Origin of the sequence: Streptomyces ureilyticus (genome assembly GCF_011045025.1) — a bacterium.
In the GTDB taxonomy this organism is placed as follows: domain Bacteria; phylum Actinomycetota; class Actinomycetes; order Streptomycetales; family Streptomycetaceae; genus Streptomyces; species Streptomyces ureilyticus.
Genome location: NZ_JAAKZX010000029.1, coordinates 1 through 56,599 on the forward strand (window position 1 = coordinate 1; position 56,599 = coordinate 56,599).

A 56,599-nucleotide genomic window follows, 5' to 3' on the forward strand; every position below is an offset into this window, starting at 1 on the left:
GCCCAGCGCACGCCTCCCACCCCGGCCCGGGTACACCATGGGCCGTAGGCGGGACCTCCTCTCAGCCGGTCATGCGTCCCCACCGGGGGCCGAACTCCCGCCATTCGGCGGCCCACTGCTTCATCCGCCACCGATCCACACGCCCGCGCACAACTCGGACGCCTCCCCACACCGCTCCGCCCGTGCCGACCGCGGCCAGCGCACCCAGCACGGCCGCCTGCACTGCGGATTCCATGGGGCTCAGAGGCGCCGACACCAGTCGGTCACGCTCGTCCGTCCAGACCGTGACCCGGCTCCCCGCCGCCGTGTCCGGCACCACCCTGGCCTCCCCCGTACGGACCGAGCCGTCCGGCACCGTCCAGCGCACCGTCACCCACACCCGGTTGTTGTGCACCGCCCTGATATGAGCCTGTGCCGGGGCATCCTCGGTGAGCACCGCCGAGACCGCCTGACGCCCACTGCGCTGCCGGTCGAAGACCCGCTCCGCTGCCCCCGCGCTCGTCACGGCCGCGAGCAGACCGCCCACCACCGCAAGTCCCCACGCGGCGAGCACCACCCAGGCTTCGATGACGTCACAGCGCCGCCGCAGCGCATTGCGCCGCCACCGCCACAGCCTCACCTTCGTACGACGTGGCCTCGTCACCGCTCGTCACCCCTCATCAGGACCGACGGCACCTGCTTCGAGTCTGCGCGCGGGAGCAGCGCTACCGCCCCGCCCCTGCTCACCCCTGCGTAAGGAAGTAGTCCATCAGCCGGGCCGCGGTGATCGCCCCGACCGTCCGGGTCCGCTCACCGTCCGCTTCGACGACCGCCACCAACGGCGTATGCGTCCTGGCCATCAGCACGGCGATCTCCGCTGCACCGGCATCAGGGCCGACCACGGCGGGCACGGCGCCGTGCCGCGGGATCCACTGCGCGACGGTGAGCCCGCGGAGTTTCTCCGGCAGGCTCTCGATATCGGCCTCACGCAGAGAGACGGCCAGCGCCGGTTCCTCCAGCGCGAAGTCCGGCAACGCGACCCTCAGCAGCTGCGAGCCGGGCACGACCGCGTACGGCCGCTGATCGGCGTCGACCACCAACAGCGCCGGCAACCGGCGCTCGACGAACAACCGGGCCGTCGCCACAGCATCGTCGTCCGTCGACACCGACGGATAAGGATCCGCCAGATCGTATGCACGCATGCGCGGCCTCCTCACCCCCGCAGCCAGCACAGATGAAAGACGAGGACACGACCGCTACGACGAGCTATTGCGCCCCGGACACGGCCCTCGCCGCCGCAAAGATCAACGTGATGTCGACCTCCGACCGGGCTTCCCGGCACACCCCACACTGTGCAGATGCCTTACCCAACATTGGTGGATCTGTATCCGATGCACCTGCTTGATCAGCCCGCGCAGGCACATGTCGGACATCCCGCCACTGTCCGGCGAGAAGTGGCCGTGAAAGCGGTGATCGTCCCTGGACGCTCCTGCAGTACACCGAGGCTCTCCCTTGCAGCCGGGAGTCGACCAGTCCGCAGTCGCGCAGGCAGGACAGGTGCGCCGCGCCGCGGCCGGGGCAGGGCGTCCAGCGGGCGGGTCAGCCGAGGACCGGCAGTGCCAGCTACACAAGGGTGGAGATCCGTCGTGCCGGGGCGGTAGACCGCGAGGCGCGGGGTGGCCGGTGGATGTGCGTCGGCGCCCCGGCGGACGACACCGTGATCGCGGCGGACGACCCGCACCGCGGAACGAGGATGCTTCCGCCTCGGACGCGAGGGCAGCGAGGCCGGCGGACACCGAAGTGCTGATGCTCAAGGGCCGAGGGACGCGCTCTGCGGCGCGGTAGCGGCTGACCGTCCGCGGGACCTGGAGATCCGCTTGCGGCGGACGGGATTGGATCGGTCAACTGCAAGATCCATACGGCGCTGTGCGGTCTGCGGCGGCGGGCAGCGCCCGGACGTTGGCGCCGTCGGTGATCTGACGGCGGAGGCGTTCGATCTCCTCGTGCTGGGCGGCCAGCCGGGAGATCGCCAGCTGCTTGAATCCGGTGAGCTCCTCCAGTAGCGCGTCGCGGACCGCGACGCGGTTCTTCAGTTCCGCTCGCTCGGCCTTCAGCCGCTCGATCTGTGCCTCGCGTGGGTCGACGATCTTCCCGGCCTGCTGGAGTTCGTGCACCCGGTGCTCGAACTCTTCGGCCAGGTGCTGGTAGGCGCCGGGTCTGGGGGTGCCGTCGCGGTTCTTCTTCGGGTAGAAGCCAGTGCGGGTGACTCCGGCGACCGCAGCGAGCGTCTTGAGATCGGTCTTGCCGCCCGGCGGCAGGTTGCCGCTCAAGATCCGCTCCATCGCGGCCCGGATGGCGGCCTCGTTGCGGGCCTTGTCCTCCTCGGTGAGCCGAGCCATCACATTCCTCTCTCACGCCGCCGTAGAAGCTGCGTCGATCTCGGCGACCACGCGCAGGGCACGGTCGCGTTCGGGCAGGAGCCGCTTCTTCTCGCCCTTGGCCACCCGAGGGCTCTCGACGAAGGTGTCGATCACGGTGACCTGCCCAAGCCACACCGGCCGGTGACTGTGGTGGTGGGTAGCCTGCGGGCAGCGGGCCGAGTCACACATCCCCACCAGCGGTTTCTTGGCGTTCGGAGTGCCCGCGAGCTTGAGGCACAGCGCCTTGGACGGGTCGCGGAACCAGCAGAAGTTCGCCGCTCCGACGTGAAGCACCTTCGATAGCTTGCTCAGAAGGTTCTCCAGGTGCCGGTCATCCTCCAGAACCTTCGGATCGTGACGGGCGGCCTCGTTGAGCTGCGCATCCACATGCTGGAGTGCCTCGATCAACCCGCGGGCACCGGGACCGGCGGGCTTGCGGCCCTCCTTGAGGTCGCGGAACGCCTCCACGGTGAGCTCCATGTGCTTCTCCTGCTCGGCCTCCTCGACCTCGGTGAGGAACAGCCGCTGGGATCCGCCGGGGCGCGCGGCGTACCCCTCTGTCGTGGCGACGGAGATGTGCTTCAGCGCAATCTTCGCGGCCAGCAGCCCGCCGGGCCGCGCGGCGATCGACAGAGCGAGCGTCCGGCGCAGCATCCGGGCGCTGATGGGGCCGGCCGGAATGACCGGCAGACCCCAGCGCTCCCGGTTCCCCGACTCCTCCAGCCACTTCCTCATGCGGTCGAGGCTGAACGACAGGGCGGCCGTGTTGAACAACGCGGCGCCGGGTGGCGCCCCCAGCAGACGCTCAGCCAGGGCGACGGCGCGGTGCACGTCCTCGATCACGACCCACTCGTCGGGCACCCCGCCGAGCTTCTGACCCTTGATCAACCGGCCGGCGAGCCGGTACCGGGTACCGCCCGACTTGGTCCGGGTCTGGCGCCGACAGCCGACGCTGAGCTCGAGCAGCTCGCTGTTGCGCATACCGCTGAGCGCGCTGGTCACCACCAGACATGCGGCAAGAACGTTGGCGACCATCGACGCGACCCCGGCGTCGGACAGCGGGGCTGTCCACGGCACCAGTGCGCCGTCCTCCTCGCGGGCGATCGTGGGTGCGGTGCGTGCCCAGTAGTTCTCGAATCCCACGTCCTCGGCGAGCGCGAGCAGCTCGGGCGCGATCCTCTCGCGCAGGTACTCTCCGGCGATGGTGCTCGTGCCGACCTGGTACGCGAGGCGATACCACGCAAGGTCTTTCAAAGGCGCGAGGTCACCGGTGCTGATGCGCAGGCTGTCGGCCCGGCCGTCGGCCTGCGGCAACGGCACGCGATCGGCGTGCATCTGGGCGATCAGGCGCTTCAAGTCCGGGACGTGGGCCAGCGTGGCACGCGGGAAGTCCTTCGCCATGGCCGCGTCCTCGCGGACCTTCTCGACGAGATCGGCGAGGTGCGGCCCGACCGTGTTGACCAGATAGAGGCAGGTGGCCAGCACAGGCTGCAGGAGGTGATCGGGTACCGAGGGGGTGCGATTGGCCCGCAGCCACGTACCGCCGACGACCTTGATCGTGCTCCGGCCGTCCCACGGGACGAAACCCGCCCGGTAGCTGTCCGTGGACAGCAAATCGGCGTACAGCGTGATCAGTTGTACGACACGGACGCTCTCGGCCAGCGTCTCAGGCTCCGCCTGGACCGGTGCTGCATCCGGCTTGGGGACGTACCACTGTGCCTCGGCGGCGAACCTGTCGCAGTGCTCCTGCGTGACCTCATCCAGGGAAGTGACCCCGTTCGCGGTGAGCCAGTTGAACCACGCGGTGAACTGCCGCAGGAAGCGGTTGCAGGTACGGGGACTGCGGTTCTTGCGCAGCGCGAGAGCGCACTCCAACACGCTGTCGTGCTGCGGGGCGAGTAGAGCGATCAGGATCTCCTTGGCGACCACACGCCACTTCGGATTCACGATCTTGAAGAAGTTCCAGGTCAGCTCGTGCCGCTTGATGGACCGGGGCTTGTCGGCCAGACCCCACATGTCCCACAGGTCATCCTCGAACCGCGAGCGTACGGAGCCGGGCAGAAGAGCCATGCCGATGGCCTCGTGGACGTAGCAGCCGGCGAAAGCGGAGACGGGCCGGCGGGTGATCGTGGCCGGGGCCCGCAGCGGGCGGGGGAGCTTCATCGGGTGGCCTCCTCGGGCCGCAGAGGGATCTCGCTGTCGTCGTCGGCCACGTCCAGCGCGCCCTTCGCCTTCGCCTCCGTAGAGAACTTCGGCAGAATGTCGTGGGTGAGCCGGTGCGCGTACGGGCCGAACACCCGCAGGTAGTGGTCGGTCGTCATCTGCTGGAACTGGCGGGCGAAGAAGGCGTCGAGCCGCAGCAGGTTCGACGCATGCCGCGGCAAGAACACCGCCAGCGGACACAGCAGGCACACCCACGGGCGCGCCGGGCACGGCTTCCCGGCCGGGCCATGGACTCCGGCCAGTTGGTTGGTGCAGGCCGCAGTGAACACATCGCGCTCGCCGCCGACGAGTTCGGCGATGGCGGCCGTATCCAGGCCCAAGCGCCGTACCTCGTCGGGAAAGTCAGCCGCGAACTGCGCGGCCCTCTCGCTGGTCAGAACGACGGGCGGAAGCGCCTTGCGCAGGATGTCGGCCTGCCCGTCGTTGATGATCGAATCGATGTCGTCGAGCTGGTCGGGGTCGGTGGGAGTGGCGTAGTGATCTCCCTCGGTGCGCGCACTGTGGTTCGGATCGATCAACGCGCGACCGGTCCAGCCACGACGGGCCAGCCGCTCGTCGTAGGTGTGCCGGATGCGTCCTCCATGGATGGAGAACTTTCGGCCTTGGTCATTGACGAGCCCGCTCAGTTCCACGAACTTGCGCCGATGCGCTCCCTTCACATGATCGCGGGCCGCGTCAGCTTTGTGCTCGGTGGTGCCGATCCACAGCTCCTCTTTGAGGTCGTCGGCGGCAAATCGCCGCAGCGTGGAGGAATGATCCAGCCACTGCTCCAGCAGGCGCACTGCGGGACCCGTCAGGACGGAACTCTCCCGTGTCGTACGGCCTTTCACGTAGGACAGCAGAATCGTCGCGTCGCCCGCCCATTCCAAGTCGCCGACGCCGAGGTCGGCGATGCCGTCGGGCACGACGCCGCAGTACACGCCGAGCAGCGCCTTGTAGGCGGCCATGATCGGGCGGCTCGGGAAGAGATCGTCCCGCACCTGCTGCGCGGCTGAGCAGCCAGTGGTGGAGAACGTCTTGCGCATTCCGCGCTTTTCACCAGTGCGGGCCCGAAAGTAGTCGAGGTATGCGTTGTACGTCAGCGGGCCGCGCCTGATCATGAGCCACGCGATGTCCTCCTCCGCGTCCTCCCGATCGGTGAGAAGTGGATCTGAGCCCCATTTGTCGCTCTGGACTGCCAGTTTGTAGCGGGCGTAGCTCTCGTCGACCGCGCGCCGGCACGTCGTCTCCAACCGCTCCCATTCGGCGTCGGTGTACGCCTTGTACGTGCTCAGCACCGGCCGGGCCTGGACAGGTTCGCCGTCGAGGTACGCGCGCACATCCGGGCGCAAGCACCCGGTGGTCAAGTCGAGGTCCTTGAGGAGCTGACGGGTGTTTCGCTCCCGAGTGTGGTTGCTGGCCATCCAGAACCGCATCAGCACGCCGCGGGTCAGCTCGGAGGCGGGCCCGCTGAAGCCGTCCTTCGCCAGCGCGTGGACCATCCTCCGCGCGGCGATCCCGTAACCATTGGCCGTGCCCCGCCTCTTGATGCCTCCATGGGGATGGGCGTTGGCCGCGAGACCTACCGCCAGGTCACGTGCCAGCTGCGGGTTGGGCAATCCGGCGAGCCTGACCGTCCAGTCGGTGCCGTCGACGAAGATGAAGTGGACACCCAGCGGTTCGTCCACAATGGTGGCGGGCATCAGGCGTTCACCTCGCCGTCGAACTCGGCGTCTGCCTCGGCTGCGGCGGCCTTATCGATCCGGGCGAGCGCACTCTGGTAGAGATCTTTGTAGATCCGGGTGATGTCCAGGCGCGCGATATATAGCTCCGTGGACGTCACGCTCCAGTGACCGAGCAGGTCACGCAGGATGAGCATCGGCTCGTGCTTGCGCAGGTAAAGCGCGAGCGCTGCATCGGGATCGGTGCCCTCCACCAGGTCGGCAAGCCGTGCGTAGTAGCCCTTGATCAGATGTTCCAAGGTCCGCATCGCCATCGAATGGCGCAGCCGGTGGGGCGCCACGGTCGGAAACCGCGGTTCGTATCTCTCGCGGATGCGTGCCGATGTGCGGCGGAAGACGGTCGCCCAGTCGACGAACGGCTCGCCGGTGGACTGCAGGCCCACCAGCGGGGACTGGCCCTCGGGGGTGATCAGGCACAGGCGCTCGGCCGGCCGCAGACTCTTCCACGAGCGACGTACCCCGTTGAGGCGCGCTCCCTCCCATTCGGGCTCCTCGACATACAGCGGCTCGCCGAGCTTCGACGGGGGCCGCCACCTGAAGCCCTCCGCCGAGGCGGCCCGGTCCAGGTCGATGTATTGGTGCATCGTGGCCAGCGGCTCGTAGTGGATCCACGTCGTACGGTCCTTCTCGCCCTTGGTGATCGCGTACGCGAGCGGGAAGAGCACGGGAAGCGTCGTCGGGCGGGCTGGGAGCGGCGGGATCTCGTAGGTCGTCAGGTGGGTGAACTCCTTGCGCCTCAGCCCGCTGGACAGGACGAAGCCGCCCATCGCGGAGTTCCGGGCGCCTTCCCGGGGACGGCGGTAGCGGAGGTCAGGTTCACCGAGTGGGTCGAGACCAGCGAGTGCTCGCACGAAGAGCTCGGCGAAGTCCCACTCCAGATGCTTGATCGTCGTGTGAGGCCGAGGGCGTCCTAGCTTGGCCATGTTCTTCCTGACCTTCTCCAGCACGCCGTGGGCCATCCTGTGCCCCATGCGGTAGGTGAAGGGAACGACGCTGAGCTCGCCTTCGTCCTTCGCCCAGTCGTAGAAGGCGGACAGGATGCTCACGTGCAGATTCCACGTGGTGTGGTCCCACCGCGCCTTCAGGGGGCCGGCCAGTCGGTACTCGGCGTACATGCTCAGCGCACCACGCAACTCCTGGCGGTCGTTGAAGGGATGAACTCCGCGCTCCTGGAGGAATGAGAGCCACGCAGAGAGGCAGCTGGCGCTGTTCTCCCATGTCCGTACCGCTGGCGCGCCGTTGATCGGGAGCTCCCCGAGGTACCTGTTCGCCACCGTCGTCGGTCGTGGGGACCCGGGTGCGTCCTCAAAGAGCAAGTCGTCATCAATGAGTACCGGCATCTGCTCGCGGATCAGCGGCTGACGCGCCACATCCCAGGTCTCCCAGCCCGAAGCCGAAAAGCTGATCTTCTGCATGGCCGGAGACCATAGGTTTCCGACACGGCAGAGTGCAACACACTGCAACAGGCCCTATCTGACGTGGGCTTGGCAATGCGACACGGTCATTAAGCAGCAACTACATCGTCGTCGGCCCAGTTGACGTACTCGGTGCGCACGTCGTTGAGGGCGAGGTTGCGGGCGCAGGCGGCGCCGACCGGGCGGGGCAACGCGAGGACGCGTACACGCGGGTCGGCGGCGAGGGGCGCCGGCAAACGGGTGGGGTCGGCGCCGTCGAGTGAGATCACCGCCTCCCACGGCACGCTCTGCCGGGTGAGGCTGTCGTGCAGGGCGGTCAGGTAGCCGAGCCGGTCGGGCCGGAGCCGGGTGGCGATGACGACGGTGATCTTGGCGGTGGGGGAAGGCAGGAGGTTCTCCGCGGCAGGGGGGCGAGAAGGGGTCAGTGGCGGGGAGCGGTCCGTGCGGTGGCGGTCGGCGCTGGAGCCGCGGCTGGTGTGTTGGGGGCGGTGGTCCGGGGCGGCAGGGTGGCCGGGACCGGGTGGCCGGGTCGCCAGCGGTAGGCGGCGTTGCTGAACCGGGCGTGTGGGTCGGTGTCCCAGGCCACGACGGGACCGCGGTCCTCCGTGTGGAGCGAGATGACCTCGATGCCGTGCTGTGGGTGCAGGACATACCCCCAGTCCAGGCCCCGGTGGGACTTCTCGGTGATGGTCCACGGCTCGGGCTCGGCTGCGCCGACGGTGATGACGCGGACGTTGTCGAGCTTCCTGCTGGGGTGCTCGTCGCCGCCGACGAGTTCGGCACGCAGCGGTTCGGGGGCTCCGTCGAGGAGGTCGGTGCCCAGCTGGGACCAGCCCTCGGGTGCCTCGTCGATCAGGTGCCGGCACAGGGCGTCGAGGTCGCCGCCGAAACGGTACCGGTGAGCGCCGAGCAGCAGCGGAAGGTGGTGGCTGGGGTGGCCGTCCCAGTGCACGTAGACGCCGGCATACCCGGTGTCGGTGGGGCGGGCGATGAAGGAACGGGTGGCCAGGGAGTTCTCCAAGGACGTTCGGACGGCGGGTGGTTGACGCCGCTGCTCAGGGACGGCGGCGTACGGGATGGACACTGCCGGTGTCGGCGGCCCGGCGGTGCTGCTCGCTGACAGTGGGCATCGGGGAAGGCGCCGAGCCGGGGTGAGCGTCAGGGGGCGCGCTGGGGACGGCTTCAAGAGCACGCTGGAGGCTGCGCAGCGCGGCGGCGTGGCCGAGTGTGATGCTCAGCTCGCTCTCGACCGGGGCGGCGGTGCCGGGCCGGGGCGTGAGCCGGTGGGCGTCGGCGAGGCCGAACACGGCCGTGCTCAGGTGGGTTGCGGCACGGTTGCTGTGCGCGAGCGCGGTGGCTAGCTGGGCCAGATATGCGCGTCCCGGGGCGGTCGTCGCGAGGGAACTGTCTGCGGACTGGCGCAGATCCGCGACGAGGCCGGAGGCAAGGTTGTACACGGCGACCAGCTGGTCGAGCACCGGCACGAACGCTGCCTGTGCGCTGCCGGTCTGCGGCGGGACCAGGCCGGCGGCGGTGTCCTTGAGACGGCGCTGCCAGGTGGTCAGGCGGGCGTGGACGAAGGCGTCGTGGCTCTGGCTCATCGGCGGTGCCCCTTGCGTGGGTTGATCCGTGGAAGGGGCGGGTGGTGGGAGCGCGGGCCGTCGGCGGAGTGCACCGTGATGTGGAAGTCGCGGTGCCGCAGGCGCTGCAGGCTCCTGATCAGCTGGCGCCTGGTCTGCTCGGCGGTGAGGGTGTCCGGCAGGTGGCATTCGCCGGTGGCGGGGTCGAGCAGAAAGGCGCCGTGCGCGAGCAGCTCGAGGAAGGCGCCGATGTAGCCGGTGCGGATCCGCGGACGCCGCTGGGCGTCGAAGGTGACGTGGACCTGGAGGTGGCCGGGGCTGCTGCGCCGGATCGGGGCGGGGGACGCGAAGCGGTAGCCGGCCAGCAGCCGGCGGTGCAGCCGGGGCGCGGCCCGGACGGGGTCGGCGGGCACGGCGATGCCGCGCGGGGCTCGGAGACCCTGGACGTGCTGGTGGCTGGTGTTGGCGGGCAGCATCGGCAGCACCAGGTACTGGTCCGGGCGGTGGGGGCGGGGCATGACGTACAGCTGCAGGCCCCAGTGGTGCGTCAGCACGCTGCGCTGGACATTGTCCGTTGAGAACGCGGCATACGGCAGGGGGCCGCTGTCCCAGATCCGGTTGCTGGCCGGGTCGTCGGCGATGGCTACCGCGGTCGGGGAAGGCTGCCAGCCGGGCAGGCGGTCGGCGAGCGCGTGGGTGAACTCGGTTATGTGCAAGGGCAGTTACCCGTGTAGGCGGGTCGTTGGGATGGTGGTCACGAGGCGGCGGCCATGCCGTGGGCGTCGGTACGGCGGCACGTGTAGCCGATCAGCGTCGCCTTGCCCGGCGTGGCCGGGACGGTGGCGACGTCGGAGCAGGTGAACGTGTAGGTGAAGGACGGGCTCGGCCTGTCCTTGAGCCAGGCGCGGTCTTTCTTCCCCGGCACGATCTGCAGCCCGGAGTGGGCGACGGCGTCGCGCTGGGTGTGGGTGTGTGCGAAGACCACGAGCGCGCCGCCGCCGGCGGTCTTCAGCGCGTAGCTGCCGGGGAACTCGGTGGCGGCGGAGGAGAATTCGGTGGTGCCGCGGCTGCCGAACTTGACCGTGGTCTTGTCGTGGACCTTGATCTGCTGCTGTGACGTCTTGGTCGTGGCGAAGACCTTCTTGCCGCTCAGGTCGCCCCCGGTGGCGAAGTTGTCCAGGACGGCGTCGCGCAGGACGCCGACCGGGGCGGCGACGTTCTTGGCGGAGGTCGCGTCGATGGCGCTGGCGTAGCCGCCGACGTCGAGGGCGATCTTGGGCAGCTGCTTGGTGTCGTCGAGGTCGACGGCGGCGACCATCTCCCACCGCCGCGTCTTGGCCTGCTCGGCCATGATCAGGACCCGGGCGTCCTTGTCGTTCTTGCCGCTGTAGGTGACGGCGGCGAACCACTTGGGCTGGCCGGCAGTGAAACGGGGGACGTAGACATCGGTGGAGGAGAGGTCGTACGACCACGGCTTGTACGTCTCGCGATCGGCCTTGGGCAGGCCCTCGTCCTGCTGGTAGTCCGCGACCGACATCGCATACAGCGGGCCGTCCTCGATGGTGTCGAGGAGCTTGCGGTTGTTGTGCGCGTTGGCCCGGTTGTTGATCTTGGAGTAGTGCGCGATCTGTGCGAGGGTCTTCTGCTCCGTCAGGGCCGGCTCGGCGGTCGGCGCGGGAGAGGCGGTGTGCGTGACCCGAGCAGTGGCGTCGGTGTCGGCGCTGCCGGAAGGGCCGCAGGCGGACACGGTCAGCACGACGGATACGACGGCGGTGAGCAGGAGAGCGGAACGGCGGGCTGAGGTGTGCAGGGGAATGACGGTTCTCCGAAGAATGCGGGTGGCTCAGCGGTTACGGGATGCGGCAGCGGAAGCTGCGGGTGGCTGCGGCACGGTCACGGCGGGGACCCCGTGGGTGTCGGCGGCGACGCGCAGTTGCTTCGCGGCGCGGGCGAGGTGCGTACGGGCGTCGCCGATGCAGCCCACGAGTTCCTGGTGTGTGATGGCGATCGCCCGGTCGCGGGCGGCACTGGGGGCCTGGTGGGTGAGGTGGGCCAGGAGGCCGAGGTGGTGGACGGCGGCGCCGAGGGCGGCAAGTGCGGCACCGGTGGGCTGGGCGGCGCTGGCCAGCGCGAGGGTGGTGCGGCGGTCGGTGGCCGTGGGCTGGTGGGGGTAGCGGGTGGCGGCCCGGTGGCGGAAGGCGCTCTCTCCGGCCAGGTAGCCCAGCAGGCGGGCCAGATGGCGGACTTCGTCGTCCAGGATCTCGCTCAGCCCTGGGACGGGGTGGATCTGGTCGGTGAGCGGGAGGTGGTCGGCCACGGTGTTGAGCCGGTCGGCCACGTCGTGCAGCAGCATCCGCTGGTCAGGATCGGACAGCGGCGAACTCCGGGATGAGGGCCCAGGTTCTACCGTCGCGCGGCGGACGGCGGCGTACTGAGCGTCGCCGTCCGCGGGCGTGGCGGCAGGGCGGGAGCGGGGGCAGCGTGGCGGAAGTTGACCCCGATGCCCTGGGCGGTGAGCAGGCGGACGGCGGTCTGGAGCAGCAGCGCACGGGCCTCGGTGCTGTAGGAAGCGGGCAGGACGAACGCCGACTCGTGCGGGCTGTACTGGAAGTAGCAGCCGTACAGCACGGTGCGCGCCTCGGCGGGCACGCTCGCGTACGGCGCTCCCACCACGCCGTCCGGGTACCAGACCAGCGTGAGGGTCTGGGCGACCTCCGGTGCGGCGGGACGGTGCGGCGGCTCGGGCTGGACGCGCGCGTTGTGGCGGACGGTGTCCAGAGCCGCGCGGTAGCGGGGCAGCACGCGGCGCGCGACCGCGGCGGCGGCATGTACCGGGTCGTTGGGGACGGCGATGCCGTTCGGCTCGTCCACTCCGCGGAAGTGGTGCGGCTTGCAACCCTCCGGCTCCAGCGGGGCCACCACGAACTGGTGAGGGTAGCGGGGCCCGTCGGTGACGTAGAGCTGCTCGTCGCCGGGGCCGTGGAGGACGGCGTCATGGCCGAGGACGTACTGGCTGACGATGTAGTCGACGTGGCCGGTGTCCCAGAGCCGTTCGATGGTGGGGAACTGGTCCTGGTAGGCGGCGTGGCGGTGGTACTCGCTCGCCCAAGTACCGGGCAGACGCGCGGCGAGGGTGGTGGCGAAGGCGGACAGGTCGGTACAGGGCTGGGGCATGGGCTCCTGAGGTGCTGTCAGCGGGTACGGCCGGAGGACGGTGCGGATGACGGGGGCGTGGGTGCCGGGCTGTTGGGCGCGGTGTGGGCCGTGCCGTAGTAGTGGGCCACGGCCTCCTGCCAGCTGCGGCGCCGCGGGCGGCCAAGGGCCTGCATGCGTTCGACGGCGACGTGCAGGTCTTCGCCGAGTCGGCGCAGTGTGGCCGCGGCCTGCCGGCAGTCGTGGTGGAGGTCGAAGCCGTCCTGACGTTCGGATGCCTTGGCCGTCATGGCTGCCGTTTCGAAGAACCCTTCGAGAGATCCGAGGAGTCCCTCGGTCGGCTCCAGGACCTGGTCGAGGAGCTGGGCGGCTTCACCGTAGGAGCGGGCTGCGTTGAGCCGGTCGGTGAGATCGCGCACGGCCTGGGCGGCGGCGTACGGGCCTGTCGGGGTGTCGGACTGGGGCGGCAGGTGGGCGCCTCCTCGGAGACGGGACGAAGCAGGAACGGTGAGGTAGCGCCGGGGACGGTGCTGCGGGCGGTCAGCGTCGTGGTCCGCCGGAACCGGGTTGCTGCCCGGGCGGGGTGGGAGGCGTGGCGTGGGATGCCTGGGCCTGTTTCAGGAGCGTGTCGAGGTCCGGGGGCGGGTCGTAGTGGGCGCGCAGGATCTGCAGGTCGGCGTCGGCGGCCATGGCAAGGGCGGTCAGGATTCGGCTGGCGGCATCGCGCAGCAGACGGGGCGCAGAGCCCGGGGCGGCTCCGCGGTTCTGGCGCCGCCATTGCGCGGCGGTGGCCAGGTAGTCCACGACCGCGTTGAGCAGAGGTTCGGCGGCGTCCAGCAGTTGGTTGGTGACCGTGCTGAACTCGGCGGGCGTTTCGGCGGCGGCCAGTGCGGTCAGGTAGGGGTCCACGTCCGGCACGGGCAACGGCTTGCTGGGCAGGGGGTGTTGGGCGCGGAAGTCTTCGGCGTCGCGTTTCGCCCAGCGGTGCAGGTCGTCCGTGGTGGCGGATCGGGTGTGGTAGGCGTGGATCTGTTCGGCGGTCCGGCCGACGTTGTCGTACAGCTCGAAGTCGGGGTGCTGCAGTGTGGCCTCCTGTCTGGCAGTGGGATTGGGAACGCTCGGGCCGCGGCTGTCAGGGACGTGCGAGCGACACCTGCTCCAACCGGTGCGGCCTGGATTGTTCAGCGGGTTCGGGCACGTGGACCTCGTGATGTCGGGAATGCGGGAGCGTTGGTCCCCGTGGGCGGGGGTTTCTGCGATCTCATGGCTGCCGCTTGACCTGGTAGTGCGCGTGACCCGGGGGCTCCGCGCGGAAGTGGGGTCCTCGACGGTGGGTCGGGAGTGCCGAAGGGCTGCGTGCCGCCGACGAGGGAGGGGCGGCCGTCGAGTTCGTCGAGCCAGTTGAGGAGCTTGGGCAGGTTCTTGTCGGGCCCGTACGCGAGGTAGGTGCCGTCGGCGCTGTCGCAGCCGAACCACTCGGCTATCCCCAGACGTGTCCGGGAGTTGACGCGGCCCATGTGCACGCCTTTGCCGCGGGCCTTCGCCTCGCGGGCCAGCCGTTCGGCGACGGGGCCGAGTTTCCACTCGGTCGATCCGGCCAGGAACAGGACGTCGAAGCTGTCCCACGGCATCAGCCCCGGTGCATCGCAGCCGTCCTGGGCCGCGTAGGCCGCGGGGATGCCCAGTTCGCGGATGCGGGCCAGCCACGGCAGGGACTCGGTGAGGGTGCTGGCGGCGTCGAACGGCTGGTCCGGGGCGAGCGCCCACAGGCAGCGATCCGGCCCGTACCGCTCGACGGTCCGGTACAGCCAGGCGAACCACGCTTCGGCGCCGGGCCAGTAGCGGCCCTTGCCGTCGCTGCCGAACTTGGAGTTGTCACAGGCATACAGCGCGCCCTCGGGGATCCGGCTGCCTTGCGCGGGGGTGGTCATGCAGCCGATGCGTCCGGCGCTCATCGCGGCCCGTATCTCAGGCCCCGAGGGAGTGCCGAGGTAGCGCAGCGTGCACCTCCCCGGCGGCGACGCGGTCCGTCATCCGGGCCATTCCCCGGCCGGGCGGGAGGCCACGACGTCGGGCCCGCGGCTCGTGGTGCCTCACCATCCCGGGAAGGCGACACGTTCCAGGTCGTCGAGGCAGACGACTGGGCAGTGAGCGTGGGGCGTGCCGGGTTCACCGGGTGCGACCCGGCATGGGGATCTTCGCCGTCGGCAGCCTGGGGCTTGGGCCCGAAGCCAGGGCAGCGCTGGTGGTCTGGCGCGCGGGGGCCCGGGCACGGATGCGGTCGACAGCGGTGTGCAGGTCCTCACCGATCATGCGCACGGTGGCCGCGGCGTCCTCAAGGTCGTCGTGGAGGTCGGATCCGTCGTCCTGCTCGGCTTCCCTGGCTTTCTCCCCGGCTGCTTCGAAGAACTCGCCGAGCCGCTCCAGCAGGCCGCTGGTGGGGTTAAGGACCTGGTGCAGCAGGGCGGCGGCGTCCGCATGCGACTCGGTTGCGTTGAGCCGGTCGGTGAGAGCGAGGAGCACGTCGCCGCAGACGGAGGTGCGGTCCGCGTTGTCGCAGACGTCCGGGGTCTTGGGCGCGCGGAGCGTCGGCGTGGCTGCGGACATGAGCGCGCTTGTGGTGGACGAGGAGACAGCGGGCAGCAGCCCGAGCTGGATGAGCCGCTGGTCGATCGCCTCGATCAGGGGCGTGGCGTTGCCGCCGTGGCGGGCTTCGGGCCGCTTGGGGGCACCGGGGTCGGCGGAGGGGGCCGAGTCGTAGATCACTTCGAACAGCGCCTGTTCGTCGGGATGCTGGCGGGTCACGATCCACCCCTGCGGGTCCCCTGGCGGACGGTCGCAGGAGGGCTCCTGCGGCGGGCCGATGATCAGGTAACTGTCGTCGGGGAGTGATACGCGCACGAGGTACGCGCTGAGGCCGAACTCGATGTCGCACTCCAGCCCGCGCTGCCGCAGCGGCGTGGTGATGTGCGCGTGGCGGCGCCACAGCTCCTGCCACCAGGCGGTGTCCACGTTGCGGTGGTCGGGGAGCGGCGCGAGCGCAGACGCGTCGACGGACGTGCGGCGGGCGTCGGCGTGGGCGGCGGTCGGGGTGTTCTTGTCCTCAGCGACCACGGCTTCTCCCGCGCGAGGGTGTGTGGCGCAGTGGCGGGGTCCGGCGTGTGGGATGGGGCTGTGGCTCCGGAAGAGGGGTGAAGTCGAATTCGTACTCGTCGTAGGCGTTGATCAGGCCGTGTTCCATCTGGGCTTCGCGCTCGGCGACCTGCGTCATGAGGTCGTCGTGCTCGGCCTGGCACTGCTGGTACTCGGCCCAGTCGGCGTCGCTGAAATGGGCGGGGCGGTTCGGGGGACTCCTTGAGAAGGTGATGCCGGCGTGGATGCTTCGGTGCGGGCTACCGGTGGCGTGCGCTCGGCCTGGTCGGCGCAGGCGCCGGGCTCTCCCGCCGGGAAGGCGCGGGGAAGAAGCGGTGGAAGCCGAGGTGGGCGTCGAGGTCCTTGACCGCGTCGCGGAGCGATTCCGAGGTGCGCCGCAGATAGGCGCGCGCCGTGGCGTGGTCGATGACCATGCGGTTTTCCCGGTGGTGCCGGTCGGTCGGGCTAAAGGACCGGGGCAGGGAAAGGGCCCTCTCCGCGGTCTCGGCGAAGTACGGGGCTGCGTGGCTCGACATGGTGGCCGCCGTCGCGAGGTGGGCGAGTACGGCGCTGCCGGCGCGGTTCGTGCTGTGGGCGGTCCGGGCGAATTCGGCAGTCATGCGGACGACGTCGCGGGAGAGGACCTGCGCGTCGGCGGCCTGCTGGAGCAGATCGGCGTAGGACGGCGTGGCCGGCACATGACCGGTCTCGTCCAGCAGCTGCCACTGCTCGGCGGCGTCGAGGAGCTTGGCCTTCATGTCGTCGAGCGCGCCGATCAGGCGGAGGGTGGCGTCGCGAGGTATCAGTTCGCGCTGGGCATCGGAATTCATGAGCCTCTTGCTTTTGTTCGAAGGCCGCGATGTCGGCCGCGGTGAGGGTGCGGTGTTCGATGAAGGCGAGGGTTATGGCTGGCGTGTGCAGGGCGTGTCCGTGATGTTCGGCGGCGGGAGTCGGCGTGCGGGGCGGCGCGTTCAGATGGGTGGATGCCGGCGGCGACGCAGGAGTCGAGGGTTTCGGCGACGGGCAGGCGAGAGAAGCCCAGCCGCCGTCCACGCCCCCAAGGAGCCCAAACTCCCAGCCTCGCCCGGCTTGTCCCTCTTCGCCGCCGCGCCGGCGGAACGTCGGATGCGTGAGGGATGGCCGGGCCGGTCTATGTCTCGTCGAACGCGAGGTCGTCGAGGGTGCCCTGCTGGTAGTGGAAGACGGCCTCTTCGAGCGGGGCGAGCCGCTCGAACGACGGGTGCTCCCGGAAGGCATCCATGCGGTCGATGACGTACCGCTGCCTCTCTGCCTCAGCCGTGATGATCTGGACGGTGTTCCGGGAGGACAGACGGCCCCACTGGGTCGTGTCGGTAGGGGTGGCGTCCTTCATCCACACCCAGATGCCGCCGCCGAGCCTGAGGATGCTTTCCGGGTGGTACAGCCCGCCGGTCTTGCGGTGGCGGCGCGGGCTGCGGCGTTCGCCGAAGTCACGGGTCATTCCCGCAGCGGCCTTCTGGATGGTCGCCTCGAACAGTTCCTTGTGCTGGCGGAGCCGTTCGCAGATCGCTTCGTGGAGGTCGGCCGTGTGGATGCGTCCGGTCTCGGTGGTGACCTGTTCGGCGGCGTCCAGGGCGATCTTCCGCAGGGCCGGGCTGGATACGTGAATCACGGAAGGTCCCGCCCCTTCCACACAGCCGCCATCTCGGCCAGCGCGGTTGCCGCGTGCTCGATCACCTTGCGGGTCACGGCGCGTCCGGGCGGCGCGAGTTCGGGGTCGTACAGGGCGAAGGTGCGGGTGCCCCGGACCTGGGCGAGCGAGGGCAGCACCTCGCACAGGAGCTGAGTGGCGACCCGGCGCTGGCGCAGGTCCTCCTCGACGCGGGCCTTGCGCTCCGCCCAGGCGCCCTGCAGCGTCAGCTCCTGCGCCGCAACGCGGTCGGCGAGCTGGGGGTCCTCCTCGCGCAGCCGGGCGAGCTGTGCCTCTGCCGAGTCGGCCTGTGCCTTGTTCTGCCGGGCGACGGCGTACGCCTCGTCGAGGCCATGTCGCCGCTGATCACCGAGTCCACGAGGTCGGGTGCGTGCTGCAGGACGGTGCTCGCGCGTCCCATCACGGCCAGGGCGACGCCGAGCTGTTCCGAAACGGAACGCGCGGTCTGTTCCGAGCCGGAACGGCCGCCCTGTTCCGAAACGGAACGGGCCTTGACCGTGATCATCGCGGACTGTCCCTTGGTCAGGCTGCGGCGCCGGAGATTGACCGACAGGACGTAGACGTCGGGGGTGTCGCCCTCAAAGGTGACGAAGACCGGTTTGGTGCCGGCGCGTTCGCATGCGGTGAGCCGGGCGCGCCCGTCGAGGATGCGCCCTTGGCGGTCGAGGACGATGGGCTGAAGGAGCCCGTTCTCCTGGATGTCGTGGGCGAGGGCGGCCAGTTCGTCCTCGTCGAGCAGTGGGATGAGCGAGGTGGTCGGGTGCGATTCGATGATGTCTCCGTGACTACTATTTATACGTATTTGTGCAGGTTTCAGTGCATGCGTGCGTCGGTGTCGAAGAGCGACAGCTCATGCGGATGAAGGAGGTGCTGGACGATGAAAGATCGTCCGGCGACTTTCCACAGGCCACGTCCGCGGTTGAGGTGGGAGATGGCGTCGCTCTCCACCGAGGTCAGGCCCAACAATGAGGCTGCGGCGTGGAGTTGGTCGGTCTCCTGCCGGTAGATGATGCGGGTGGAACAGTCGGCGAGCAGCCCTTCCGCGAGGGCACGTCCGCGGGATCCGGCGTCGCCGGCCGTGAGAAGGTCGGACAAGCGGTGGATGACCATGAGGTTGGCGATGCCCAGGCCGCGGCTCAGTTTCCACTGGGACTGCATGCGCTGCAGGAGGCCGGGGTGGCGCATCAGGCGCCAGGCTTCGTCGTAGACGATCCAGCGCCGGCCGCCGTGGGGGTCGGTGAGGGCGGATTCCATCCAGGCGCTCGCGCAGGTCATGGCGAGGACGAGTGCGGTGTCGTCGCCGGCGCCGCCCAGGTGGGACAGGTCGATGGTGAGCATCGGCGCGTTGGGGTCGAACGTGACGGTGGAGGGCGCGTCGAACATGCCGGCCAGGTCGCCGCGGACCAGGCGGCGCATGGCGTGGGCGAGGTCGCGGGCGGCCTCGCCCAAGCGGCCGGACATCACGCCGCCGGCCGTGTCGAGCTGGTCGGGGTTGTTGAGGGTGGCGGCGATGTCGCCGAGCAGCGGGGTGCGCCCGCTGGCGGCGGCCCGGGTGACCACGGCGTCCAGCGCGATGTCGAGGGCGGTGTGCTCCATCGGCATCAGGTCGCGTCCCAGGACGGTGCGGGCCAGGGAGCCGAGCAGCAGCAGGCGGCGCTTGCGGATCTCCCCGGCCCAGTCGGCTTCCGTGACGCTGTGGGGGCGGGGGGCTGCGTCCAGGGGGTTCAGCTTGCCCGGCAGACCGGGGCCGAGGGCGACGGACGTACCGCCCAGCGCCTGAGCGACGGGAGTCCACTCGCCCTTGGGATCGCACGGGACGTACACGCGGTAGCCGAAGGCGACGGAGCGCAGCGCGAACGACTTCGCGAGTGCGGACTTTCCCTGGCCGATCACGCCGGCCAGCAGGATGTTGGGGTTGGTGAACCCCTCGATCTTGCCGTACAGCGCGAACGGATCGAACACGAACGACGCTTCGGCGTGCACGTCACGGCCGACGTAGACGCCCTCGGCCCCGAGGCCGCCTTCGGCGAGGAACGGGTAGGCGCCGGCGGCGACGGCGGTGGTCATGCGATGCGCGGGCAGGCGGAGCCGGTTCCCGCGGGCTGAGGCAGGCCCCGGGCGCCCGCTCGGCGGATAGAGGGCAGCGGGCGAGTCGTCTGCGGTGGGGACGGCACCTGCCGGGTGGGCGCCAGCTTCGGCGCGGGCCTTGGCGGTGGCCTCGGCGAGCCGGCGGCGGACTGCTCTGCGGCTGGCCCGGTCGGTGCCGTGCGGGGTGAACAGCGGGCTGGCGGCGGCGCGGCGGGCGGGCCGGTGGCTCATCGGGGGCCCTCGATTCGGCGGGTGGTGCTCATCGCACGCACGCGGTGGTGTGCGGGCGGTGGAGGTCGGCGGGGGTGGTCTTGCGGCGGACGATGTGTCCGGCGGCCAGGTGGCGCTGGCAGATCGTGAGGACCGGTGGTCCCTCCGGGAACCGTTCCGGGTGGCACTCGGCCGCGTCTGCCGAGGCGGCGGGCAGGAGGTGGAAGGCGTCGTGCACGGCGGCGGTCGCCTGCCACAGCCGGGTGTGTGCGGTGGCGAGGTGCCGGCCCGCGCCGGGATGCGGCGGGCGGGCGGATTCGGCGAGCTGGTCGAGGAGTTGGTGCAGGGCGGTGAGGTGGGCGTGGAGCACGTCGAGGTGTACGCGGTCCACCGGCGCCGGGGAGGTGAGGGCCGGCCGGGTCAGGGCACGGGTGTGATGGCGGACTCCGGCGCTCGCGGCGCGGAGGTAGGGGTGCGCGTCGTCCGGACGCGGACGAGAGGTCAACGGGGTGTGTTCCTTCCTGTCGCCGTGGCGGGACAGGGGCGCCTCTGCGAGCGGATCGCTCACAGGGCGGTGCGGGCGAGGGGCAGCGCGGCGAGGGTGAAGGCGTCGGGCTGCTGGTAGTTGAGGCGGCGCAGGTCGACGCCGGCGGTGACGGCGGCGGTCTCGATCTGGGCGCAGGCCGCATCCAGGAGGGCGTCGGTCTGGGCGGTGACGGTGAGCAGGCCGGTCAGGGCGACGTCGGCGTGGCCGGCGATGAGCTGGCGCTCGCGCTGTTTGACGTCGGCGTATTCGACGGAGTCTTCCTCGCTGTCGACCTGGCCGCGGCGGGCGCGTTCGCTGGCATCCGCGATGATCGCGGCCTTTTTCCGCTGGACGTCGCGCAGCGCGGACTCGAGCCCCTGCGGCACGTAGATGAGGGACAGGCTGCGGCGCACCCCGGCGGTGAACATGATCCCGTGCAGGAATCCGGCCCCCATCTCGGTGCGCGGCCAGTTCTCCACCCAGTACGTGGTGTGGCGGGCGGTGTCCGTGGCGAGTCGGTCGTACTCCTCGACCTGGACGACGGGCCCGGCGGCTTGGGGGTCGGCCTCGGCGCGGCCGGTTTCGGACCACTGCTGGAGGGCGGCGAGGGACCTGGGGTCGTAGGCGGTGCGGATGACGGCGGCGATCTCCCGGGCGTTCAGCCATCCGGTGACCATGAGTCCGGCGTTGCGGGCGGCCTGGGCGATGGCGGCGGTGGTCTGCTCCATGACGGTGAACGCGCCCGGCAGCCCGCCGCCGGCCTGCGAGATGAGCCGTTTGGCGGCCTTGAGGTCGAGGGAGATGGCGAGGTAGGTCTCGTGCGGGGCGGCGGCGGGACCGGCGGAGGCGACGAGTTCGGCGTAGATCTGCCCGGCGACCGGTGTCTGGGGCCGGCCGTGCTGGGTCCAGTGGCGGGTGAGGGTGTCGCCGGAGTCGGGGACGGTGCGCTCCAGGACCTGCACGGTGGCGACGTGGCCGGTGCGGGCGATGCCCGCCAGGGCCCGCCCCCAGCCGTTCACGTGGTGGTTCTGCGTCGCGGGGTCGAGCAGGGCGAAGGCGCGGGAGGTGACGCGGGCGACGGCGGTGAGGGTCTGCCGGTGCGGGTCGTGGACGGCGGCGGCGCCGTTGGCGGAGTCGCCGGGGGTGACGACCTTGAGGGAGGCGGCGGTGCCGGGCAGGTGGAGGACGCCGTCCTGCCGGGGCCGGGTGACGGGCCGGGCGAGCCAGAGCATCTGCCCGGTACGGCGGCGGTTGGCGTAGCGGGCGACGATGGGCGCCCAGTCGATCAGCGAGCGGCCGTGCTGGCGGATCGCGACGAGCGCGGCGATCGCCGCCCACAGCGGAGTCAAGGCGATGGCGCCGAGCAGACCGGTGGAGACGACCGTCACCAGCAGCAGCGCCAACGCGCTGGATACGAGGACGAGTTGCGGGAGGGAGAGGCCAAGAAGGATGCCGCGGCGGGACCGGTGCGGGAATTTCACCGTGACCGGGGCGACGGAGAGATCAGACAAGGGGCTGGTCCTGGAGGGCGCGGGCGGGGCCCCGAGGGCGGGACGTGACGGGGCACGTCCCGCCCCCAGGGATTCGGACAGATGCTCAGAGACCGGCCGGGGGCGGCGGCGCTGTGCCGCTGTTCCCGGCGCTCTGTGAGCCGGCGGACGGCGGGGCGCCCTGCGGCGGCGGGGTCGTGGTCGGCGGCGCGGACCGCCATCCGCCGGCCTGGCCAGCTGCGGAGCCGCCCGGTCCCGGGCTGCCGCCCACCTGGCCGCTGGTCTCCTCGGAAACGCTGGTCGGCGAGGGCTGCACGGCCTTCTCCAGGCCGGACTTGACGGCCTCGCCCCCTGGCGAGACACCGGTGCCGCCGTTCTGGGAACCCTCCTGGCCTGCGCCTCCACCACTTGGACTGGAGGCGATGTCGCCAGGGAATCCGCCACCGGCGATCGTGTCCGGGCCCTGCGGGGCTGCGCTGGCTCCGGCTCCCGCTGCGGCGCCGCCGGTTCCGGCAGTGGCCGCCATCGCGGCGGCCTTCTTCCCGGCGCGCTCGGCATGCTGCTTGGCGAGCTGGGCACCGGCGCCGCCGGCACGGTGCAGGGACTCTCCGTCGGATCCTTCGGCAGCCCAGTGGACGAACTTGAAGGTGGCGTACGGGCAGAGCAGCACCAGGAGCATGATCACGATGCCGGCGAGGACATCGGCGAGCGCGGCCAGGCCGTCCTTCGCCTCGGTCTTGCCCATCGCGGCGATCCCGAGCACGAAGATGATCGTCATCAGCAACTTGCTGACGACGAGGGTGGCGGTGGCCTCGATCCAGCCCCGGCGCCAGCGGCGCGCGGCTTCCCAGCCGCCGCCGGCCCCGGCGAACACGGCCAGGGTCACCATCACGAGGATGCCGACCTTGCGCACCATCATCACGCACCAGTACAGGACGGCACCGATGGCGGCTGCGAGAGCGGCGAAGACGGCGACGAGCCAGCCGAGCCCGGCGAGCTGAGAAAGCTGGTTGACCTTGACGATGCGGCGCACCGCGGATTCGATGTCCAGGTTCGCGGCCTGGAACAGGCCGGCGGACAGGGCGTCGACCACTTCGATCGCAACCGTGGTCAGGGCGACGGCGGCGAAAGTGAAGATCACGCCGGACGCGGTGCCGGTGAACGCCTGCGTCAGGGCCTGCCCGTCGCGTCGGATCGCGGCGCGGACGAGCTGGGCGCAGAACGTGGCCACGAGAAGAACCAGGCCGATGGGCAGGATGGTTTCGTAGTTGTCGCGGAACCAGCCCGCGTTGAGGTCGACGCGGGTGGTGGAGTCGACCGCCTTGGCGGCGAGGTCGGCCGAGGCGGCGGCGAGTTCGCCGGTGCTCTTGGCCATCCAGTCGCCGATCGCCTTGCCGGGGTCGGAGGCGAAATCCACGGCTTCGCCGACCGTGCAGACCTTGTCCGCGAGGGGGAGGTCACAAAACCCCATGAGGGACTCTCTTTTCGGTCAGGGCGCGACGCGCGGGGCGATGGCGACGAGCAAGCAGTCGGCCGAGGGCCGGCACTGCACGGCGAGGGTGAGGGAGCGCTCCTCCGCCCCGTGGCCGCCCTTGGCCCAGCGAATCGTCTGCCGGCCGGTTGCGGTCACGGCGTAGATGTACGCCTCGGTGATCGCCGAAGGGTCTTCGGCGAGGGCCTGTTTGAACGCGGCCGGGTAGTGGGCCTCCGCGACCGTGGCGGTGGCGTGCTGCTGCTGGTCGGCCATCCGCGCCCACAGTGCCGGGGTGGGCATCTGTGCGGAGACCGAGGCCCAGTCGCCGTACTCGCTCTCCGTCGTCATCCACGCCTGCATGCCGGTGAGTTGCTGCGCATTGCTGGTGTCGCGGGTGTCGTAGGACCAGAGCATCGCGGCGGTGGCCTTGGCGAAGGCGAGGGGATCCGAGATCCGCGGTGGCCGGGGCACCGAACCTGTCTCGGCCGCCGGTTTCTGCGTGCCGTCCGAGGGTGCCGGGCTGGGCGACGAGGGTGCGGCCGGGCTGCCGGGCGAGGAGCGGTGTTGTGTATCGCGGCCGGTGAGGTAGGCGGTCGCGCCGGCGAGGGCGAGCAGGCAGGCCAGAACGCTTGCCATCAGGGCGATGCGACGGTTCGCAGACCAGCCGGTGCCGTAGCCCGTCAGGGAGATGGACGGTCTGTGCATCACTGGACCTGGGTGCCGAGTGCGGAGAAGAACGCGACGATGCCGTTGGCGGCACCGAGGCCGAGCGCGGCGCCCGCCGCAATGACCGCGCCCTTCTTCCCGTTCGCCTCGGCCTGGTGGCCACCGGTGAAGTGGCCCCAGGCCCAGACGCAGAGCGCCACGGCAAGGGCGCCGACGACGGCCACGATGGCGAACAAGTTGATGCTGTTGACGACGTTCTTCAACACGGCCAGGCCCGGCAGGCCGCCGCCCTGGGGGGAGATGCCCGGGTCGTAGGCGAGCTGGATGAAGCGGTCGGCGAGTGGGGTCATGGGTATGGCGGAGCTCCTTGCGCGCGCCGAAGCCGACGCGCGGGAATCAATGAAGAGGAGGAGGAAGGTCGAGGCGGCGGCCTCGGGGAGGCAGGCCGGCGGCCGTACGGGGTCCGGCCGAGCCGGTCGACGCACGCGAAGCGGCGTGGCGCGCACGAGGTCATAACGGCCGCCGGGGCGTACTACTTCGGGATTGGCGGTGTGGGCGCCGGGTTACTGGCGTACGGGTTCGCGCACTTGTAGAACACGTAGCCGCGGATCTTCTTGCCGTCGGACTTCCGGGTCACCGTGCCACGCGTGTACCAGGTCTTCTCGGCGCGCTTGTACGCGAACTGGTCGTAGACGATCTTGTCGTGCCGGTAGGCGACGCCCAGGGCAGTGGCGTTCTTCGCCGGGGACTTGCGTACCTTGACCGCACTGCACGAGATCGTCGTACGGCCGGTGTCGTACGCCTGCGCCGAGGAGGCGGTGGCCAGGCCGCCGGCTGCGACGGCCAGGCCCATCGAGGCGGCCGCAAGGGCGCGCCGGACGCGGTGATGAGTAATCACGCAGATGCTCCGTGGTGTTGAGAGGAGGGAGGGAAGCGGGCAGGCGGGCTCGGTCCTGCCGAGGGGCCGTCTCCAGGGGAGTGAGCAAGCGGCCCAGAAGGATGGCGAGGCAGCAATCCCGCTCAGGTGTCGTGCGAGCCGTGCCGGCGCTGTGCTGGTGAAGGCGGCACGCGGGGTCTGCGCCCCGGCCGGGGTCAGATGACGCGGCGGGCGGCGAGGATGTCCCAGTCCGCCAGCGGCGTGATCCGAACGGGTTTTCCTGTCCGGGGCGCCTCGATCGCGAGTCCCGAGCCGAGGTACATGCCGACGTGCTCGGGGCGGGCGGCACTGCCGCGCGAGAAGAGCAGGTCACCGGGCTTCAACGTCTTGGGGGAGACGGCCTTGCCCTCGTTGACCTGCGTATACGTGGTGCGGGTGAGGGTGATCCCGGCGGTTGCGTACGCCTGCTGCGTCAGTGAGCTGCAGTCGCAGCGGCCCATGGGGTCTTCACCGCGGGGGTTGGTGCAGGAGCCGCCCCACTGGTACATCGTGCCGAGCTGCTGCATCGCCCAGACGATCGCCTTCCGGGCCCGAGGATCGGCGTCCTTCGGGATCTTGTAGCCCTTGGGGATGGCGCCCTCGGGGATCGGCCCGAAGGACGAACCGTCGCCCGTGGCGTGGCAGCCGGACGGGGAGGGCGGGGTTTCGGTGTCCTTGCCGGCGGTGGGGAAGGTTGCGGCGATGGCCTTCTGTAGCGCGGTCGCGAGCGGTTCCCACTGGGCGTACGCGTCCGGATAGTCGGACCTCTGCACTGCCTGGGCGGCCTGCGTGACGGTCATCTGCTGCCAGCCGTCGACCCTCAGCAGGCGCCGGTAGAACTGCTCGGAGGCGTAGACCGGGTCGTGGATCTGCTGAGCTGTACCCCACCCCTGGCTGGGGCGCTGCTGGAACAGACCCAGCGAGTCGCGGTCCCCGGAGCCCAGGTTGCGCAGCCGGGACTCCTGCATCGCGGTGGCGAGCGCGATGATCTGGCCCTTGTGGGGTACCTCGAGACTGATGCCGGTGGCGACGATCGTCTGCGCGTGGGGGATCTGCTCGTCCGGCAGGGCGAGGCCCTCGATGCGGACGTCCGTACCGGAGGCACCATCGAGGATCTGGGTGACCTGATCGGCGACGGCGTCGGTGTCCACGTCGGTCAGGCACTGGAACGCGCTGTTGGTCTGGGCGGCTTCGCTGGAGGAGGCCATCATCATGGCCGCGCCGCCGAGGAGAAACGGGGAGAGGAAGACGACGCCGATGCCGGCGGCGAGCGCCTTCAACCGGTGCGGCCCGCTCGCGGGGCGACGGTTTTGGGCAGGGGAGGGTAACGAGGCGTCATGGACGGGTCCTTCGGGGTGCGGTGTCCGGCGTGCCGCGTACGCGGGGCAGGGTGGAAGGGAACGCGGCGGCCGGTGGTGGGCGATGGAGGCGGGCCGGCGGGGGCGAGTTGCCGCTCGCCGAACGGTCCGGGCCGTGAGCTAGATGTGCCGGGGCAGGGGGAACCTCCGTGAGGCGTGGTGGGGGAGGGGCCAGCGGCGGTGTGCGCCGGGCGGTTCCAAAACAGTAGGACCCAATCGCCGGTCGACCAAAAAGTCGGCGCCAGGGGTCGGATTCCGACCCCTGGTCCGTGCGCTTCTTGGTTGACCGGCGATTCGCCTCTACAGTTTTGGGACTCCCCTCGCCTTTCCCCGGTCTGTGGCCCTGGGCTTCTGCATGCCCGATTCCTGCCCGCGGGGTTCCTCGCGTGCGACGGGGATTTTCCTCCCGCACTCTCACACCCGAATCGGGGTACCTCTTTGCCTTTTTCCCTGCACCAGGGCGACGCGCTGAGCGTCCTTTCCACGCTGCCGGACGACTGCGTCGACTCGGTCATCACCGACCCGCCCTACAACTCCGGCGGCCGGACCGCGCAGGAGCGCACCTCCCGCAGCGCGAAGCAGAAGTACACCTCCGCCGACGCCGGCCACAACCTGGCCGACTTCACCGGCGAGAACATGGACCAGCGCTCCTACGGCTTCTGGCTCACGCAGATCATGACCGAGGCCCACCGGCTGACGAAGGTCGGAGGGGCGGCGCTGCTGTTCACCGACTGGCGTCAGCTGCCCGTCACCACCGACGCGATCCAGGCGGCCGGCTGGCTGTGGCGCGGCGTGCTGGCCTGGCACAAGCCGCAGGCCAGGCCGCAGAAGGGCCGGTTCACGCAGAACTGCGAGTTCATCGTCTGGGCGTCCAACGGGCCGATCGACGGCTCCCGTAACCCCGTCTATCTGCCGGGCCTGTACTCGGCCTCCCAGCCCTCGGGCACCAAGCGCCAGCACATCACGCAGAAGCCCGTCGAGGTGATGCGCGAGCTGGTCAAGATCAGCCCCGACGGCGGCACGGTGCTCGACTTCTGCGCCGGCTCCGGCTCCACGGGCGTCGCCGCCCTGCTGGAGGGCCGCGACTTCATCGGCGTGGAGAAGACCAAGCACTACGCCTCCATCGCGGCTGACCGGCTCACCGAGACCGTCCGTCAGACCCTCACCCAGGAGGACGTCGTCCTGACCGCCTGAGTCTTCAAAGCCGCTTTCCCCGGAATGGTTTGGGGCCCTTCCAGCGGCCGTCGCTGAGGTGCTCCCAGGCGGCCGTCGGCACATCTCCGATGGCCCCTCACTCTTTCTTCCACGGCTTCAAGGAGGCCCTCTTTTCCATGCCTGAATCCGTAGAACCCCACGACGAGGGGGAGTTGGAGCCGATAAGGATTCCGGAACCCCACCTCGAGGGAATCGAGGCCCGCGTCCGGAAGCTGATGGAGCAGTCCGCCCAGCAGGCCCAGCAGCTCGACCACCTCGCCACCGCGCCACCTCCTGGCCCGTCGCCGTTCGCCGCGTTCGGCATGCCGGGACTCGGCGGACCCGCCCCGGCCGCTCCGCCCGAGCCGCGCCCGATTCTGGAGCTGGAGGGCGAGGAGTACGAGGACGAACTCGACGCCCTGAGCGACTGGGTCGACGACTTCCTCCTGCCGGTCTACGGGGCCGAGGTCACCACGGCGGCGCCCTGGTGCCTGCAGTGGCAGGAACACGACGACGTGGTGGCCTGGCTCCATGCCCTGTGGCTCGCCTACCAGCAGCACAAAGACCCCGAAGCCGGTCTGAGCGGGCTGTTCGTGTGGCACCGGGATTTCCTCACCCACGCCATCGCGGCGATCCGGGCGCCCGGCGGTCCGCTGTCGGCGTGCATGACCTCCCCCGAACGGCCCGCGCACCGGCTTCTGCCCGGCCCGCCCCCCTCGGCCCGCACGGAGAAGGCGAACACGGCGCAGACCGATGTGCCCGGCTCCGGTGAACCGGGCCGGCCGACGTCATGAGAGCCGGGCAGCCGGCCTTCGGCCTCAGCGTCGACCCCCGGGCCCTGACCGACCTCCTCCAGGCCCCCAGCGACATCCGCGACCTGGCACTCGCCCAGCTCCAGGAGGTGGTGAACGCCGACCTGTTCGGCACCAAGCTGACCGGTGACCTGTCCGGCTACCGCAAGCTGGTCGTGGACGCACGCAAGGAATGGCGCGTCGTCTACGCCCTGCGTCCGGCGCCACCGACGTCCGCGCACCGCAACGAGATCCACGTCGTCGCCGTCCGGCCGCGAGCGGGCAACGACGTCTACGACACCGTCGGACAACGCCTGGGGATGGCCCGCCGGCCGGTAAGCGCCCGGACCCACGCCGCCCGTTCCCGCTCCCCGCAGCTCACGGCCCGAGGGCCCGTGCCGAAGCCGGGGCCGCTGCCCTCCGTGATGCCGGGCCTGCCCCGCCCGGCCCACGGCCCCCCATCGCAGCACCAGGCCCGCTGACCGAAAGGCCCTATGCCCCTACCCGAACCGGACTTTCGGCTGGACGACTTCGAGGCCGCCGACGAGCGGACCGAGGACACGTTCTGGCACGCGATCGGGACCGAGCAGGACCTGCTCACCGCGCTCGCCGTACACCACAGCCCCGACGGGTCGCACAGCTTCTACGTCCTGCACAACGGCGCCGTCACCTGGGGCATCCCCGGTGAACCACAGCTCGTCGCCCTGCACCTGCAGCGGGACCTGGTGGCAGGGACGTGCCGTTTCGAGCATGCCGAACTGCCCCTGCCCGCGATGGCGCAGTCCTGGCTCATCCACCGCGGCTGCCCGCCAGGCGCTATCGGCCTGGTGCCCGGCAGGGGAACGGCGCCGGCCGATGAGACGACCCGCGCGCTGGAGCGGCGACTCATGGGCGACGGAGACCAGTTCGCCCTCCTGCACAGCTACACCCGGGACGACCCCGACGACATGAGCACCGTCGTGGTCCTGCGTGCCCTCGACGAGCGCAGCCCCGCACCGTTCCGTGTGCTGCACGAGGAAGTGGACACCGACGCGGGGACGCACACCCTGCGTGAGGGCGGCTTCGCCACCGCCGCCGAAGCCGTCCAGTGGTGTGACGACCACCTGGGCGGCGAAGCCGCTCCTCTGCCGCCGGTCAGGCTCACGGACCGGTCCACCCGGCCTTTGGGCACGGTGCCGGCAATTCCTGTGCGGCATCCGCCAGGGCGCAGCCGCTGACCCTCGCATCCGCTCAGCGGGCCGGAACATAGCCGACGATCGCCGGTTAGCCAAACCGGCGAATCCGCGGACTCTTATACGGCCGCCGGGACGAAAGCCCGGCCCCGCATTCTCTCAGCATTCCCCTTTCCCTGCACGGAGGTTCCTTCCGCATGCGCTCCACCCGAATAGCGATATCCGCTGCAGTGCTCGGCGCGCTCGCCCTGCCGATCGCCTCGGCGACGGCGGCCACGGCCGCTCCGGCAGCCGCGCCGGGCAGTGCCCCGGCCACCCGGCTGTGCGACCGGCCCGGCCCGTGGGTCATCTCAACGAAGGCCGTGACCATCCGCTCCAAGGCGTCCGTGACGTCCACCCGCCTCGGCATCCTCTACCGCGGCCACAAGTTCACCGTCCACAAGACCAGCGGGAACTGGCACTCCATCAGGGACAAGACCACCGGTGTGAAGGGCTGGGTTTCCGGCACCTACGTCTACCGCGACGTCCGCATGTGCCTCGACTGAGAAAGCCTTCAACTCCGCCCCGCAAGAGACGAGTTGATCCGTCCTCTTTCGCTGCCCTTCTCCGGTAGAAGACCAGCATTTCCCCTGCCTTTCAGGAAGGAGTTCTCTGTGTCCGACGGCATAGAGGATGTCGTGGGCGTGCTCACCGAACAGATCGAGCACCGCTTCGAGATGAGCATGGACGAACTGACCGTCGCGGTCGCCGCGGCACCGGACGCGAACCCCGAAGCCACCGACATCGTCAAGTGGCACGGGCTCCTCACCGAATCCCAGACGGCGCTCCAGCACGCCGAGGACGACCTTCTCACTGTTCTGCAGACGCAGCCCAGCGAGGTCGACGACCCGGCGATGGACCTCGCCCACCGCGTCAACGCGGCCGTGACCACGCGTGACGGACGGGCCATGGTCGTGCGCTGGCTCCTGGACCCCGGTGCTCCCGGCAAGCAGGACCTCGCCGCCGAGCGGCTGGTCCGCCTGGGCCGTGGGGCCCGCAAAGGCCCGGCCGTGCCCACCAGCACGCCGGCCCGACCCGCGACGGCGCCCGCAACCGGCCGAGGAGTCCCGCGGTGAGCGTCCGCGACAAGCCCTGCACGCAGGACGCCCGGCTCCGGGAGGTCTTCGGCGCCCCCATCGCCGAGCTGTACGAGACGGCCGCCGACCCGGACGCCTCAGCCGCGCTGACCCGGGCGCTGGAAATGCGCTCGTTTTTGGCCCTGGCCGAGGAACAGGTCACCCGGATCTGCGGGCGCGTGCACGAAGCGATGGCACCGGGGCGCGACATGGACGAGCTGTCCGCGGACCAACTGCGGATGGACGCACGGTGGCTGGAGGCGGCGCTCAGCGCCCGCGACGGCTACCGCACCGCCCTCGACAACCTGCTGCGCACCATGCCGCCGCCCGGCCGGCAGACCCGCCCGGTCCGCATGGCCCAGCAGACGATCACGACCACCCTGCCCCCTGCCACCGCCGCCCCGGCACCCCAGCGTGCCGGGGCGGCCCAGGCCGGCCGACCGTGAAAGCCCTCGCCACTTGCCCCAGACCACGTCCGCTGAGATCGCCGCACGGATCGAGGAGTTGTACGGCGCTTCGCTGACCGACCTCGAAGCCCACGCCCAGGACCAGCCGCCCGGCATGCTCGCCGCCCTCCTCCACAGCCATGACCGGCTCGCTTTCGCCGAGCAGAGCATCACCGTCCACCGCCGACGGCTTGAGCAGCTCGCCCATCCCGAGCGGCAGATCGGCACCCACGACGTGTCACACATCCTCGACTGCGCCCGCCGCCTCGCCGAGGCCGTCGCCGTCCGCGACACCCAGGCCGCCACCACCCACGCGGTCCTGCAGAGCCTCGGCCGCACCCCCGCACCGCAGCCGCCCATCGCCGGTGCGCCCGCTGCCGTTCCCGCTTTGCCCGTACCGACCGTGAGCGCCGCTCCGAGCCGCTGATCCGCACGGACCCAGGCCCTTTTCGCACCCAGGAGTTCCCCCTTTGGCCACCACCGGTCTGCCCCCCGCCGCCGACGCCGACATCGGCCGGGTCACCGAAGCCCTCCACATGATCACCCCGCGCTGGAACGTGCGGATCCTGCTGGCCCTGAACGAGCCGCCGCAGCGCTACACGCAGATCGCGGCCAAGTTGCCGTATCTCCACAGCGGTCAGCTGCACCCCAAGATCCGCTCGCTGTGCGACGCCGGCCTCGCCGAGCGCAGCGAGTACTCCGCCCGCCATGTCACCTACGGCCTCACCCTGCGTGGCCGACAGCTGCTGGCGGTGCTCCCGGTGATCGCGGCCTGGGCCGAGGAGCACCTGGAGCAGCCGGAGCAGCCGCTGTCGGTGATCGAGCAGGTCGAGGACTGCCTCACGCTCCTGACCCGTCGGCAGGCCCCGGCGATCCTGTGGGTGCTCAGGGCACGTCAGGAGGCGAGCGCGAGGGCCCTGGCCCGCATCGTCATCCCCGACAGCTACTGGACCAACATCTACCCGCCGCTGCGGCGGCTCATCGACGACGGCCTGGTGGCGACCGCGGGCCTGGGAGAGCCCTACCGCCTCTCGCCGTCCGGCGACGGGCTCGGGCACGTCTTCGGTGCGCTGTCCATGTGGGCCGCCGGACGGCCGGTGGACCACGCCGTGAGGCACCTGCTCTGGGGCCGGCCGGACCCGAGCGCGAACATGGGCCCCGGCACCTGGGTCAGCCCCCACAGCGTGTGGAACGACCCCTCCCGGTCCACACGCCGATACGTGTGCGCCCCAAAGAAGTCCCGCTGCCCCTGCGTAAGCGCCGCAGGCAACCGCTCCGCACGCAGCGCGTCGTAGTAAGACAGCGCCGCGGCGAAGCCCGGCGTGGGAACGCCCTGCTGAACGGCCGTGGCGAGGACTGCCCGCCAGTCGTCCTGCGCCGCGCCGATCTCCTGGGCGAACGTCGCGTCGGAGAGCAGGCTCGGCAGGTCCGCCCGGGTGTCGTACGCGGCCCGAATCCGGTCCAGGAACGCCGCGCGAATGATGCACCCACCGCGCCAGAGCGAGGACACCGCACCCAGATCGATGTTCCAGTCGTACTCAGCGCTGCCCGCCGCGATCTTGTGGAAGCCCTGCGTGTACGACACGATCTTCGAGGCGTACAAGGCCTGTTCCACCTGGTCGGCGAAGGCCCCCGCCTCCGACTCGCCGAGCGGCGTGGCCTTCGGCCCGGCGAGCCCGCGCGAGGCCTCGCGCAGCTCCGTGTGGCCCGACAGCGACCGGGCGAAGACCGCCTCCGCGATGCCCGACACCGGCACACCCAGGTCCAGCGCGATCTGCACGGTCCAGCGCCCCGTGCCCTTCTGCTCGGCCTGGTCCTGGACGACGTCCACGAAGGGCTTGCCCGTGGCCGCGTCCACGTGGGACAGCACCTCGGCGGTGATCTCGATCAGGTAGGAGTCGAGGCGCCCGGTGTTCCAGGTACGGAAGATGTCCGCGATCTGCGCGGGGGAGTAGCCCGCCACATCACGCAGCAGCTGGTACGCCTCGCCGATCAGCTGCATGTCCGCGTACTCGATGCCGTTGTGCACCATCTTCACGAAGTGACCGGCACCGTCCGGCCCGACGTGGGAGACGCAGGGCGAACCGTCGGCCGCCTTGGCCGAGATCTTCTCCAGCATCGGGCCCAGCGAGTCGTACGACTCCTTTGGGCCACCAGGCATGATGCTCGGCCCGTTCAGCGCACCCTCCTCGCCACCGGAGACGCCCATGCCGACGAAGTGGATGCCCTGCTCGCGCAGGTCGCGCTCCCGGCGCCGGGTGTCCGCGAAGTGGGCGTTGCCCCCGTCGATGATCATGTCGCCGGACTCCAGGAGCGGGGCGAACTCCTGGATCACCGCGTCGGTCGGGTCGCCGGCCTTCACCATGATCACCAGTCGGCGCGGGCGCTCCAGGGCGGCCACGAACTCCTTGGCGGTCTCGGCCGCGATGAAGTCCCCTTCGCTTCCGAACTCCTCGACCAGCGCGTGCGTGCGCGACGCCGTCCGGTTGTGCAGGGCGACCGTGTATCCGTTGCGCGCGAAGTTACGGGCGAGATTGCGCCCCATGACCGCGAGACCCGTCACGCCGATCTGCGCTGAAGTGCTCATACGGTTGGCTCCTAAAAGGTCCTGAAAACGGTGGTGCTCGTCAGTATCGCCCCACTGACCATCCTGACTTGCCGACGATGTGTACGCATGGCGTGCCGTTCTGCCTCAGCCGACGCGCAACAAGGGTGCATTCCCGGTCACTTGGCGGGACAGAGAGGCTGATTGCCGCCTTGTCATGGCCTGTTCGCGGCGTTTACTTTTGCCCCCGCTGACGCATGTCGAGGGGGCTTACTCCATGGCCGTACGGGGCCGGCACCGCCGGTATCAGCCGAACAGGATCAACCGCGCCTCACTGACGGTCACGGCGGGCGGCGCCGGAATGGCGATGCCCCTCATAGCCACCGGAGTTGCCGACGCGGCCGATGTGGACACCTGGAACAAGGTCGCCGCCTGCGAGTCCAGCAACAACTGGGACATCAACACCGGCAACGGCTATTACGGCGGGCTGCAGTTCAAGCAGTCCACCTGGGAGGCCTTCGGCGGCACGGCCTACGCCGCACGCGCCGACCTCGCCACCAAGGACCAGCAGATCGCCATCGCCGAGAAGGTCCTCAAGGGCCAGGGCCCCGGCGCCTGGCCGGTGTGCTCCGTGCGCGCGGGCCTCACCCGGGGCGGCGACACCCCCGACATCAACCCCTCGGGCACCGCGGACCGGAAACCCGAGCGCGGCGTCCGCGACGTACAGCCGCAGACCACGCCCCAGTCCCGGGCGGGCACCGCCGAGATGTACACCGTCGTCCGCGGCGACACCCTGTCCGGCATCGCCGGCTCCCGTGAAGTCCAGGGCGGCTGGCGGCAGTTGTACGACACCAACCGCAAGGCCATCGGCGCCGACCCGGACATGATCGTCCCCGGCCAGCGGCTGAGCCTGCGCACCAAGGCCCCGGACAAGCCCGCATCCCCTACGCCGGTGTCCAACCCGACCGCTCCCGCGAAGCCCGAGAAGAAGGAAGAGCCGGCCGAGAGCAAGCCCCGCGAGTCGGCGCGTACGCTCACCGCCCCGGTCGACGCGGGCGCCGGAACTCCCTACCGCGCGACGGGTTCCTCCTGGTCGAAGGGCTACCACACGGGCGTCGACTTCCCGGTGCCGACCGGCACCTCGGTCAAGTCGGTCGCCGCGGGCCAGGTCGTGACCTCGGGCTGGGGCGGATCCTTCGGCTACCAGGTGGTGATCAAGCACGCCGACGGCCGCTACAGCCAGTACGCCCATCTGTCGGCGATCTCCGTCAAGGACGGGCAGAAGGTGGTGCCCGGACAGCGCATCGGCCGCTCCGGCTCCACGGGCAACAGCTCGGGCCCGCATCTGCACTTCGAGGTGCGGACGGGGCCCGAATTCGGCAGCGACATCGATCCGGTCGCCTATCTGCGCAAGGGCGGCGTCAGCCTCTGACGGCATCGGTCGCATACGCCTGATATCAGGTTCTGATGCGGGAGCCGGCCACCACCGGCACCGGAAACAGCGGGATGTAGAGGCCGTCGTACGGACCTGGCTGCCGGCCCGGTTCGTCCGCGCCGTCCCGCGTGTCGTCGCCCGGCGGCGGCCCGTTGGACCCGGTGCGCGCCAGGCTCGCCGCTTCCCGCACGGCCATCGGTGTCGGCACGACGACCGCGGCGGGCGCGAGCGGCACCTCTTCCCGTACCCCAGCCGCTTCCCGCACCGGTGTCCCGGCGGCGACCAGTGCCGCCGCCTCGACGGTCCGCTGCTCGGGCAGCGCGACAACCTCGGCGGCCGGGGCCATGGCAGGCTCGTCCACAACCGGCTCCGTACGCTCCGTGCTGCTGATCCGCTCCGACGTCAGGAGGATCAGGCCGCCCGCCGCGATGACACCGCAGCCCAGTGCGAGGGCGGTGCCCGTCGAGCCGTAACGGAAGGTCTCGCCGAACATCGTGATGCCGACCGCGGCCGCCACCACAGGGTTCACGACCGTCAGCGTGGCCAGCGGCGCAGCGAGTCCCGCACCCCGGTAGGCGGCCTGCGAGAGCAGCAGGCCGGCCGTGGCCAGGACGCCGATCGCCGCCAGGGCGGGCAGCTGACCGAGCGCGAAGCCGCCCGTCCAGTCCACCGCGACCGTCTTCGTGAACACCGACGACATACCGAACGCGACACCCGAGGCGATCGCCAGCAGCACACTGCGCACCGCCGGGTGCCGGTGCGCCGCGCGGGCCGCCATCATCAGGCCCACCACCGCACCGCCGGTAGCCAGGGCTACCGCAAGCTGCTGGGTGTTGTTCAAGGACTGCGAATCGGCCGTGCCGACCAGCGACAGCAGTCCGGCCAGTCCGACCGTCGCCATGATCGCGCCCCGCCAGGCCGTCGCACCGGCCTTGCGGCGTACGAAGAGAGCCGCCATGGGAAGCGCGAACACGATGGTCAGCGCGCCCAGCGGCTGCACCAGACTCAGGGGCCCGAAGGCGAGAGCGACGACGTGCAGCAGACCACCGAGACCGTTCAGACCCACCGCGGCCCACCAGGCGGGCCGGCGCATGGGAGCGTACGACTGGTCCGGCGTCGCCTCGGCGACCCGTTCCTGCACGATCGCGCCACCGGCGTAGGCGACGGCGGACACGAGCGAAAGCAGCACAGACAGCGCGAGGGCGCTCATGGGTCCCTCCTCTGCGTCTGGCTGGCGCGCTCCGGCTGGCGAGGAGTCCGGCGCGGCGAACGGTCGGTTTTCATGCTGAACACGATGCCTTTCAAAGGCGCTCGCGTCGTCGTCCTTGAGCAGGCATTGGGTCCTACTGCCGATGGAGTACGACCGGCGCTCTGTCCTCCCCTGGTTGGGTGACGTCCCCTACAACTTCCATGTTCGGACCGGTATGCCCGTTTGGGCCACTCGAATTTCGTGGATCTCGGCCGGATCCCGAACCTGGCCACGTTCCGTGTACGCGGGGTCGCACGCTGGTTCGCTACCGCCCATGCGATCGGATAAGCTTCCTGGCGTGCTGAGCGAGAATCAAGCCAGCACACCGGGACGTAGCGAGAGCCAAGCGCGTTCCTTGAAGCTTGGCTGTATCAAACCGGGCAGGTTCCGTCCCGGCTGGTGTTGAGGGAGTAAGACCTTGCTGGTCGCTGACCTGCGAGGCTTCCTGAGCCAGGAATCCCCGTGCGTTAGCTGGGGGGAGGGTTCAATTGCGGTCTTCCCCATCGGCCCCGTTCTGGGTGACCATGGGGGAACCAGCCGCTGAGACAGGGGGTAACCGGGTGCGAGTCGGCCTGCTGACCCGGGAGTACCCGCCGGACGTGTACGGCGGCGCGGGCGTCCATGTCGAGTTCCTCGCCCGGGAGCTACGGCCCCTGACGGACCTGGACGTGCACTGCTGGGGCGAGGGCACCGCGGGCGGAGTCGTCCGCCACCGGCCCTGGCCCCTGCTCGACGGCGCGAACGACGCGCTGCGTACCTTCTCCGTGGACCTCGCGATGACCGCCGCCCTCGAAGGCCGCGAGCTCGTCCACTCGCACACCTGGTACGCCAATCTCGCCGGCCACCTCGCGAAAATGCTGTACGGCATTCCGCACGTGATGACCGCCCACTCCCTGGAGCCGCTGCGCCCCTGGAAGGCCGAGCAACTCGGCGGCGGTTACGCCCTGTCGAGCTGGGCCGAACGCACCGCGATCGAGGCCGCCGACGCCGTGATCGCCGTCTCCGGAGCCATGCGCGAGGACATCCTCGGCTGCTACCCGGCCCTGGACCCGGCGAAGGTGCGCGTCGTGCACAACGGCATCGACACCTCCCTGTACCAGCCGGACCACGGCACGGACGTCCTCGAACGCCTGGGCGTCGACCCCGACCGCCCGTACGTCCTGTTCGTCGGCCGCATCACACGCCAGAAGGGCGTACCCCAACTGCTGCGCGCCGTCCGGGACATCGACCCGGCCGCACAGGTCGTGCTGTGCGCGGGCGCCCCCGACACGCCGGAGATCGACCGGGAGTTCCGCGATCTCTTCGAGGAACTCAGCCGCGTACGCCAGGGCCTGTTCTGGATCCCGCAGATGCTGCCGCGCCCGGACGTGATCCAACTCCTCACGCACGCCGCCGTGTTCGTGTGCCCCTCGGTCTACGAGCCGCTGGGCATCGTCAACCTGGAGGCGATGGCCTGCGGCACGGCCGTGGTCGCCTCGCGCGTCGGCGGGATCCCCGAGGTCGTCGAGGACGGCGAGACGGGTCTGCTCGTATCCGTCGACGAGAACGCCGAGCAGCACGCGGCGCAGCTCGCGCGCGCCCTCGACGCCCTGCTCGCCGACCCCGAGACCCGTCGGCGGATGGGCGAGGCGGGCCGGGAGCGGGCGGTACGGGAGTTCGGCTGGGACGCGGTGGCGCGGCGTACGGTCCAGCTGTACGAGGAACTCCTCAAACAGGGGTAAGCCTCAAGCAGGTGAGGTACAGGAAATATGGCACAACCGTGCGGTAGAGGGGCGGCGGCATGCGACGCGGTGGACCTTCGGTGCTGGGAATCGTACTGGCGGGCGGTGAGGGCAAGCGTTTGATGCCCCTGACCGCCGACCGTGCGAAACCCGCGGTCACGTTTGGCGGAACGTATCGCCTCGTGGACTTCGTTCTTTCCAATCTTGTCAACGCCGACATCCTGCGCATCTGCGTACTCACGCAGTACAAGTCGCATTCGCTGGACCGGCACATCACCACGACCTGGCGGATGTCCAGCCTGCTGGGCAACTACGTCACGCCGGTCCCGGCCCAGCAGCGGCTCGGCCCGCGCTGGTACCTGGGCAGCGCGGACGCCATCCTGCAGTCACTGAACCTCATCTACGACGACCAGCCCGAGTACGTCGCGGTGTTCGGCGCCGACCATGTGTACCGCATGGATCCGCGGCAGATGCTCGCCCAGCACATCGAGAGCGGCGCGGGCGTGACCGTGGCCGGAATCAGGGTGCCGCGGGGCGAGTCGTCGGCCTTCGGCGTCATCGCCCCGGGAACCGACGGGCTGACCGTCGACAGCTTCCTGGAGAAGCCCGCCGACCCGCCGGGGCTCCCGGACGACCCCGAGTCCGTGTTCGCCTCGATGGGCAACTACATCTTCACCACCAAGGCCCTGATCGAGGCCCTCCAAAGGGACTCCGAGGACGAGAACTCCGTACACGACATGGGCGGCTCGATCCTGCCGCAGCTCACCGAACGCGGCGAGGCCCAGCTGTACGACTTCAGCGCCAACCATGTGCCCGGTGAGACGGTACGAGACCAGGGTTACTGGCGTGACGTCGGAACCCTCGACGCGTACTACGACGCTCACATGGACCTGATCGCCGAGCGGCCCGTCTTCAACCTCTACAACCGCCAGTGGCCCATCTACACCCACTCCGGCCAGCTCTCCCCGGCTCGCTTCAACGCCGGCGGCATCGCCAGCGAGTCGATCATCAGCGCCGGCTGCCTCATTCGCGGCCAGGTCACCCGCTCGGTGCTCTCGCCGGGCGTGGTCGTCGACCCGGGCGCCGTCGTCCAGGGCTCGGTGCTGCACGACAATGTCCACATCGGGCGGGGCGCGGTGGTGCGGGGCGCGGTGCTCGACAAGAACGTACAGGTCCCGCCGGGCGCGACGATCGGCGTCAACCCGGAACGGGACCATGAGCTCTACACGGTCTCCAAGGGCGGGGTGATCGCGCTGGGCAAGGGCCAGCAGGTGTCGTAACGATCACCGTGACGGCCTCGGTGCGGAATACGCACCGGGGCTTTGTCATGTCCGTGGACAAAGTGCGGGAATCCGTGTTGTCATGCCAACTGCCGTTCCTGACAACGTTATCCAGCCGACCGGACCACAGTCGGCCTGGAGCGACGAGCCGCCACTTTCCTCAGCCAAGGAGGAACTCGTGCTCATCAGAAGACCCGCAAGACCCGCAGGACCCCGCCGACACAGAGACCGCCTCGCGTTATTCCTCGCCGTGGTCCTCGGCATCGCCGGACTCACCGCCGCACCGGCCGCGACCGCGGCTGACGACCCCGCCGAGATCCATGGCCTGAAGGGTGAGTACTACACCCAGTCCGCCCCCGGCGCCTTCGACTTCCACGAGCTCAAGGCCACCGGATTCGACCGGCAACTCGACTTCGACAACCTCGAACCACGGCTGGACTTCGCCACCGGACAGTCCGACGACGTCAGCGTCCGCTGGACCGGGAAGCTCGTACCGGAGAAGACCGGCCCGCACACCTTCTCGATCATCGGCGACAACGGCTTCCGACTGTGGATCGACGACGAACTCGTCATCGACCACTGGGTCGACGACTGGGACCGCGAACAGACCGCCCCGCCCATCGAGTTGACGGCCGGGAAGGCTTACGACATCAAGGTCGAGTACTTCGAGCACTACGGTGGCTCGAATCTCCACCTCCGCTGGACCCCGCCCGGCGGCAGCAAGACGGCCGTCCCGCAGTCCGCGTTCCGCCTCCCCGACGGCTTCGACTACGACGGTGCCCTCGCGGCCACGGTCCTGGGGGACGGCCGCACCCTGAAACTCGACTTCGCCCAGCGGCTGACCGTGCCCGCCGCCGGCCTCACCGATCATCTCGAGGCGGTGATCGGCGGCGCCGCATGGCCGCTCGGAACAGCCAGGCTGGACCCCGCCGACCCGAAAGCCCTGCTCGTCGCGCTCAAGGAACCCGTCGTCGGCAACAAGACCGGCACCGCCCGCGGCACCGTCGACCTCAGCTATGACGGCGAGGGAGGCCTGTCCGGCTCGGACGGCAACGTTGTCGAAGCCTTCTGGAGCAGCGGCCCCAACCGCTCCACGTACCAACTGCGCACCCGGTGGGCCGACGAGGTGGCCCCGGGCAACGCCCATCCCGAGTACCCCAGGCCGCAGTTGACCCGTGACGCCTGGCGCAACCTCAACGGACGCTGGCAGTTCGCCGCGGCCGAGGCGGGCGAGCGGCCCCCGGTCGGCAAGGACCTCAAGGAGCGGATCCTCGTCCCGTACCCCGTGGAGTCCCAGCTCTCGGGCATCGAACGGCACGAGGACCGCATGTGGTACCGCCGTACCTTCACCGTCCCCGCGGACTGGAAGATCGGCTCCGGCAAGCGGCTCAAGCTCAATTTCGGCGCCGTCGACTGGCACTCCGAGGTCTACGTCAACGGCACCAAGGTCGCCGATCACAAGGGCGGCTACGACAAGTTCAGCGCCGACATCACCGACGCGCTGAAGCCCGGCCGCACCCAGGAACTGATCGTCGGCGTGTACGACCCGACCGACTCGGCGAACGGCGAGAACCCGCCCGTCGGAAAGCAGCGCCTCGACCCCAGCGGCATCTGGTACACCTCGTCGTCCGGCATCTGGCAGACGGTGTGGATGGAGCCAGTCGCCGCCGACCACGTCGACTCGCTCAAGCTCACTCCGGACGTGGAGAAGGGTCGGCTCACCGTGGAGCCGAGGGGGGTCCGTGACGGAGTTCCGGTCACGGCAGTGGCGTACGAGGGGAAACGGAAGGTCGCCACGGCGAGCGGCCGTACCGGACAGCCCCTCGAACTCAAGATCCCGAAGCCCCGGCTCTGGTCACCCGACGATCCCTTCCTCTACGACCTGAAGGTGAGCGTCGGCCGCGACCGAGTCGGCAGCTACTTCGGCATGCGGTCCATCGCCGTGGAGCAGGTGAACGGCACCCCGCGCACCGTCCTCAACGGTGAGCCCGTCTTCATGATGGCCACGCTCGACCAGGGCTTCTGGCCCGACGGACTGCATACGGCGCCCACCGACGAGGCCCTCGCGTACGACCTGCGGATGCACAAGGAGATGGGCTTCAACTCGGTGCGCAAGCACATCAAGGTGGAGCCGGACCGCTGGTTCTACTGGGCCGACCGGCTCGGTCTGCTGGTCTGGCAGGACATGCCCGCGATGACCGCCGGGGTGAGTCCCGATGCCGCGTCCCGTGCCCAGTACGAGCGCGAGATGCAGCAGATGATCGACGAGCACATCAGCAGCCCGTCGACCGTGATGTGGGTGACCTTCAACGAGGGCTGGGGCCAGTACGACATGGGCCGCATCGCCGAGCAGGCCAAGTCCTGGGATCCGACGCGGCTGGTCAACGGCCAGTCGGGCCTCAACCTAGGGGCCGACGGCGGAACCGGCGACCTCATGGACGAGCACGGCTACCCGAGCCCGGCGCTGCCGCCCGCCCCCGACGGGAGACGGGCGCTGGTCAGCGGCGAGTACGGCGGCCTCGGCCTCGCCGTGCCCGGTCACGCCTGGTCGGTCCAGCAGTCGTACGTCGACGTCGACCCGGCCACTTACACCGACGACTATCTGGAGAAACTCGACGAGGTGCGCGCACTGGTCTGCCGGGGCAGCAACGGCGCCGTCTACACCCAGATCTCCGATGTGGAGGGCGAGCTGAACGGTCTCCTCACCTACGACCGCGAGGTGATCAAGCCCGATGTGCCCCGGCTGAAGGCCGCACACGAGGCACTGATCCGGGACGCGTCCCGGCCGACCCCTGCGGGCTGCACGGCCGCCTGACGGCCATCTGGCTGAATCCTGCGACCGGCGTGCCGTGCGGAATCCGCCCGCTCACCCTTCCGCGGTGGGCGGGCGTCCGCCCGGCCGTATCCGGCCCCGCTGCCCGCTTCGACCACGCGGAAATACCCCCGTGAGTCCCACCTGCCCCATCCCTCACATGGGGGATAGGACTTAATCTGCTGTTAACTGAGCGTAGCTTGATCGTACTTGACCGTAATCGCTTGTCGGGGGTTGACTGCTTGCTCACCCGTCGTCGACGCGAGAGCAAGCCATTGACCTCCGACCTGCTTGCACCACTCGACCTGGCGTTCTGGAACATCGAGTCCGCCGAGCACCCCATGCATCTCGGCGCCCTCGGCGTCTTCGAGAGCCATTCGCCCGCCGCGGGCGCGCACGCCGCCGATCTGCTCGCGGCCCGCGCCGCGGGCGTGCCGGGGCTGCGGATGCGGATCCGTGACGTATGGCGGCCGCTCTCCTTCGGGCAGCCGCTGGCCTTCGGCGGCGCGGCCCGTGAGCCCGTCCCCGACTTCGACCCGCTCGACCATGTCCGGCTGCACGCGCCGACCGCGGACTTCCACGAAACGGCGGGCGCGCTCATGCAGCGCCCGCTGGAGCGCGGCAGGCCGCCGTGGGAGGCGCATGTGCTGCCCGGCGTGGACGGCACCTCGTTCGCCGTGCTCTTCAAGTTCCACCACGCCTTGGCCGACGGACTGCGGGCGCTGACGCTCGCGGCGGCGGTCATGGACCCCATGGACCTGCCCGAGCCCCGCCCCCGCCCCGAGGAGCCCGCACGCGGCCTCCTCCCGGACGTGCGCAAACTGCCGGGCCTCGTCCGCGACACCCTCTCCGACGTGGGGCAGGCCTTGGACATCGGCGCCTCCGTCGCCCGCGCCACCCTGGGCGTCCGCTCCTCGTCCGCCCTGGTGTCGGAGCCCACCGGCACCCGCCGTATCGCGGGCGTGAACCTGGACCTCGACGAGGTGCACAAGATCCGCAAAAGCGCGGGCGGCACCGTCAACGACGTACTGATCGCGATCGTCGCGGGCGCCCTGCGCCGCTGGCTGGACGAGCGCGGCGACGGCAGCGAGGGCGTCGAGCCCCGGGCCCTGATCCCCGTCTCCAAGCGCCGCCCGCGCACCGCGCACCCCCAGGGCAACCGACTCTCCGGCTATCTGATCAAGCTGCCCGTCGACGACGCGGACCCTCTCGGCCGGCTCGACACCGTACGTACGGCCATGAACCGCAACAAGGACGCGGGCCCCAACCGGGGCGCGGGCGCCGTCGCTCTGCTCGCCGACCATGTGCTGCCCCTGGGGCACCGGCTCGGCGGCCCCGTCGTCGGCCAGGCGGCCCGGCTGCTCTTCGACATCCTGGTCACCAGCGTGCCGCTGCCCAGCCTCGGCCTGAAACTCGGCGGCTGCCCGCTCACCGAGGTCTACCCGCTCGCCCCGCTCGCCCGCGGCCAGTCCCTCGCGGTCGCCGTCTCGACGTACCGCGGGCGTGTCCACTACGGGCTCGTCGCCGACGCGGAGGCCGTGCCGGACCTGGACCGGCTGGCCAAGGCGGTGATCGCGGAGGTGGAGGAGCTGAACGTCGCCTGCGCGCCCTGAAGGGACCGTTGATCACGCCGGGTTTGGTGCCTTCGCCCCGCGCTCCGTAAAATTCCGCCTTCGAAAGCGAGCGCGGTTCGAGCGCGGCGCGGAACCCGAGAAACGGCAACGACGATGACGGTGATACAAGACGGCCAGGCGACCCCCGCCGTGGACGCGGCAGAGGGGGCGGAGGTCTCGTACGGTCCCGGCATCGACCCGGAGCGGCTGGCCGTCTGCCTCAGCGTGCTCGAGGAGCTCGACAAGCTGGAGGTCGACCACCCCGACGCCGTCGCCGTGCGCCGCGCCACCGCGGGCGTGTACCGCACGGTGAAGCAGCGCCGCCGCCAGGAGCGCAGGGCCGCCAAGACCGCCCACGACAAGGCGGTCACGGAGGCGACGGCGACGGGTTCCGCCCAGCGCATCGACGACGAGACCGAAGGCATCCTGCCCTCGTCCGCCGTCGAGGCCGGACAGATCGCGGGGATACTCCAGCGCCCGCGCTCCTGCTACACCTGCAAGACCCGGTACGTCGAGGTCGACTACTTCTACCACCAGCTCTGCCAGAACTGCGCCGCCGAGAACCGGGCCCGCCGCGACGCCCGCGCGGATCTCACCGGCAAGCGCGCCCTGCTCACCGGTGGCCGCGCCAAGATCGGCATGTACATCGCGCTGCGGCTGCTGCGTGACGGTGCGCACACCACGATCACCACACGCTTCCCGAACGACGCGATCCGCCGCTTCAAGGCCATGCCCGACAGCGACGAGTGGATCGGCCGCCTGAAGATCGTCGGTATCGACCTGCGCGACCCCGCCCAGGTGGTCGCGCTCGCCGACTCGGTCGCCGCCGCGGGCCCGCTCGACATCCTGATCAACAACGCGGCCCAGACCGTACGCCGCTCTCCGGGGGCCTACAGCGAGCTCCTCGCCGCCGAGTCCGCCCCGCTCCCGTCGGGCGAGCTGCCGCCCGCCGAGGTGATCGGCACCTTCGGCTCCGGCGCTGTGGCCGCGCTGCCGGTGGCCGGGGGCGGCGAGCTGACCGCCCAGGACGTCACGGATCTCGCGCTGGTGTCCGGCTCGGCGTCCCTGGAGCGCATCGCGGCCGGTACGGCGATCGACGCGGGCGGTCTCGTGCCCGACCTGCACGACACCAACAGCTGGATCCAGGCTGTCGAGGAGGTCACTCCGGTCGAACTGCTCGAGGTCCAGCTCTGCAACTCCACCGCGCCGTTCATCCTCATCAGCCGCCTGCGCGCCGCGATGGCGGCCTCGGGGGCGAACCGCACGTACATCGTGAACGTGTCCGCCATGGAGGGCGTCTTCGGCCGCGGCTACAAGGGCGCCGGGCACCCGCACACCAACATGGCCAAGGCCGCGCTCAACATGCTCACGCGCACCAGCGCCCAGGAGATGTTCGAGAAGGACCGCATCCTGATGACCGCCGTCGACACCGGCTGGATCACGGATGAGCGCCCCCACCCGGACAAGATGCGCCTCGCCGACGCGGGGTTCCACGCGCCGCTCGACCTGGTCGACGGGGCGGCGAGGGTGTACGACCCGATCGTGCGGGGGGAGCAGGGCGAGGACCTGTACGGGGTGTTCTTGAAGGATTACGCGCCGGGCAAGTGGTAGGGCCGCCCGCCCGCCGTAATCCGGTGGCCGGTGCGGGGACCACTGTCCTACCGTGAGGGCGCCCGGTGCGATGGCAACGCGTTCTTCGTGGTTCGACTCCGTGCAGGCCCTCCGCGGGCCTGATGCCCTATGGGGGGCAATCGCGTCGCCGCCTTGATCTCGGGCACCTCGCACACACCGTGTCGTGGTCAGCGGTGTCAGGACACGGTGCCGCCGGTATCCGGCGGCGCCTGTGACCGCAGGCGTTCGTGCACCGCGTACGCCCGCGGCACCGCCGCCGCCCGTACCCTCGTACCGCCGTCCACCAGTAGATCCGCCCCCGTGACCCACTCCGCCGCGTCCGAGGCCAGCCATACGACTGCTCGCGCGATGTCCTCGGGCTCGCCGATGCGGCCCAGGGGGAGTCCGGCGGCCAGTTCGTCCTCCGCCCGCTCCCAGACGAAGCGGGCCATCTCGGTGCGGATCAAGCCGGGGGAGACGGAGTTGACGCGGACCTTGGGGGCCAGCTCGCCCGCGAGCTGCTGGGTGAGGTGCAGCAGGGCGGCCTTGCTGGTGCCGTACGCGCCCACGTTGGGGCCCACATGAGCGGCGCCCTCCGTGCAGACGTTCACGACCGCCCCGCCGTGCTCGGCCATCCATGCCCGCCAGGCGCACTGCACCAGCCGTAGCGGCGCCTCGACGTTGACCGTGAACGCCTCGCGCCAGCGGTCCGTGTCGGCGTCCATGAGCGGGCCGTACGGCTCGTTCGTCGCCGCGTTGTTCACCACCACGTCGATCCGCCCGAACTCGCGCAGCGCCAGCTCCGTCAGCGCCCGTAGATGCGCCGGTTCGGCGACCGAGCCCGCGAGCCCGACGACCCCCAGTTCCTCGGCGACCCGGCTCACCCCGCCCGGATCACGCGCGGTCACGCACACCCGCGCGCCCGCCCTGACGAGGGCCTGAGCGACCGCCCGGCCGATCCCGCGCGACGCTCCGGTGACGATCGCGGCCTTGCCGGAGAGACCGTACGGCGAAGTCATCCGCGTACGGTCTCATGACGGGCCGTCAGCTACCAGAGGTGTGCCTCAGCGGCGGACGGTGGCGCGCGCCGCGACCAGCTCCAGGACGGTGCGCCAGTCCTCCAGCACGCCGGCGTTCAGCCCGGCGACCTTGCCCGCCTCGTCCGCCTGTCGCAGGGACAGCACGTCGTCGTCGAACGGGCCGTCGTCCCACGGGGCGGCATGCAGGCGTACGAGACGGGCGACCCGCTCGCCGAGCAGGGCCCGCACGGCGTCCGCCGCGTGGTCCGCGTGACGGGCCTCGTCACCGGGGTACAGCAGCTGACCTATGCCGTGTACCAGGCCGGCCACCTGGAGTTCCTTGTCACTGGGATGACCGCGCCGCAGCAGCGCGGCGGTCTGCAGTGCGTGATCGTGCAGATCGAGCGAGCTGCCGGTGGGCCCTCCGCGTGGGCGTGGTTTCGGGTGGGGGAGGGCCGGGGCGCCCCAGGCCCCCCGGCAGGCGTGCAGCAGATCCATCAGCTCATCGACACTGCGCAGCTCCATGCGCCAGTCCTCCCTGCCCGCGAGAAAGGCCGTAGTCCCGCGCCAGCAGATCATGGCCAGCTTTCAACCGAACCAACAGGATCTGAATAGCGAACCGAGTGGACCTCACGGGCACACCAAGTAAGCGCGGCCTCATCGCGCGGACTCAGTGACCCCGGTCTATCCACTCCTTCAGGTGCGGAGCTTCGGCACCGATCGTCGTGGAGTCGCCGTGGCCGGTGCGGACCTCCGTCTCGGGGGGCAGGGTCAGCAGCCGGTCGCGGATCGAGTCGATGATCGTCGGGAAGTGGGAGAACGAACGGCCCGTCGCACCCGGCCCGCCCTGGAAGAGTGTGTCGCCGCTGAAGACGGTGCCCAGCTGGGGGGCATGCAGGCAGACGGCGCCCGGGGCGTGACCCGGCGTGTGCAGCACGGTCAGCTCGGTGCCGGCCACCGACAGCCGTTGCCCATCGGTCAGTTCACCGTCCGGCAGGCGGTTCGGGTGGGTCTGCTTCCACAGCGGGAGGTCGTCGGGGTGGAGGAGGATCGGGGCGCCGGTGCGGGCAGCCAGGGCCGGGGCCGCGTCGATGTGGTCGTTGTGCGCGTGCGTACAGACGACGGCCACGAGCCGGCGGTCACCGAGTGCCTCGGCTATGGCGTCGGCGTCATGGGCGGCGTCGATCACTATGGCCTCGGAGTCGTCGCCCACGATCCACACGTTGTTGTCGACGTCCCACGTACCGCCGTCCAGGCTGAACGTGCCGGACGTGACCAGGTGCTCGATACGGGCGCTCATCACAGCACCACCACCGAACGCAGCACATCGCCCTGGTGCATCCGGTCGAAGGCCTGCTCCACCGCGCCCAGCTCGATCGTCTCGGTGACGAACGCCGCCAGGTCCAGACGCCCCTGCTGGTGCAGATCGACCAGCATCGGGAAGTCACGCGAGGGCAGACAGTCCCCGTACCAGGACGACTTGAGCGCCCCGCCCCGGCCGAAGACGTCCAACAGCGGCAACTCCAGCTTCATGTCCGGCGTCGGGACGCCGACCAGGACCACCGTGCCCGCCAGATCGCGGGCGTAGAACGCCTGCTTGTACGTCTCCGGGCGGCCCACCGCCTCGATGACCACGTCCGCCCCGAAGCCGCCGGTCAGTTCGCGGATGGCCTCGACCGGGTCGGTCTCCTTCGAGTTCACCGTGTGCGTGGCGCCCATCGTGCGGGCCGTGGCCAGCTTCTTGTCGTCGATGTCGACGGCGATGATGCGCGCCGCCCCCGCCAGCTGTGCCCCGGCGATCGCCGCGTCACCCACGCCACCGCAGCCGATGACGGCCACCGAGTCGCCACGTGTCACCGAACCGGTGTTGATGGCCGCGCCGATTCCGGCCATCACCCCGCAGCCGAGCAGACCCGCGACCGCGGGCGACACGGTCGGGTCCACCTTCGTGCACTGACCGGCCGCGACCAGGGTCTTGTCCGCGAACGCGCCGATCCCGAGGGCGGGCGAGAGCTCCGTGCCGTCCTCCAGGGACATCTTCTGCTTGGCGTTGTGCGTGTCGAAGCAGTACCAGGGCCGCCCGCGCAGACACGCCCGGCAACGGCCGCACACCGCACGCCAGTTGAGGATCACGAAGTCGCCGGGCGCCACCTCGGTCACGCCCTCGCCGACCGACTCCACGATCCCGGCGGCCTCGTGGCCGAGCAGGAACGGATACTCGTCGCTGATACCGCCCTGCTTGTAGTGCAGGTCCGTGTGGCAGACCCCGCAGGCCTGCACCTGGACCACGGCCTCGCCCGGGCCCGGATCCGGGACCAGGATCGTACGGACCTCAACCGGCTGGTTCTTGCCGGGGGCGATGACACCCCGTACCTGCTGGGCGGCCATGTCGGGCTCCTTCGCGTGAAAGTGGCGCGTTTGATCATGTTGGCACAGAGCTGGACGACTGGCTCCGTGCCTGTGGATAACCAGTGGAGAACCAAAAGAGGTCAATGTGCTTCAAGTCCGCTTTGTCGCGGAACGATTCGAAACGGTTACCTGTTGTTTTCGGCCCCATCGAGCGGACCCCCGCTCATTTGTGTACCCTGTATCGGGCGGACAGCAAAATCGGGTGTCACCCACACCCACGGTCCGTCCTGGGACAAGCCGGTCACCACGGCCTGCTCTCACTTGAGTTACCGGCGCCACCGCGTCCGTACTGCCTGTAATCCAGACCCGAGCGGGCCTCAGGCGACCGGTGGTAGACCGGCCCTGCAAGTCCCAAGGGTGATCCGACACATAAGGAGTGCGCGGTGACACCGGAGACGAAGAACAGCGATCAGCGCCCCAAGGAACGCACGGAGCGCGACGGCAGTGGGCCCGAGGACATGCTCGGCAGCCTCGAGGTGTGGTCCAGGTCGGCGCCGATCCGCCTGGCGGGATACGAGGACGACCTCGCGGAGCCGCACATTCTGCCCAGCGTGGACTGAGCGTTCACCGAGGGATCAGCGCGATTGCTGACGGCATGGGCGTGTCAGACTCACGCCCATGCTGATCAGAGAAGCCGTGGCCGATGACTGGCCGCGGATTTGGCCTTTCTGGCACCGGATCGTTGCCGGTGCCGAGACCTACGCCTGGGAGCCGTCCACCTCCGAGGAGGACGCACGCGGTCTGTGGATGGCGCCGGGCAAGCGCGTGTACGTAGCCGAGGATGCCACCGGGGCGGTTGTCGGCTCGGCCTACGTCGCGCCCAACTACGGTGGGCCCGCGGGCCGAATCGCGAACGCCGGCTTCATGGTCGATCCGGACCATACGGGGCGCGGCATCGGGCGTCGGCTTGCCGAACACGTCCTGGACGCCGCACGGGCCGCGGGTTACCGGGGCATGGTGTTCAACGCCGTCGTGGAGACGAACCCTGCCGTGGGCCTGTGGACGTCACTTGGCTTCAGGACCCTGGGGACTGTTCCGGAGGCGTTTGAGCATCCGCGGCATGGGTTGGTGGGGTTGCACATCATGTACCGGGCGCTGTGAAGCTTCGCGTCCCCTCCCGCCGGTGGGAGAGTGCGAGTAGTTGGGGGCGCGGGCTTCTTGGTCAGCCCCGGTTTCTGGCGAGGAACGTGCTGACCGTTTCTGTGAAGTGATTCGGATCGTCGAGCCATGGGAAGTGGCCGGCGTCCGGCTGTACGGCCAACTCGGCATGAGGGAACAGCTTTGCGATGGTCGTGGCCACGTGGGGGCGTGGGCCGCTGTCCAGTTCGCCGGCCAGGAGTAGGACCGGTGCGCGCAGCGCGGCGATGGCGGCGCGTGTGGTCGCTGGGGTGAAGGCGCCGGGCGAAGGGTAGATCTCGGCGGCCTTCTCGTTGCTCTGTGCCGCGTCCAGCGCTGCGTGGGCCTGAGCTGTCGCGTCCCAACGGCCGTAGAAGTACGGTGCGATGGTGTCCCAGTCGGCGTCGGTCGCGGTGCCTGCCAGGGCCGCTTCGAAGGAGTTGCGGCTGGCCGCGTACCAGGGCTCGGCCGAGCGCAGGGCGGCCGCCTCCCGGCGGTGCTCCTCGGTGAAGTCGATGCCGAGGGCGCGGGCTCGGGCGGTGATCAGCGTGAGGGTTCGTACGCGCTCGGGGTGGTCGGCCGCGTACAGCAGGGCGAGGTCGCCGGCCGCTGAGTGCGCGAGTACGTCGATGTGGGCCAGGTCGAGATGGCGGCGCAGGGCCTCGACATCGGGGACCTGTCGGTCGCAGCGGTATGTGGCCGGGTCGGCGGGGATCGCGGAGTCGCCTGTGCCGCGGAGGTCGAGCAGGATCAGTTGTCGATGCTTTGAGAGGCCGCCGAGGTCGCCCAGGTAGGCGGAGGCGCGCATGGGGCCGCCGGGTAGGCAGAGCAGCGGTTCGCCCTCGCCCATGAGGTGGTAGGCGAGTTCGGTGCCGTCGTCGGCTGTGAAGGCAGGCATGGCGTCATCTTGATCGTCAGGAGACGGTCATACCAAGCCGTTTGCGGTTCTTTTACGCCAGTGGGGCCGTGCGCCGCCACGGTCGCAGTTCCTCCAACTGCCCGGCCAGTTCCAGGAGAGCGGCCTCCGAGCCGGGGCGGCCGACCAGCTGTACGGCGCACGGGGCGCCCGATGGGAGGGTCCCGAACGGTACCGCCATCGCCGGCCAGCCCGTCAGGTTCCACGGGGGAGTCAGCGGTGAGTAGTTGGTGTTGGCCAGCAGGTTGCGTAGCCAGCCGCGCTCGTGCCAGTTCGCGGCGGCGGGTGCGCGCCGGGCGAGGGCCGGGGTCAGCAGCACATCGTGCTTCGTGAAGAACGGCTCCATGCGTGTGCGCAACTGCTCCCTGCGTGCACCTCGGCGCACCGAGCCCACGAAGCGGCGCCCGACAGCCGCGTGCACGCGCGTTCGTCGCGTGAGCTGTCGCGGGTCCAGGCCCGCCGCGTCCACCGCTGTCCCCGCCGTCCAGTGCGCGAGTGAGGTCGTGCCCAGCCACAGGGGGTACGGCGGGTCGGCGCGCCGTACCTGATGGCCCGCCGCGGCCAGGAGTTGCGCCGCCTGACGTGCCGCGGTCGCGTAGGGGCGGCTGATCGTGACGCCGATCAGTGGGCTGCGTACGGAGACGGCGATGGTGCGCTCGACGGGTTCGGCAGCGTGTACGGGCTCGGTGGCGGCCAGTACCGAGAACATCAGCCGGGCGTCCTCGACCGTGGTCGCCAGCGGACCGTTCTCCGACATGCCGAACCAGTCGCCGTTGCCGATGCCCGCGGGGACCGTGCCGAAGCCGGGCTTGAGGCCTATCAGGCCGCAGTTGGCGGCGGGTATCCGCAGCGAGCCCATTCCGTCGTTGCCCAGCGCGATCGGCACCATCCCGGCGGCGACCGCGGCCGCGCTGCCGCCGGAGGAGCCGCCCGCCGTGCGTGTGGTGTCCCAGGGGTTGCGGGCGGTGCCGTGCACGCCCTCCGTGGTGCCGAAGACGCAGAGTTCCGGGACGTTCGTCAGGCCCACGACGACCGCGCCTGCCGCCCGCAGCCGGGCCACCGTGACATGGTCTTGGTCGGCCGGGGTGTCCGGAGTCGCGGCGGAACCAAGGCGGGTGGACTCGCCCCGTACGGCCAGGTTGTCCTTGACGGCCAACGGCACGCCTGCCAGGGGGAGTTCTGCCAGATCGGCGCGGGCCGCCAACTCGTCGGCCTCGGCGAGTGCCGCGGCTGCGCGAAGTCGGCGGAAGGCGCCCACGCGGGCGTCGAGCAGCTCGATGCGCGCGAGGTGCTCGGCCACCACCTCATGGGGCGTGGCCCGCTTCTCGCGTACGGCTGCGGCGATCTCGGTGGCGGTCCGGCCGACCCAGTTGGTCACGGAGGCTCCTTCTGTACGGGTGACACGTGAACTTACTCACTGGTATGAGGAGCACTGTGCCCCGGCCGGGGCGCCACGTCGAGGGGTTGCGGGGAGTGGGTGACCAACTGCTGTCGAGCATGTGACCTGCGTCTACTCGGTTCTGCCGGTAGGCGGAGGGGTTGCCATGGAGGCGCGCGACGGCGGCACTTGGCAGCCTGTGGCGCCGGGGGCGTGGATTACGCGGTCGCGCGGGCCCAGTCGTATCGTGCGGTTTCGCGCTGTATCGCTGACGGGTCGTGAGCGTGTGTGACACGAATCACACGGCGGATAAGAAAATTTACCGAGTGCAATGATCGCTCCAGCGGGTTCGTCCGTACCTTCTGGCGTCAGCGCCAGTCACGCCAGGAGGATGTATGCGCATATCACGGAACATAGCGGGAACTGTTTTCGTGGTCGGCGGCATGACGATGACGATCGCCGCACTCGCCTACCCGGCGATGCTGGGCATCGAGAACACGTCCGCGAATCAGGAGCGTGTCATCGCCAACACCCGTTACGGGCCGCTGACGGAGGCAGACCGCGACTTCGTGGTGAAGGTGCGCGCGGCAGGCTTGTGGGAGTACCCCCTCGGTGAGTTGGCCATGGAGCGAGGCACGACCGCGGCGATGAAGGAAGCGGGCAAGCATCTGGTCGTCGGGCACGGCGGCCTCGATGTGATGTGCCGCCAGATCGCTCCGGAGCTGGGGGTCACGCTGCCCAACCAGGCTTCACCGCAGCAGCAGCAGTTCGTGGCGACCGTGGACGGGAGCAGCGGCAAGCAGTTCGACTCCACCGCGGTCAGCATCATGCGCGTGACGCACGGTCAGATCTTCCCGACCATCGCCAAGATCCGCGCCTCCACCCAGAACAGTCTGGTACGTCAGCTCGCCGACCTGGCCAATGCCACGGTCCTCGACCACATGACGATTCTGGAGAAGACGGAGCTGGTGAACTTCGAGCAGAACAACTTCCAGCAGACCGCTCCGCCGAAGCTGCCCAAGGACAACACCACTCCGCCGCCGCCCGCGCCGGGAGCGCCGGTCCTGGCCCTCAAGCCGCGTCCGGACCTGAACATCAAGACGCCCGGCCCGCCGACGCCCGGATCGTCGGCCAACTCGACGTCCAACCCGGCGTTGAGTGGGGATGGTGAGTGACGGCTGTCGGCCCGCCCTCGGCTCGTACGAGGGCGGCCGCACACCTGCGGCACAACGAATCCCGCACCTGCGGCGCAGAGTTCAGGCTCCGCGTCCCAGCTCGACGTCCGCCCAGCTCGGCGGCTGATATTCGGGATCGTCCGCCGGTGCGGGAGGTTCGCCGCCGGCCTCGTTGAAGGCGGTGAGCGCCTCGATGAGGCCCACCCGCTGCTCGGGCTCGAGCCGTTTGACGATCTCGGCGAGGTCGGCGCGGCGCCGGGCCGTGACCTCCCGCACCGTGCGCCGGCCCTCGCCGGTCAGCCGCAGCAGGGTCACCCGGCGGTCGGCGGGGCTGGTCTGCCGGTCGGCGAGACCGGCCGCGATCAGCCGGTCCACCATGCGCATGGCCGTGGACGGCGCCACATGAAGCAGGTCGGCCAGGGCGACCAGTTTGGTGGCGCCCCGCGTCGACAGCACCACCAGCATCCGGAACTGCGGGAGCGTCACCCGCTCCTCGACCGCGGACAGTGAGCGGGCGGACACCGCGACCAGCAGCCTCGACGCGGTCAGCACCGCGCGGGTCACCTCGTCGACATCGTCCACACCCATCACGGGCGCTTCACGCTCCGGCATGGGTCCTTTCTATCGCGTCGATCCACTTGAGTCGTCAAGGAGGCGAAACGATTTTCGACTCCCTTGACCCTCGGGGTCGGCGCAGCGTCACCCCGTACGGGTATGGCGGGTCCCGTTTGTCACGCCCCGTTACTGACTGAGCTGAGTCCGTAGCCACTCCTCCACTTCGCCCACGTGTGCGGCGGCAGCCGCCCGGGCCGCCTCCGGATCACGGGCGAGAAGCGCGCGATGAATCGCCACGTGCTCGCGGCGGGTGCGCGCGAAGGCGCCCTCCTCCTGATAGCCCCGCCAGACCCGGGCGCGGAACGTACGCGAGGACAGGCCTTCCAGAATGGCCGCCATCGTGTCGTTGCCCGCCGCCGCGACGATCGCGCGGTGGAACGCCAGGTCGTGGGAGAGGATCTCCTCCGGGTCGTCCGTCGCATGCATGGCCGCCAAGTGCTTCTCGACCTCGGCGAGTTCACCGGGGGTGATGCGAGCGGCGGCCAGCGCCGTCGCCGTCGACTCCAGGATCCGCCGCACCTCCAGCAGCTCCACCAGCTGCGGTCCGCGGGAGAGATCGGCGACCACACCGAAGGTCTCCAGCAGATCCCCGGCTTCCAACTGCGTGACGTAGATACCCGACCCGTGCCGGGCCTCCAGCACCCCCAAGACGGTCAGCGCACGGATCGCCTCGCGCATCGAGCTGCGCGAGATGCCCAGCTGCACCGCCAGCTCACGCTCGGTCGGCAGCCGCGCGCCCGGTTCAAGGCGCCCCTCGCCGATCATCGCCTTGATCTGCTCGATGGCGCGCTGCGTCACGGTGCCCTTCTGCGCTGCGGGCTCCGTCTGCCTGGGCAGGGTCTCGTCCACGCCACTCCTCCTGTCACCGGTGTGCCGCAGTCTAATCAGCACAGTGGTCTGACCACTACGCTCAAAATGGCGGAAGTTTGGTGTCTGAGGGTGTTGTCAGGGGGAAGTGGTCTGATAAATATGCGGGCATCTGCTCGATCACGCTCGATCGGGCACCTGCTCGATCTCGCTCGATGAGGAGCCGACGGATGAGTCGACAGACAGCCGGTCCGAGACTGCGGAAGAGGCGGACCCCCCTACGAGCGGCGGCCGCGGCCGCCTGCGCCACCCTCGTGCTCGCGGCATGCGGCAGCACCGAGGACAGCGTCGCCTCCGGTGGTGACGGCGGCGGCGAAGGCAAGGTCGGGGTGATCCTGCCCCTGCTGACCTCGCCGTTCTGGCAGTCGTACAACGACTACGTGCCGAAGATGGCGAAGTCCGAGGACGTGGACGCCCTCAAGACCGTCAACTCCAACAGCGACCCCTCGCAGCAGATCACCGACATCAACAACCAGCTCAACCAGGGCGTGAAGGGCCTCGTCGTGGCCCCCCTGGACAGCGCCGCGATCTCCGCCGGACTCGACCAGGCCGAGCGCAAGGGCGTGCCCGTGGTCGCCGTCGACGTGGCGCCCGAGAAGGGCAAGGTCGCGATGGTCGTCCGCGCCAACAACGTGGCGTACGGCGAGAAAGCCTGCGAGTACCTCGGAAAGCAGATCCCCTCCGGCAAGGTCGTGCAGATCATGGGCGACCTCGCCTCGGTCAACGGCCGCGACCGCTCGGAGGCGTTCCGCGCCTGCGTCAAGAAGAACTACCCGAAGCTGAAGGTCCTGGAGATCCCCGCCAAGTGGGAGTCCGACGCCGCGGCCTCCAAGCTCGACACCCTGTTGAACGCCAACCCCGACATCAAGGGCATCTACATGCAGGCGGGCGGCGTCTACCTCGCGCCGACGCTGCAGACCCTCAAGTCCAAGGGCATGCTGAAGAAGGCCGGCGAGAAGGGCCACATCTCGATCGTCTCGAACGACGGCATCCCGCAGGAGTACGAGGCCATCCGCAAGGGCGAGATCGACGCCACCGTCTCGCAGCCTGCCGACCTGTACGCCAAGTACGGCATGTACTACATCAAGCAGGCGATGCAGGGGAAGACGTTCAAGCCGGGCCCGACCGACCACGGCTCCACGATCGTCAAGCTGCCCAGTGGCATCCTCGAGGACCAGCTGCCCGCGCCCCTGGTCACCAAGGAGAACGTCGACGACCCGGAGCTCTGGGGGAACACGGTCGGATGAGCACCCCACTCGTGGAGGCGCGGGGGATCACCAAGCGGTACGGTCCCACCGTCGCCCTCCAAGACGGCAAGCTCACCGTCCTCCCCGGCGAGTCCCACGCCCTCGTGGGCCGCAACGGCGCGGGCAAGTCCACCCTCGTCACCATCCTCACCGGCCTCCAGGCCCCCGACGAGGGCACCGTCCGCTTCGACGGCGAGCCCGCGCCCGCGCTCGCCGACCGGGACGCCTGGCGGCGCAAGGTGGCCTGCGTCTATCAACGGCCCACGGTGGTCCCGGAGTTGACGGTTGCCGAGAACCTCTTCATCAACCGGCAGCCCACCGGGCGCGGCGGCTTCATCAGCTGGCGCCGGTTGAAGGAGCAGGCGGCCGAGGTCCTTCAGACCTGGGACGTGCACGTCGACCCGGAGGCGCGTACCGCCGATCTCAAGGTCGAGGACCGTCAGATGGTCGAAATCGCCCGGGCGTTGAGCTTCGGCGCCCGGTTCATCGTCCTCGACGAACCCACCGCACAGCTTGACAACCGGGAGATCGAGCGCCTCTTCACGCGCATGCGCGCGCTCCAGGAGTCCGGCGTCACCTTCCTGTTCATCTCGCATCACCTCCAGGAGGTGTACGAGGTGTGCCAGACCGTCACAGTGCTGCGTGACGCCCGCTGGATCACCACGGCACCGGTCGCCGAACTGCCGCGCGGCGCGCTGGTGGAGGCGATGGCGGGGGAGGCGGTCGCCGAACGGCAGGCGGCCGCCGCGGAAGCGGTGCTGGAACACGCGGACACCGTGCTGGAGGACAAGGGTGCCGACGCGCCGGTCGTGCTGGAGGCGAAGGGCCTCAC

General features: G+C 70.1%; 57 protein-coding genes and 3 pseudogenes (1 of these 60 cut by a window edge). 21 read left to right on the forward strand and 39 right to left on the reverse strand.

What is annotated here, in order from left to right; translation table 11 throughout:
- Window positions 1-61: 61 nt before the first annotated feature.
- From G6048_RS12145 to G6048_RS49415, 21 genes and pseudogenes are all read right to left on the reverse strand, one after another.
- Entirely contained in the window at window positions 62-643 is a 582-nt protein-coding gene (locus G6048_RS12145) for an Rv1733c family protein (RefSeq protein WP_328825751.1), read from the reverse strand.
- Between the two features lie 79 nt (window positions 644-722).
- Entirely contained in the window at window positions 723-1,181 is a 459-nt protein-coding gene (locus G6048_RS12150) for a CBS domain-containing protein (RefSeq protein ID WP_165339506.1), read from the reverse strand.
- A gap of 699 nt (window positions 1,182-1,880) precedes the next feature.
- On the reverse strand, window positions 1,881-2,378 hold the full coding sequence (locus tag G6048_RS12155) for a hypothetical protein (protein WP_165339507.1): 498 nt from the start codon (window positions 2,376-2,378) through the stop codon (window positions 1,881-1,883).
- 12 nt (window positions 2,379-2,390) lie between these two features.
- Window positions 2,391-4,562: an integrase gene (locus G6048_RS12160; RefSeq protein ID WP_165339508.1), complete on the reverse strand. Its 2,172-nt coding sequence runs from the start codon at window positions 4,560-4,562 to the stop codon at window positions 2,391-2,393.
- Window positions 4,559-6,304, reverse strand: a complete 1,746-nt coding sequence (locus G6048_RS12165) for a hypothetical protein (protein ID WP_165339509.1) — start codon at window positions 6,302-6,304, stop codon at window positions 4,559-4,561. The genes G6048_RS12160 and G6048_RS12165 overlap by 4 nt, the downstream gene beginning before the upstream one ends.
- Window positions 6,304-7,758, reverse strand: a complete 1,455-nt coding sequence (locus tag G6048_RS12170) for a site-specific integrase (RefSeq protein ID WP_165339510.1) — start codon at window positions 7,756-7,758, stop codon at window positions 6,304-6,306. The genes G6048_RS12165 and G6048_RS12170 overlap by 1 nt, the downstream gene beginning before the upstream one ends.
- A gap of 104 nt (window positions 7,759-7,862) precedes the next feature.
- A pseudogene (locus tag G6048_RS12175) lies at window positions 7,863-8,126 on the reverse strand (glycosyltransferase family 2 protein); the annotation flags it as partial.
- Window positions 8,127-8,179: 53 nt separating this feature from the next.
- Window positions 8,180-8,779 carry a hypothetical protein gene (locus tag G6048_RS12180; protein WP_235989631.1) on the reverse strand — a complete coding sequence of 200 codons (600 nt, stop codon included), beginning with the start codon at window positions 8,777-8,779 and terminating at the stop codon, window positions 8,180-8,182.
- A gap of 34 nt (window positions 8,780-8,813) precedes the next feature.
- Window positions 8,814-9,359, reverse strand: coding sequence for a hypothetical protein (locus G6048_RS12185; protein ID WP_165339511.1), 546 nt, complete (start codon window positions 9,357-9,359; stop codon window positions 8,814-8,816).
- Window positions 9,356-10,054, reverse strand: coding sequence for a hypothetical protein (locus tag G6048_RS12190; RefSeq protein ID WP_165339512.1), 699 nt, complete (start codon window positions 10,052-10,054; stop codon window positions 9,356-9,358). Before G6048_RS12190 ends, G6048_RS12185 begins: the two co-directional genes overlap by 4 nt.
- Before the next feature lie 38 nt (window positions 10,055-10,092).
- A complete protein-coding gene (locus G6048_RS12195; protein ID WP_328825752.1) occupies window positions 10,093-11,094 on the reverse strand; it encodes a hypothetical protein in 1,002 nt (333 codons plus the stop codon).
- Window positions 11,095-11,181: 87 nt separating this feature from the next.
- A complete protein-coding gene (locus G6048_RS12200) occupies window positions 11,182-11,691 on the reverse strand; it encodes a hypothetical protein (RefSeq protein ID WP_165339513.1) in 510 nt (169 codons plus the stop codon).
- Window positions 11,692-11,741: 50 nt separating this feature from the next.
- Window positions 11,742-12,512 carry a hypothetical protein gene (locus G6048_RS12205; protein ID WP_206341507.1) on the reverse strand — a complete coding sequence of 257 codons (771 nt, stop codon included), beginning with the start codon at window positions 12,510-12,512 and terminating at the stop codon, window positions 11,742-11,744.
- A gap of 17 nt (window positions 12,513-12,529) precedes the next feature.
- A complete protein-coding gene (locus G6048_RS12210; RefSeq protein WP_165339514.1) occupies window positions 12,530-12,910 on the reverse strand; it encodes a hypothetical protein in 381 nt (126 codons plus the stop codon).
- Window positions 12,911-13,031: 121 nt separating this feature from the next.
- Window positions 13,032-13,409: a hypothetical protein gene (locus G6048_RS12215; RefSeq protein WP_328825753.1), complete on the reverse strand. Its 378-nt coding sequence runs from the start codon at window positions 13,407-13,409 to the stop codon at window positions 13,032-13,034.
- 263 nt (window positions 13,410-13,672) lie between these two features.
- Window positions 13,673-14,446: a hypothetical protein gene (locus tag G6048_RS12220; protein ID WP_206341508.1), complete on the reverse strand. Its 774-nt coding sequence runs from the start codon at window positions 14,444-14,446 to the stop codon at window positions 13,673-13,675.
- Window positions 14,447-14,660: 214 nt separating this feature from the next.
- Window positions 14,661-15,605 (reverse strand): hypothetical protein, encoded by a 945-nt coding sequence (locus tag G6048_RS12225; protein WP_328825754.1) that lies wholly within the window; start codon window positions 15,603-15,605, stop codon window positions 14,661-14,663.
- The gene (locus tag G6048_RS12230) at window positions 15,595-15,762 is read right to left on the reverse strand and encodes a hypothetical protein (RefSeq protein WP_165339515.1); all 168 of its coding nucleotides are present in this window, start codon (window positions 15,760-15,762) and stop codon (window positions 15,595-15,597) included. Before G6048_RS12230 ends, G6048_RS12225 begins: the two co-directional genes overlap by 11 nt.
- Window positions 15,763-15,883: 121 nt before the next feature.
- Window positions 15,884-16,453, reverse strand: coding sequence for a hypothetical protein (locus tag G6048_RS12235; RefSeq protein WP_165339516.1), 570 nt, complete (start codon window positions 16,451-16,453; stop codon window positions 15,884-15,886).
- A 320-nt stretch (window positions 16,454-16,773) separates the two neighbouring features.
- Entirely contained in the window at window positions 16,774-17,274 is a 501-nt protein-coding gene (locus G6048_RS12240; protein WP_165339517.1) for a hypothetical protein, read from the reverse strand.
- Window positions 17,271-17,432: a hypothetical protein gene (locus tag G6048_RS49415; RefSeq protein ID WP_235989632.1), complete on the reverse strand. Its 162-nt coding sequence runs from the start codon at window positions 17,430-17,432 to the stop codon at window positions 17,271-17,273. The genes G6048_RS12240 and G6048_RS49415 overlap by 4 nt, the downstream gene beginning before the upstream one ends.
- Window positions 17,433-17,683: 251 nt before the next feature.
- Between G6048_RS49415 and G6048_RS52210 the strand changes: the two genes are divergently transcribed.
- Entirely contained in the window at window positions 17,684-18,175 is a 492-nt protein-coding gene (locus tag G6048_RS52210; RefSeq protein ID WP_456243417.1) for a hypothetical protein, read from the forward strand.
- Here the strand turns inward: G6048_RS52210 and G6048_RS12250 are convergent.
- The 8 genes from G6048_RS12250 to G6048_RS12285 form a co-directional block, all read right to left on the reverse strand.
- Window positions 18,127-19,632 (reverse strand): VirB4 family type IV secretion system protein, encoded by a 1,506-nt coding sequence (locus G6048_RS12250; protein WP_165339518.1) that lies wholly within the window; start codon window positions 19,630-19,632, stop codon window positions 18,127-18,129. The genes G6048_RS52210 and G6048_RS12250 overlap by 49 nt on opposite strands.
- A gap of 28 nt (window positions 19,633-19,660) precedes the next feature.
- Entirely contained in the window at window positions 19,661-20,116 is a 456-nt protein-coding gene (locus G6048_RS12255) for a DUF6238 family protein (protein WP_165339519.1), read from the reverse strand.
- A 59-nt stretch (window positions 20,117-20,175) separates the two neighbouring features.
- Window positions 20,176-21,648, reverse strand: coding sequence for an SCO6880 family protein (locus tag G6048_RS12260; RefSeq protein ID WP_165339520.1), 1,473 nt, complete (start codon window positions 21,646-21,648; stop codon window positions 20,176-20,178).
- An 85-nt stretch (window positions 21,649-21,733) separates the two neighbouring features.
- Window positions 21,734-23,098 (reverse strand): SCO6881 family protein, encoded by a 1,365-nt coding sequence (locus G6048_RS12265; protein ID WP_165339521.1) that lies wholly within the window; start codon window positions 23,096-23,098, stop codon window positions 21,734-21,736.
- Between the two features lie 18 nt (window positions 23,099-23,116).
- Window positions 23,117-23,806 (reverse strand): hypothetical protein, encoded by a 690-nt coding sequence (locus G6048_RS12270; protein WP_165339522.1) that lies wholly within the window; start codon window positions 23,804-23,806, stop codon window positions 23,117-23,119.
- Window positions 23,806-24,117 (reverse strand): DUF6112 family protein, encoded by a 312-nt coding sequence (locus G6048_RS12275; RefSeq protein WP_206341509.1) that lies wholly within the window; start codon window positions 24,115-24,117, stop codon window positions 23,806-23,808. The genes G6048_RS12270 and G6048_RS12275 overlap by 1 nt, the downstream gene beginning before the upstream one ends.
- 182 nt (window positions 24,118-24,299) lie before the next feature.
- A complete protein-coding gene (locus tag G6048_RS12280; protein ID WP_328825755.1) occupies window positions 24,300-24,665 on the reverse strand; it encodes a hypothetical protein in 366 nt (121 codons plus the stop codon).
- 194 nt (window positions 24,666-24,859) lie between these two features.
- Window positions 24,860-25,963 (reverse strand): C40 family peptidase, encoded by a 1,104-nt coding sequence (locus tag G6048_RS12285; protein WP_165339523.1) that lies wholly within the window; start codon window positions 25,961-25,963, stop codon window positions 24,860-24,862.
- 516 nt (window positions 25,964-26,479) lie between these two features.
- On the opposite strand from G6048_RS12285, the gene G6048_RS12290 reads away from it, so the two are divergent.
- From G6048_RS12290 to G6048_RS51790, 9 genes and pseudogenes are all read left to right on the forward strand, one after another.
- On the forward strand, window positions 26,480-27,235 hold the full coding sequence (locus G6048_RS12290; RefSeq protein WP_165339524.1) for a DNA-methyltransferase: 756 nt from the start codon (window positions 26,480-26,482) through the stop codon (window positions 27,233-27,235).
- Window positions 27,236-27,471: 236 nt separating this feature from the next.
- The gene (locus G6048_RS12295; RefSeq protein WP_165339563.1) at window positions 27,472-28,029 is read left to right on the forward strand and encodes a DUF4913 domain-containing protein; all 558 of its coding nucleotides are present in this window, start codon (window positions 27,472-27,474) and stop codon (window positions 28,027-28,029) included.
- A complete protein-coding gene (locus G6048_RS12300) occupies window positions 28,026-28,508 on the forward strand; it encodes a hypothetical protein (protein ID WP_165339525.1) in 483 nt (160 codons plus the stop codon). Before G6048_RS12295 ends, G6048_RS12300 begins: the two co-directional genes overlap by 4 nt.
- Window positions 28,509-28,520: 12 nt before the next feature.
- On the forward strand, window positions 28,521-29,243 hold the full coding sequence (locus G6048_RS12305) for a hypothetical protein (RefSeq protein WP_165339526.1): 723 nt from the start codon (window positions 28,521-28,523) through the stop codon (window positions 29,241-29,243).
- A 152-nt stretch (window positions 29,244-29,395) separates the two neighbouring features.
- On the forward strand, window positions 29,396-29,743 hold the full coding sequence (locus tag G6048_RS12310; RefSeq protein WP_206341510.1) for an SH3 domain-containing protein: 348 nt from the start codon (window positions 29,396-29,398) through the stop codon (window positions 29,741-29,743).
- Window positions 29,744-29,851: 108 nt separating this feature from the next.
- Entirely contained in the window at window positions 29,852-30,313 is a 462-nt protein-coding gene (locus G6048_RS12315; RefSeq protein ID WP_165339527.1) for a hypothetical protein, read from the forward strand.
- Window positions 30,310-30,759, forward strand: a complete 450-nt coding sequence (locus G6048_RS12320; protein WP_165339528.1) for a hypothetical protein — start codon at window positions 30,310-30,312, stop codon at window positions 30,757-30,759. Before G6048_RS12315 ends, G6048_RS12320 begins: the two co-directional genes overlap by 4 nt.
- A 13-nt stretch (window positions 30,760-30,772) precedes the next feature.
- Complete coding sequence (locus tag G6048_RS12325) at window positions 30,773-31,186, forward strand: hypothetical protein (protein ID WP_165339529.1); 414 nt, start codon at window positions 30,773-30,775, stop codon at window positions 31,184-31,186.
- Window positions 31,187-31,295: 109 nt separating this feature from the next.
- Window positions 31,296-31,496: pseudogene (locus tag G6048_RS51790) on the forward strand (winged helix-turn-helix transcriptional regulator); the annotation flags it as partial.
- 437 nt (window positions 31,497-31,933) lie between these two features.
- On the opposite strand, the pseudogene gndA reads toward G6048_RS51790, so the two are convergent.
- Window positions 31,934-33,346: pseudogene (gndA, locus tag G6048_RS12335) on the reverse strand (NADP-dependent phosphogluconate dehydrogenase); the annotation flags it as partial.
- Between the two features lie 235 nt (window positions 33,347-33,581).
- On the opposite strand from gndA, the gene G6048_RS12340 reads away from it, so the two are divergent.
- Window positions 33,582-34,736 (forward strand): transglycosylase family protein, encoded by a 1,155-nt coding sequence (locus tag G6048_RS12340; protein WP_165339531.1) that lies wholly within the window; start codon window positions 33,582-33,584, stop codon window positions 34,734-34,736.
- Between the two features lie 25 nt (window positions 34,737-34,761).
- On the opposite strand, the gene G6048_RS12345 is transcribed toward G6048_RS12340, so the two are convergent.
- Window positions 34,762-35,949, reverse strand: coding sequence for a DMT family transporter (locus G6048_RS12345; RefSeq protein ID WP_206341511.1), 1,188 nt, complete (start codon window positions 35,947-35,949; stop codon window positions 34,762-34,764).
- Window positions 35,950-36,548: 599 nt separating this feature from the next.
- Between G6048_RS12345 and glgA the strand changes: the two genes are divergently transcribed.
- From glgA to G6048_RS12370, 5 genes are all read left to right on the forward strand, one after another.
- Window positions 36,549-37,709: a glycogen synthase gene (glgA, locus tag G6048_RS12350; RefSeq protein WP_165339532.1), complete on the forward strand. Its 1,161-nt coding sequence runs from the start codon at window positions 36,549-36,551 to the stop codon at window positions 37,707-37,709.
- Window positions 37,710-37,768: 59 nt separating this feature from the next.
- Window positions 37,769-38,989 (forward strand): glucose-1-phosphate adenylyltransferase, encoded by a 1,221-nt coding sequence (glgC, locus tag G6048_RS12355; RefSeq protein WP_165339533.1) that lies wholly within the window; start codon window positions 37,769-37,771, stop codon window positions 38,987-38,989.
- A gap of 82 nt (window positions 38,990-39,071) precedes the next feature.
- Window positions 39,072-41,804 carry a PA14 domain-containing protein gene (locus tag G6048_RS12360; protein WP_165339534.1) on the forward strand — a complete coding sequence of 911 codons (2,733 nt, stop codon included), beginning with the start codon at window positions 39,072-39,074 and terminating at the stop codon, window positions 41,802-41,804.
- 272 nt (window positions 41,805-42,076) lie between these two features.
- Window positions 42,077-43,414 carry a wax ester/triacylglycerol synthase family O-acyltransferase gene (locus G6048_RS12365; RefSeq protein ID WP_165339535.1) on the forward strand — a complete coding sequence of 446 codons (1,338 nt, stop codon included), beginning with the start codon at window positions 42,077-42,079 and terminating at the stop codon, window positions 43,412-43,414.
- 114 nt (window positions 43,415-43,528) lie between these two features.
- Entirely contained in the window at window positions 43,529-45,025 is a 1,497-nt protein-coding gene (locus G6048_RS12370) for an SDR family NAD(P)-dependent oxidoreductase (RefSeq protein ID WP_165339536.1), read from the forward strand.
- 197 nt (window positions 45,026-45,222) lie between these two features.
- Here G6048_RS12370 and G6048_RS12375 read toward each other — a convergent pair whose 3' ends face one another.
- From G6048_RS12375 to G6048_RS12390, 4 genes are all read right to left on the reverse strand, one after another.
- The gene (locus G6048_RS12375; protein WP_165339537.1) at window positions 45,223-46,044 is read right to left on the reverse strand and encodes an SDR family oxidoreductase; all 822 of its coding nucleotides are present in this window, start codon (window positions 46,042-46,044) and stop codon (window positions 45,223-45,225) included.
- Between the two features lie 45 nt (window positions 46,045-46,089).
- A complete protein-coding gene (locus G6048_RS12380) occupies window positions 46,090-46,569 on the reverse strand; it encodes an inositol oxygenase family protein (protein WP_165339538.1) in 480 nt (159 codons plus the stop codon).
- A 145-nt stretch (window positions 46,570-46,714) separates the two neighbouring features.
- Window positions 46,715-47,344 (reverse strand): MBL fold metallo-hydrolase, encoded by a 630-nt coding sequence (locus G6048_RS12385; RefSeq protein ID WP_165339539.1) that lies wholly within the window; start codon window positions 47,342-47,344, stop codon window positions 46,715-46,717.
- Complete coding sequence (locus tag G6048_RS12390; protein WP_165339540.1) at window positions 47,344-48,432, reverse strand: S-(hydroxymethyl)mycothiol dehydrogenase; 1,089 nt, start codon at window positions 48,430-48,432, stop codon at window positions 47,344-47,346. Before G6048_RS12390 ends, G6048_RS12385 begins: the two co-directional genes overlap by 1 nt.
- A gap of 404 nt (window positions 48,433-48,836) precedes the next feature.
- On the opposite strand from G6048_RS12390, the gene G6048_RS12395 reads away from it, so the two are divergent.
- Both G6048_RS12395 and G6048_RS12400 read left to right on the forward strand, forming a co-directional pair.
- Entirely contained in the window at window positions 48,837-49,013 is a 177-nt protein-coding gene (locus G6048_RS12395; RefSeq protein ID WP_165339541.1) for a hypothetical protein, read from the forward strand.
- A gap of 58 nt (window positions 49,014-49,071) precedes the next feature.
- Complete coding sequence (locus G6048_RS12400; RefSeq protein WP_165339542.1) at window positions 49,072-49,554, forward strand: GNAT family N-acetyltransferase; 483 nt, start codon at window positions 49,072-49,074, stop codon at window positions 49,552-49,554.
- Between the two features lie 61 nt (window positions 49,555-49,615).
- On the opposite strand, the gene G6048_RS12405 is transcribed toward G6048_RS12400, so the two are convergent.
- On the reverse strand, window positions 49,616-50,467 hold the full coding sequence (locus G6048_RS12405; RefSeq protein WP_165339543.1) for an alpha/beta fold hydrolase: 852 nt from the start codon (window positions 50,465-50,467) through the stop codon (window positions 49,616-49,618).
- 52 nt (window positions 50,468-50,519) lie between these two features.
- On the reverse strand, window positions 50,520-51,863 hold the full coding sequence (locus G6048_RS12410; RefSeq protein WP_165339544.1) for an amidase: 1,344 nt from the start codon (window positions 51,861-51,863) through the stop codon (window positions 50,520-50,522).
- 395 nt (window positions 51,864-52,258) lie between these two features.
- Between G6048_RS12410 and G6048_RS12415 the strand changes: the two genes are divergently transcribed.
- Window positions 52,259-53,038, forward strand: a complete 780-nt coding sequence (locus G6048_RS12415) for a DUF4142 domain-containing protein (RefSeq protein ID WP_206341513.1) — start codon at window positions 52,259-52,261, stop codon at window positions 53,036-53,038.
- A gap of 81 nt (window positions 53,039-53,119) precedes the next feature.
- Here G6048_RS12415 and G6048_RS12420 read toward each other — a convergent pair whose 3' ends face one another.
- Together G6048_RS12420 and G6048_RS12425 are read right to left on the reverse strand one after the other, a co-directional pair.
- A complete protein-coding gene (locus G6048_RS12420) occupies window positions 53,120-53,650 on the reverse strand; it encodes a MarR family winged helix-turn-helix transcriptional regulator (RefSeq protein WP_165339545.1) in 531 nt (176 codons plus the stop codon).
- A 129-nt stretch (window positions 53,651-53,779) separates the two neighbouring features.
- Window positions 53,780-54,502: a FadR/GntR family transcriptional regulator gene (locus G6048_RS12425; RefSeq protein WP_328825758.1), complete on the reverse strand. Its 723-nt coding sequence runs from the start codon at window positions 54,500-54,502 to the stop codon at window positions 53,780-53,782.
- Between the two features lie 188 nt (window positions 54,503-54,690).
- Between G6048_RS12425 and G6048_RS12430 the strand changes: the two genes are divergently transcribed.
- The gene (locus G6048_RS12430; protein ID WP_165339546.1) at window positions 54,691-55,767 is read left to right on the forward strand and encodes a sugar ABC transporter substrate-binding protein; all 1,077 of its coding nucleotides are present in this window, start codon (window positions 54,691-54,693) and stop codon (window positions 55,765-55,767) included.
- Window positions 55,764-56,599: the 5' portion of a sugar ABC transporter ATP-binding protein gene (locus G6048_RS12435; protein ID WP_165339547.1), read on the forward strand. 700 nt of this gene lie beyond the right edge of the window; only the first 836 of its 1,536 coding nucleotides appear in the window; it begins with the start codon at window positions 55,764-55,766; its stop codon lies beyond the right edge, outside the window. Before G6048_RS12430 ends, G6048_RS12435 begins: the two co-directional genes overlap by 4 nt.

Coding starts and splice junctions, on each gene's coding strand:
- G6048_RS12150 (WP_165339506.1), bottom strand. CDS start 1,181: ATGCGTGCATACGATCTGGCGGATCCTTATCCGTCGGTGTCGACGGAC.
- G6048_RS12155 (WP_165339507.1), bottom strand. CDS start 2,378: ATGGCTCGGCTCACCGAGGAGGACAAGGCCCGCAACGAGGCCGCCATC.
- G6048_RS12160 (WP_165339508.1), bottom strand. CDS start 4,562: ATGAAGCTCCCCCGCCCGCTGCGGGCCCCGGCCACGATCACCCGCCGG.
- G6048_RS12165 (WP_165339509.1), bottom strand. CDS start 6,304: ATGCCCGCCACCATTGTGGACGAACCGCTGGGTGTCCACTTCATCTTC.
- G6048_RS12170 (WP_165339510.1), bottom strand. CDS start 7,758: ATGCAGAAGATCAGCTTTTCGGCTTCGGGCTGGGAGACCTGGGATGTG.
- G6048_RS12185 (WP_165339511.1), bottom strand. CDS start 9,359: ATGAGCCAGAGCCACGACGCCTTCGTCCACGCCCGCCTGACCACCTGG.
- G6048_RS12200 (WP_165339513.1), bottom strand. CDS start 11,691: ATGCTGCTGCACGACGTGGCCGACCGGCTCAACACCGTGGCCGACCAC.
- G6048_RS12205 (WP_206341507.1), bottom strand. CDS start 12,512: ATGCCCCAGCCCTGTACCGACCTGTCCGCCTTCGCCACCACCCTCGCC.
- G6048_RS12220 (WP_206341508.1), bottom strand. CDS start 14,446: ATGAGCGCCGGACGCATCGGCTGCATGACCACCCCCGCGCAAGGCAGC.
- G6048_RS12230 (WP_165339515.1), bottom strand. CDS start 15,762: ATGACGCAGGTCGCCGAGCGCGAAGCCCAGATGGAACACGGCCTGATC.
- G6048_RS12235 (WP_165339516.1), bottom strand. CDS start 16,453: ATGAATTCCGATGCCCAGCGCGAACTGATACCTCGCGACGCCACCCTC.
- G6048_RS12250 (WP_165339518.1), bottom strand. CDS start 19,632: ATGAGCCACCGGCCCGCCCGCCGCGCCGCCGCCAGCCCGCTGTTCACC.
- G6048_RS12265 (WP_165339521.1), bottom strand. CDS start 23,098: ATGGGGTTTTGTGACCTCCCCCTCGCGGACAAGGTCTGCACGGTCGGC.
- G6048_RS12270 (WP_165339522.1), bottom strand. CDS start 23,806: ATGCACAGACCGTCCATCTCCCTGACGGGCTACGGCACCGGCTGGTCT.
- G6048_RS12275 (WP_206341509.1), bottom strand. CDS start 24,117: ATGACCCCACTCGCCGACCGCTTCATCCAGCTCGCCTACGACCCGGGC.
- G6048_RS12295 (WP_165339563.1), top strand. CDS start 27,472: ATGGAGCAGTCCGCCCAGCAGGCCCAGCAGCTCGACCACCTCGCCACC.
- G6048_RS12300 (WP_165339525.1), top strand. CDS start 28,026: ATGAGAGCCGGGCAGCCGGCCTTCGGCCTCAGCGTCGACCCCCGGGCC.
- G6048_RS12305 (WP_165339526.1), top strand. CDS start 28,521: ATGCCCCTACCCGAACCGGACTTTCGGCTGGACGACTTCGAGGCCGCC.
- G6048_RS12310 (WP_206341510.1), top strand. CDS start 29,396: ATGCGCTCCACCCGAATAGCGATATCCGCTGCAGTGCTCGGCGCGCTC.
- G6048_RS12340 (WP_165339531.1), top strand. CDS start 33,582: ATGGCCGTACGGGGCCGGCACCGCCGGTATCAGCCGAACAGGATCAAC.
- G6048_RS12345 (WP_206341511.1), bottom strand. CDS start 35,949: ATGAGCGCCCTCGCGCTGTCTGTGCTGCTTTCGCTCGTGTCCGCCGTC.
- glgC (WP_165339533.1), top strand. CDS start 37,769: ATGCGACGCGGTGGACCTTCGGTGCTGGGAATCGTACTGGCGGGCGGT.
- G6048_RS12360 (WP_165339534.1), top strand. CDS start 39,072: ATGCCAACTGCCGTTCCTGACAACGTTATCCAGCCGACCGGACCACAG.
- G6048_RS12370 (WP_165339536.1), top strand. CDS start 43,529: ATGACGGTGATACAAGACGGCCAGGCGACCCCCGCCGTGGACGCGGCA.
- G6048_RS12375 (WP_165339537.1), bottom strand. CDS start 46,044: ATGACTTCGCCGTACGGTCTCTCCGGCAAGGCCGCGATCGTCACCGGA.
- G6048_RS12380 (WP_165339538.1), bottom strand. CDS start 46,569: ATGGAGCTGCGCAGTGTCGATGAGCTGATGGATCTGCTGCACGCCTGC.
- G6048_RS12385 (WP_165339539.1), bottom strand. CDS start 47,344: ATGAGCGCCCGTATCGAGCACCTGGTCACGTCCGGCACGTTCAGCCTG.
- G6048_RS12390 (WP_165339540.1), bottom strand. CDS start 48,432: ATGGCCGCCCAGCAGGTACGGGGTGTCATCGCCCCCGGCAAGAACCAG.
- G6048_RS12400 (WP_165339542.1), top strand. CDS start 49,072: ATGCTGATCAGAGAAGCCGTGGCCGATGACTGGCCGCGGATTTGGCCT.
- G6048_RS12405 (WP_165339543.1), bottom strand. CDS start 50,467: ATGCCTGCCTTCACAGCCGACGACGGCACCGAACTCGCCTACCACCTC.
- G6048_RS12415 (WP_206341513.1), top strand. CDS start 52,259: ATGCGCATATCACGGAACATAGCGGGAACTGTTTTCGTGGTCGGCGGC.
- G6048_RS12420 (WP_165339545.1), bottom strand. CDS start 53,650: ATGCCGGAGCGTGAAGCGCCCGTGATGGGTGTGGACGATGTCGACGAG.
- G6048_RS12430 (WP_165339546.1), top strand. CDS start 54,691: ATGAGTCGACAGACAGCCGGTCCGAGACTGCGGAAGAGGCGGACCCCC.